The organism is Brevibacillus sp. B_LB10_24 (assembly GCF_046036945.1).
Taxonomy (GTDB): domain Bacteria; phylum Bacillota; class Bacilli; order Brevibacillales; family Brevibacillaceae; genus Brevibacillus_C.
The window spans coordinates 23,909-79,816 of record NZ_JBJQOQ010000021.1 but is presented as its reverse complement, the minus strand read 5'-3'; the positions used below and the strand labels follow the sequence as shown (position 1 = coordinate 79,816).

The 55,908-nt window shown below is 54.2% G+C and carries 59 protein-coding genes, 2 tRNA genes and 1 pseudogene (1 of these 62 running past the window's edge); 23 read left to right on the top strand and 39 right to left on the bottom strand.

All coding sequences use genetic code 11. The annotated features are described in order from the left end of the window. Positions 1 to 37, top strand: partial view of a GNAT family N-acetyltransferase gene (locus ACI7RC_RS18265; protein ID WP_408109641.1) — the 3' end only. The gene continues 500 nt to the left of window position 1, outside the view; 37 of the gene's 537 nt are visible here — the last part of the coding sequence; its start codon lies beyond the left edge, outside the window; it ends in the stop codon at positions 35 to 37. A 62-nt stretch (positions 38 to 99) separates the two neighbouring features. On the opposite strand, the gene ACI7RC_RS18260 is transcribed toward ACI7RC_RS18265, so the two are convergent. Then, the gene (locus ACI7RC_RS18260; RefSeq protein WP_408109640.1) at positions 100 to 450 is read right to left on the bottom strand and encodes a hypothetical protein; all 351 of its coding nucleotides are present in this window, start codon (positions 448 to 450) and stop codon (positions 100 to 102) included. 1,218 nt (positions 451 to 1,668) lie between these two features. Between ACI7RC_RS18260 and ACI7RC_RS18255 the strand changes: the two genes are divergently transcribed. Beyond that, positions 1,669 to 1,812, top strand: a complete 144-nt coding sequence (locus tag ACI7RC_RS18255; RefSeq protein ID WP_408109639.1) for a helix-turn-helix domain-containing protein — start codon at positions 1,669 to 1,671, stop codon at positions 1,810 to 1,812. Positions 1,813 to 2,036: 224 nt separating this feature from the next. Here the strand turns inward: ACI7RC_RS18255 and ACI7RC_RS18250 are convergent, their stop codons facing one another. Next, entirely contained in the window at positions 2,037 to 2,276 is a 240-nt protein-coding gene (locus ACI7RC_RS18250) for a hypothetical protein (protein WP_408109638.1), read from the bottom strand. Between the two features lie 398 nt (positions 2,277 to 2,674). On the opposite strand from ACI7RC_RS18250, the gene ACI7RC_RS18245 reads away from it, so the two are divergent. Both ACI7RC_RS18245 and ACI7RC_RS18240 read left to right on the top strand, forming a co-directional pair. After that, entirely contained in the window at positions 2,675 to 3,211 is a 537-nt protein-coding gene (locus tag ACI7RC_RS18245; RefSeq protein WP_408109637.1) for a hypothetical protein, read from the top strand. A gap of 18 nt (positions 3,212 to 3,229) precedes the next feature. Beyond that, positions 3,230 to 3,427: pseudogene (locus ACI7RC_RS18240) on the top strand (tyrosine-type recombinase/integrase); the annotation flags it as partial. A gap of 114 nt (positions 3,428 to 3,541) precedes the next feature. On the opposite strand, the gene ACI7RC_RS18235 reads toward ACI7RC_RS18240, so the two are convergent. The 3 genes from ACI7RC_RS18235 to ACI7RC_RS18225 form a co-directional block, all read right to left on the bottom strand. Further along, positions 3,542 to 3,617 (bottom strand) — tRNA-Val (locus tag ACI7RC_RS18235). 63 nt (positions 3,618 to 3,680) lie between these two features. After that, positions 3,681 to 3,757, bottom strand: a tRNA-Ile gene (locus ACI7RC_RS18230). Positions 3,758 to 5,000: 1,243 nt separating this feature from the next. After that, positions 5,001 to 5,558 carry a phosphatidylglycerophosphatase A family protein gene (locus ACI7RC_RS18225; protein WP_408109635.1) on the bottom strand — a complete coding sequence of 186 codons (558 nt, stop codon included), beginning with the start codon at positions 5,556 to 5,558 and terminating at the stop codon, positions 5,001 to 5,003. A gap of 192 nt (positions 5,559 to 5,750) precedes the next feature. Between ACI7RC_RS18225 and ACI7RC_RS18220 the strand changes: the two genes are divergently transcribed. From ACI7RC_RS18220 to ACI7RC_RS18210, 3 genes are all read left to right on the top strand, one after another. Further along, positions 5,751 to 6,479, top strand: coding sequence for an alpha/beta hydrolase (locus ACI7RC_RS18220; RefSeq protein WP_408109634.1), 729 nt, complete (start codon positions 5,751 to 5,753; stop codon positions 6,477 to 6,479). 280 nt (positions 6,480 to 6,759) lie between these two features. After that, positions 6,760 to 7,269 (top strand): 2'-5' RNA ligase family protein, encoded by a 510-nt coding sequence (locus ACI7RC_RS18215; RefSeq protein WP_408109633.1) that lies wholly within the window; start codon positions 6,760 to 6,762, stop codon positions 7,267 to 7,269. A gap of 70 nt (positions 7,270 to 7,339) precedes the next feature. After that, positions 7,340 to 7,786, top strand: coding sequence for a GNAT family N-acetyltransferase (locus tag ACI7RC_RS18210; protein ID WP_408109632.1), 447 nt, complete (start codon positions 7,340 to 7,342; stop codon positions 7,784 to 7,786). 54 nt (positions 7,787 to 7,840) lie between these two features. On the opposite strand, the gene ACI7RC_RS18205 is transcribed toward ACI7RC_RS18210, so the two are convergent. Beyond that, the gene (locus tag ACI7RC_RS18205; RefSeq protein ID WP_408109631.1) at positions 7,841 to 8,692 is read right to left on the bottom strand and encodes a PHP domain-containing protein; all 852 of its coding nucleotides are present in this window, start codon (positions 8,690 to 8,692) and stop codon (positions 7,841 to 7,843) included. A gap of 96 nt (positions 8,693 to 8,788) precedes the next feature. Between ACI7RC_RS18205 and ACI7RC_RS18200 the strand changes: the two genes are divergently transcribed. Beyond that, positions 8,789 to 9,148, top strand: a complete 360-nt coding sequence (locus ACI7RC_RS18200; RefSeq protein WP_408109630.1) for a hypothetical protein — start codon at positions 8,789 to 8,791, stop codon at positions 9,146 to 9,148. Between the two features lie 16 nt (positions 9,149 to 9,164). Here the strand turns inward: ACI7RC_RS18200 and ACI7RC_RS18195 are convergent, their stop codons facing one another. Continuing rightward, on the bottom strand, positions 9,165 to 10,088 hold the full coding sequence (locus tag ACI7RC_RS18195; protein ID WP_408109629.1) for an MBL fold metallo-hydrolase: 924 nt from the start codon (positions 10,086 to 10,088) through the stop codon (positions 9,165 to 9,167). A gap of 84 nt (positions 10,089 to 10,172) precedes the next feature. Next, the gene (locus ACI7RC_RS18190) at positions 10,173 to 10,799 is read right to left on the bottom strand and encodes a YitT family protein (protein WP_408109628.1); all 627 of its coding nucleotides are present in this window, start codon (positions 10,797 to 10,799) and stop codon (positions 10,173 to 10,175) included. Positions 10,800 to 11,131: 332 nt separating this feature from the next. Between ACI7RC_RS18190 and ACI7RC_RS18185 the strand changes: the two genes are divergently transcribed. Next, positions 11,132 to 12,496: a hemolysin family protein gene (locus ACI7RC_RS18185; protein WP_408109627.1), complete on the top strand. Its 1,365-nt coding sequence runs from the start codon at positions 11,132 to 11,134 to the stop codon at positions 12,494 to 12,496. A gap of 80 nt (positions 12,497 to 12,576) precedes the next feature. Here ACI7RC_RS18185 and ACI7RC_RS18180 read toward each other — a convergent pair whose 3' ends face one another. Then, complete coding sequence (locus tag ACI7RC_RS18180; protein WP_408109626.1) at positions 12,577 to 13,950, bottom strand: M28 family peptidase; 1,374 nt, start codon at positions 13,948 to 13,950, stop codon at positions 12,577 to 12,579. Between the two features lie 193 nt (positions 13,951 to 14,143). Between ACI7RC_RS18180 and ACI7RC_RS18175 the strand changes: the two genes are divergently transcribed. Beyond that, complete coding sequence (locus ACI7RC_RS18175) at positions 14,144 to 16,369, top strand: UvrD-helicase domain-containing protein (protein ID WP_408109625.1); 2,226 nt, start codon at positions 14,144 to 14,146, stop codon at positions 16,367 to 16,369. Positions 16,370 to 16,562: 193 nt separating this feature from the next. On the opposite strand, the gene fabI is transcribed toward ACI7RC_RS18175, so the two are convergent. The 3 genes from fabI to ACI7RC_RS18160 all read right to left on the bottom strand — a co-directional run bounded on the left by fabI (position 16,563) and on the right by ACI7RC_RS18160 (position 18,556). Then, positions 16,563 to 17,339: an enoyl-ACP reductase FabI gene (gene fabI / locus ACI7RC_RS18170; RefSeq protein WP_408109624.1), complete on the bottom strand. Its 777-nt coding sequence runs from the start codon at positions 17,337 to 17,339 to the stop codon at positions 16,563 to 16,565. A 113-nt stretch (positions 17,340 to 17,452) separates the two neighbouring features. After that, positions 17,453 to 17,611, bottom strand: coding sequence for a hypothetical protein (locus ACI7RC_RS18165; protein ID WP_408109623.1), 159 nt, complete (start codon positions 17,609 to 17,611; stop codon positions 17,453 to 17,455). Between the two features lie 57 nt (positions 17,612 to 17,668). After that, positions 17,669 to 18,556, bottom strand: coding sequence for a ZIP family metal transporter (locus tag ACI7RC_RS18160; protein WP_408109622.1), 888 nt, complete (start codon positions 18,554 to 18,556; stop codon positions 17,669 to 17,671). Between the two features lie 116 nt (positions 18,557 to 18,672). Here ACI7RC_RS18160 and ACI7RC_RS18155 point away from each other — a divergent pair, with 116 nt between their 5' ends. Continuing rightward, entirely contained in the window at positions 18,673 to 19,302 is a 630-nt protein-coding gene (locus tag ACI7RC_RS18155) for a MerR family transcriptional regulator (protein ID WP_408109621.1), read from the top strand. A 318-nt stretch (positions 19,303 to 19,620) separates the two neighbouring features. Here ACI7RC_RS18155 and ACI7RC_RS18150 read toward each other — a convergent pair whose 3' ends face one another. Beyond that, positions 19,621 to 20,343, bottom strand: a complete 723-nt coding sequence (locus ACI7RC_RS18150) for a TerC family protein (RefSeq protein WP_408109620.1) — start codon at positions 20,341 to 20,343, stop codon at positions 19,621 to 19,623. Positions 20,344 to 20,631: 288 nt separating this feature from the next. Here ACI7RC_RS18150 and ACI7RC_RS18145 point away from each other — a divergent pair, with 288 nt between their 5' ends. The 4 genes from ACI7RC_RS18145 to ACI7RC_RS18130 all read left to right on the top strand — a co-directional run bounded on the left by ACI7RC_RS18145 (position 20,632) and on the right by ACI7RC_RS18130 (position 23,780). Beyond that, positions 20,632 to 21,153, top strand: coding sequence for an ADP-heptose synthase (locus ACI7RC_RS18145; RefSeq protein WP_408109619.1), 522 nt, complete (start codon positions 20,632 to 20,634; stop codon positions 21,151 to 21,153). Between the two features lie 169 nt (positions 21,154 to 21,322). Then, a complete protein-coding gene (locus ACI7RC_RS18140) occupies positions 21,323 to 22,744 on the top strand; it encodes an aminotransferase-like domain-containing protein (protein WP_408109618.1) in 1,422 nt (473 codons plus the stop codon). Continuing rightward, positions 22,741 to 23,457, top strand: a complete 717-nt coding sequence (locus tag ACI7RC_RS18135) for an AzlC family ABC transporter permease (RefSeq protein ID WP_408109617.1) — start codon at positions 22,741 to 22,743, stop codon at positions 23,455 to 23,457. Before ACI7RC_RS18140 ends, ACI7RC_RS18135 begins: the two co-directional genes overlap by 4 nt. Continuing rightward, the gene (locus ACI7RC_RS18130) at positions 23,454 to 23,780 is read left to right on the top strand and encodes an AzlD domain-containing protein (protein ID WP_408109616.1); all 327 of its coding nucleotides are present in this window, start codon (positions 23,454 to 23,456) and stop codon (positions 23,778 to 23,780) included. The genes ACI7RC_RS18135 and ACI7RC_RS18130 overlap by 4 nt, the downstream gene beginning before the upstream one ends. A gap of 64 nt (positions 23,781 to 23,844) precedes the next feature. On the opposite strand, the gene ACI7RC_RS18125 is transcribed toward ACI7RC_RS18130, so the two are convergent. The 9 genes from ACI7RC_RS18125 to ACI7RC_RS18085 all read right to left on the bottom strand — a co-directional run bounded on the left by ACI7RC_RS18125 (position 23,845) and on the right by ACI7RC_RS18085 (position 31,623). Then, positions 23,845 to 24,684, bottom strand: coding sequence for an amino acid ABC transporter substrate-binding protein (locus ACI7RC_RS18125; RefSeq protein ID WP_408109615.1), 840 nt, complete (start codon positions 24,682 to 24,684; stop codon positions 23,845 to 23,847). A 92-nt stretch (positions 24,685 to 24,776) separates the two neighbouring features. Then, a complete protein-coding gene (locus ACI7RC_RS18120) occupies positions 24,777 to 25,445 on the bottom strand; it encodes a hypothetical protein (RefSeq protein ID WP_408109614.1) in 669 nt (222 codons plus the stop codon). A gap of 50 nt (positions 25,446 to 25,495) precedes the next feature. Then, on the bottom strand, positions 25,496 to 26,107 hold the full coding sequence (gene thpR / locus ACI7RC_RS18115) for an RNA 2',3'-cyclic phosphodiesterase (RefSeq protein ID WP_408109613.1): 612 nt from the start codon (positions 26,105 to 26,107) through the stop codon (positions 25,496 to 25,498). A gap of 90 nt (positions 26,108 to 26,197) precedes the next feature. Beyond that, positions 26,198 to 26,686 carry a hypothetical protein gene (locus ACI7RC_RS18110; protein WP_408109612.1) on the bottom strand — a complete coding sequence of 163 codons (489 nt, stop codon included), beginning with the start codon at positions 26,684 to 26,686 and terminating at the stop codon, positions 26,198 to 26,200. Positions 26,687 to 26,758: 72 nt separating this feature from the next. After that, complete coding sequence (locus tag ACI7RC_RS18105) at positions 26,759 to 27,808, bottom strand: hypothetical protein (protein WP_408109611.1); 1,050 nt, start codon at positions 27,806 to 27,808, stop codon at positions 26,759 to 26,761. Then, positions 27,790 to 28,566: a 5'/3'-nucleotidase SurE gene (gene surE, locus ACI7RC_RS18100; RefSeq protein ID WP_408109610.1), complete on the bottom strand. Its 777-nt coding sequence runs from the start codon at positions 28,564 to 28,566 to the stop codon at positions 27,790 to 27,792. Before surE ends, ACI7RC_RS18105 begins: the two co-directional genes overlap by 19 nt. A gap of 116 nt (positions 28,567 to 28,682) precedes the next feature. Then, positions 28,683 to 29,633: a S8 family peptidase gene (locus ACI7RC_RS18095; RefSeq protein ID WP_408109609.1), complete on the bottom strand. Its 951-nt coding sequence runs from the start codon at positions 29,631 to 29,633 to the stop codon at positions 28,683 to 28,685. A gap of 73 nt (positions 29,634 to 29,706) precedes the next feature. Then, positions 29,707 to 30,132: a tellurite resistance TerB family protein gene (locus tag ACI7RC_RS18090; RefSeq protein ID WP_408109608.1), complete on the bottom strand. Its 426-nt coding sequence runs from the start codon at positions 30,130 to 30,132 to the stop codon at positions 29,707 to 29,709. A 156-nt stretch (positions 30,133 to 30,288) separates the two neighbouring features. Further along, positions 30,289 to 31,623: a hemolysin family protein gene (locus ACI7RC_RS18085; protein ID WP_408109607.1), complete on the bottom strand. Its 1,335-nt coding sequence runs from the start codon at positions 31,621 to 31,623 to the stop codon at positions 30,289 to 30,291. 186 nt (positions 31,624 to 31,809) lie between these two features. Between ACI7RC_RS18085 and ACI7RC_RS18080 the strand changes: the two genes are divergently transcribed. Genes ACI7RC_RS18080 through ACI7RC_RS18070 form a run of 3 tightly spaced genes read left to right on the top strand, consistent with a single transcriptional unit; the run spans position 31,810 to position 35,489 of the window. After that, entirely contained in the window at positions 31,810 to 33,522 is a 1,713-nt protein-coding gene (locus tag ACI7RC_RS18080; protein WP_408109606.1) for a DNA repair helicase XPB, read from the top strand. Next, positions 33,515 to 34,132: an RNA polymerase sigma factor gene (locus ACI7RC_RS18075; protein WP_408109605.1), complete on the top strand. Its 618-nt coding sequence runs from the start codon at positions 33,515 to 33,517 to the stop codon at positions 34,130 to 34,132. Before ACI7RC_RS18080 ends, ACI7RC_RS18075 begins: the two co-directional genes overlap by 8 nt. Continuing rightward, positions 34,113 to 35,489: a hypothetical protein gene (locus ACI7RC_RS18070; protein WP_408109604.1), complete on the top strand. Its 1,377-nt coding sequence runs from the start codon at positions 34,113 to 34,115 to the stop codon at positions 35,487 to 35,489. The genes ACI7RC_RS18075 and ACI7RC_RS18070 overlap by 20 nt, the downstream gene beginning before the upstream one ends. A 74-nt stretch (positions 35,490 to 35,563) precedes the next feature. On the opposite strand, the gene ACI7RC_RS18065 is transcribed toward ACI7RC_RS18070, so the two are convergent. Both ACI7RC_RS18065 and ACI7RC_RS18060 read right to left on the bottom strand, forming a co-directional pair. Next, positions 35,564 to 36,547, bottom strand: a complete 984-nt coding sequence (locus ACI7RC_RS18065) for an ABC transporter permease (protein WP_408109603.1) — start codon at positions 36,545 to 36,547, stop codon at positions 35,564 to 35,566. 17 nt (positions 36,548 to 36,564) lie between these two features. After that, positions 36,565 to 37,485, bottom strand: a complete 921-nt coding sequence (locus ACI7RC_RS18060) for an ABC transporter ATP-binding protein (protein ID WP_408109658.1) — start codon at positions 37,483 to 37,485, stop codon at positions 36,565 to 36,567. A gap of 137 nt (positions 37,486 to 37,622) precedes the next feature. Here ACI7RC_RS18060 and ACI7RC_RS18055 point away from each other — a divergent pair, with 137 nt between their 5' ends. Then, entirely contained in the window at positions 37,623 to 38,423 is an 801-nt protein-coding gene (locus ACI7RC_RS18055; protein ID WP_408109602.1) for a GDSL-type esterase/lipase family protein, read from the top strand. An 18-nt stretch (positions 38,424 to 38,441) separates the two neighbouring features. On the opposite strand, the gene ACI7RC_RS18050 is transcribed toward ACI7RC_RS18055, so the two are convergent. The 5 genes from ACI7RC_RS18050 to ACI7RC_RS18030 form a co-directional block, all read right to left on the bottom strand. Beyond that, positions 38,442 to 39,683: an MDR family MFS transporter gene (locus ACI7RC_RS18050; RefSeq protein ID WP_408109601.1), complete on the bottom strand. Its 1,242-nt coding sequence runs from the start codon at positions 39,681 to 39,683 to the stop codon at positions 38,442 to 38,444. Positions 39,684 to 39,800: 117 nt separating this feature from the next. Further along, positions 39,801 to 40,640: a YtnP family quorum-quenching lactonase gene (locus tag ACI7RC_RS18045; RefSeq protein WP_486303980.1), complete on the bottom strand. Its 840-nt coding sequence runs from the start codon at positions 40,638 to 40,640 to the stop codon at positions 39,801 to 39,803. Between the two features lie 60 nt (positions 40,641 to 40,700). After that, positions 40,701 to 41,033 carry a hypothetical protein gene (locus ACI7RC_RS18040; protein WP_408109600.1) on the bottom strand — a complete coding sequence of 111 codons (333 nt, stop codon included), beginning with the start codon at positions 41,031 to 41,033 and terminating at the stop codon, positions 40,701 to 40,703. 92 nt (positions 41,034 to 41,125) lie between these two features. Further along, the gene (locus tag ACI7RC_RS18035; RefSeq protein ID WP_408109599.1) at positions 41,126 to 41,320 is read right to left on the bottom strand and encodes a type II toxin-antitoxin system antitoxin; all 195 of its coding nucleotides are present in this window, start codon (positions 41,318 to 41,320) and stop codon (positions 41,126 to 41,128) included. A 14-nt stretch (positions 41,321 to 41,334) separates the two neighbouring features. Then, entirely contained in the window at positions 41,335 to 42,177 is an 843-nt protein-coding gene (locus tag ACI7RC_RS18030) for an SPFH domain-containing protein (protein ID WP_408109598.1), read from the bottom strand. Positions 42,178 to 42,370: 193 nt separating this feature from the next. Between ACI7RC_RS18030 and cls the strand changes: the two genes are divergently transcribed. After that, positions 42,371 to 43,825 (top strand): cardiolipin synthase, encoded by a 1,455-nt coding sequence (gene cls / locus ACI7RC_RS18025; protein ID WP_408109597.1) that lies wholly within the window; start codon positions 42,371 to 42,373, stop codon positions 43,823 to 43,825. A gap of 332 nt (positions 43,826 to 44,157) precedes the next feature. Here cls and ACI7RC_RS18020 read toward each other — a convergent pair whose 3' ends face one another. The 4 genes from ACI7RC_RS18020 to ACI7RC_RS18005 all read right to left on the bottom strand — a co-directional run bounded on the left by ACI7RC_RS18020 (position 44,158) and on the right by ACI7RC_RS18005 (position 47,368). Beyond that, positions 44,158 to 44,346, bottom strand: a complete 189-nt coding sequence (locus tag ACI7RC_RS18020) for a hypothetical protein (protein WP_408109596.1) — start codon at positions 44,344 to 44,346, stop codon at positions 44,158 to 44,160. Positions 44,347 to 44,473: 127 nt separating this feature from the next. Continuing rightward, the gene (locus ACI7RC_RS18015) at positions 44,474 to 44,782 is read right to left on the bottom strand and encodes a hypothetical protein (RefSeq protein ID WP_408109595.1); all 309 of its coding nucleotides are present in this window, start codon (positions 44,780 to 44,782) and stop codon (positions 44,474 to 44,476) included. 214 nt (positions 44,783 to 44,996) lie between these two features. After that, positions 44,997 to 46,433 (bottom strand): LCP family glycopolymer transferase, encoded by a 1,437-nt coding sequence (locus tag ACI7RC_RS18010; RefSeq protein WP_408109594.1) that lies wholly within the window; start codon positions 46,431 to 46,433, stop codon positions 44,997 to 44,999. Positions 46,434 to 46,690: 257 nt separating this feature from the next. After that, the gene (locus ACI7RC_RS18005) at positions 46,691 to 47,368 is read right to left on the bottom strand and encodes a GNAT family N-acetyltransferase (protein WP_408109593.1); all 678 of its coding nucleotides are present in this window, start codon (positions 47,366 to 47,368) and stop codon (positions 46,691 to 46,693) included. 122 nt (positions 47,369 to 47,490) lie between these two features. On the opposite strand from ACI7RC_RS18005, the gene ACI7RC_RS18000 reads away from it, so the two are divergent. After that, positions 47,491 to 48,351 (top strand): carbon-nitrogen hydrolase family protein, encoded by an 861-nt coding sequence (locus tag ACI7RC_RS18000; RefSeq protein WP_408109592.1) that lies wholly within the window; start codon positions 47,491 to 47,493, stop codon positions 48,349 to 48,351. After that, on the top strand, positions 48,341 to 49,555 hold the full coding sequence (locus tag ACI7RC_RS17995; protein WP_408109591.1) for an MFS transporter: 1,215 nt from the start codon (positions 48,341 to 48,343) through the stop codon (positions 49,553 to 49,555). Before ACI7RC_RS18000 ends, ACI7RC_RS17995 begins: the two co-directional genes overlap by 11 nt. Before the next feature lie 54 nt (positions 49,556 to 49,609). Here ACI7RC_RS17995 and ACI7RC_RS17990 read toward each other — a convergent pair whose 3' ends face one another. The 6 genes from ACI7RC_RS17990 to ACI7RC_RS17965 form a co-directional block, all read right to left on the bottom strand. Continuing rightward, a complete protein-coding gene (locus tag ACI7RC_RS17990) occupies positions 49,610 to 51,646 on the bottom strand; it encodes an SEC-C metal-binding domain-containing protein (RefSeq protein WP_408109590.1) in 2,037 nt (678 codons plus the stop codon). Positions 51,647 to 51,734: 88 nt separating this feature from the next. Further along, entirely contained in the window at positions 51,735 to 51,977 is a 243-nt protein-coding gene (locus ACI7RC_RS17985; protein WP_408109589.1) for a hypothetical protein, read from the bottom strand. Then, on the bottom strand, positions 51,974 to 52,894 hold the full coding sequence (locus tag ACI7RC_RS17980) for a hypothetical protein (RefSeq protein ID WP_408109588.1): 921 nt from the start codon (positions 52,892 to 52,894) through the stop codon (positions 51,974 to 51,976). The genes ACI7RC_RS17985 and ACI7RC_RS17980 overlap by 4 nt, the downstream gene beginning before the upstream one ends. Positions 52,895 to 53,057: 163 nt before the next feature. Beyond that, positions 53,058 to 54,005: a 3'-5' exoribonuclease YhaM family protein gene (locus ACI7RC_RS17975; RefSeq protein ID WP_408109587.1), complete on the bottom strand. Its 948-nt coding sequence runs from the start codon at positions 54,003 to 54,005 to the stop codon at positions 53,058 to 53,060. A gap of 27 nt (positions 54,006 to 54,032) precedes the next feature. Continuing rightward, on the bottom strand, positions 54,033 to 54,563 hold the full coding sequence (locus ACI7RC_RS17970; RefSeq protein ID WP_408109586.1) for a YkvA family protein: 531 nt from the start codon (positions 54,561 to 54,563) through the stop codon (positions 54,033 to 54,035). After that, on the bottom strand, positions 54,560 to 55,210 hold the full coding sequence (locus ACI7RC_RS17965; protein ID WP_408109656.1) for a DedA family protein: 651 nt from the start codon (positions 55,208 to 55,210) through the stop codon (positions 54,560 to 54,562). The genes ACI7RC_RS17970 and ACI7RC_RS17965 overlap by 4 nt, the downstream gene beginning before the upstream one ends. A gap of 178 nt (positions 55,211 to 55,388) precedes the next feature. On the opposite strand from ACI7RC_RS17965, the gene ACI7RC_RS17960 reads away from it, so the two are divergent. Next, positions 55,389 to 55,868 carry a DUF2062 domain-containing protein gene (locus ACI7RC_RS17960; RefSeq protein ID WP_408109585.1) on the top strand — a complete coding sequence of 160 codons (480 nt, stop codon included), beginning with the start codon at positions 55,389 to 55,391 and terminating at the stop codon, positions 55,866 to 55,868. The last annotated feature ends 40 nt before the right edge of the window (positions 55,869 to 55,908 follow it).

Here is a 55,908-nt window from a genome sequence, read left to right as displayed (position 1 = left end):
GTTTTCCATCCTGCGGACCGAGTGGATGGAAGAGTAACTTTGGGGGGCGGCATCAATTGCCGGCCCCCCTTTTGGTTTCGTTGTACATAATTACCGTTGTTAAACTCGAGACTCATTAACCCCTCGACAGCCTTTCTGAATTTCACAATACACATTTTGTATCCATTCATTGCCCGAGATGGACTCCAGGAAGTGCTTCAGTAAATTCCAGCCAAGAGAAATGACACCGATCACGGTGCTATTAAGCCATTTCTTATCGTCTTTGCTTTGTTTCTTGTCTTCTGCGATTCGCTTTTCTAACTCGGCAAGATCTTTGCTCAACTCGTCCATCCTTTTATGAGCTGCCTTTGTGTTTTGCAGGGCTTCGATAGCCATCTTTTCAGTTTGTCCTAACTTGCCTGACATGCTGGACAATTGCTTGATCTCTGCTTTGATCTTCCTGATTGTCACTAGAACTCGGTAATCCCCTTTTGCAAGTCTTTGATTTCGTCCAAGGTCCTTCCACCCTCCTCACCCCCTTGGTGCCAAAATAGCCCCGCTAGGAACGAGGCTTGTTGTCATTCTTGATGATAAAAAAACCCCCGGGATATCCCGAGGGCTGGTTGATGGAAATAATGATTACTCAATGTGTTTGCTTGTTATATTGGACACACCGGCTCGCTGCCCTCCATCTACAATCATCCGGAAATAATAGGTCCCGGAAGCGAAGGATGGTAATTTTGCAAATACTTGATCCGTTGTAGAGGTAATAGGGCTATCCACTTCCGCATCTTGCCATGTTTGTTGGTCTGTTGAATATTGAATTCTAGCCGAGGTAACCCCAGTTAGTTGGGAAAATGAGAGAAATACAAATACATCTCCCAGTTCATTTTTTGCGGTGCCATAAGCAACTAAATCAGTAATCGGTTTTGAGCTATTCTCGACTTATACCTTTTCAGGTTTTCGTTCGAGCCTACACCGTGCGGGCGACTTTCATCGCACACGGCGTTCCATCAACGGATAAGAAGATTTTTACAACGGGCAAATTTATTGTAACCATTGAATTCACAATATAGATATACCCCTTTTGAGGTATTTTATTGAGCCCATGAAAAAACGCCTCCCCCATTTCGAGAAAAGGCACTTAAAAATCCTGGTTCGTAAAACGCCTGCGGTGGATCTCCATGTCTTAACTCGTATATATATTGTTTTTCCGATTGCATACCCGGATGTTTTGCAAACGGAGCCTGCCAGAACAGATGGTGAATGCCACCACTTACCTAATGGAGGACAAGAAATCTTTTCCTCTAAAAGCTTAACATCGCTGTGTCGTCAAATGCGGAAGGAAAAGCAACTTTCGCTCGTCCTTTTGCATCTCGGAAAATTATGCGGTTCGCTGTAGCCGCAGATGTCGTACCGTGTACTGATGAAAGGCTTGCATGTGCATCCACCTTGGCTTATGCACCCTGTGGCGTTTCAAACCCGGTCTTTTGCACATTGCTAAACCACTGATCCCAGTATTTTTTTTCGAGTTAAACCAAGCGCTCCATTCTTGCCCAAATTGAGCCGAGGCCGCTGCCTGCCAATCAGACCACTCTTTCTGGTAAGCAGCAGTTTTGCTGTTGTACCACGCTTGAAACTGATTGAAAATCTCGGTTAAAATATCTTTTTTTGAAAGGAGGGTTTTCTTTGGTTACTTTAGGTGATCGAATCAAAAAACAACGTACAAAGCATAAGTTCACACAAGCAGAAGTTGCTGAAAATTCAGGGATGGGAAGAGCAAATTACAGCCATATCGAAAACAACAGAGTAATTCCCTCAAGAGCTGACTAAGAAAAGATCGCAGATATCCTTAAAACAAATACTGACTATCTTCTGGGCAGAACAAATGATTCCTCATTTACGATTTCAGAAACACCAAGTAGTATTAAGGCTTGGTTAAGATCTGGAAATCCAGATCTAACAGAAGAAGAAAGGATGACTTGGCAAGTGATCTTGAAGAGTACTTCCTTATGAGAAAACAGTGGTCCCCGCCAATAGCGTAGTTATAATCGATTTCATGCCCAGCCAACGTATTTCCGTTTTTGTATTGATGGATGTTTGCCGCACTTGGATAGATTTCCTTTTGACCATGCGTAAGTCTGCCAGAAATGTGTGCAAGATTTCCGCTTGGCCATCTCCTCGACCACTGCATAGCTACCGTAGACACCTACAGCATAGCCAGGCAATTCCTTGACGGCCGCTCGTAGATACGCTTCGATCGCGTTTTGGTGTTCTGGCTTCGCGTCAAAATCCACAGCGAAATAGATTACTGTTCCCTCCTGGTAGGCTGTCGAACACCCCCCCAAATAAAAAAGAGGCTACAGCGCCTCCGAATGCGACTCGATTTGAAAATTGTTCCATGTACACATCTCCTTTGGGTACAAAAATAGCCCCGCTAGGCACGGAGCTGGCTGTCAGTCTTAATGATAAAAAATACCCCCGGGTTAACCCGAGGGCCGTTGATGGATATTTTTAGTGACCAGTCTTTTTAATAACATTGCCGTTAATATCCTTGACCGCTCCATCAATAAAGGTAACGAAAGCTCCTGATATTAATGGCACATCCTCAGTATGATTGGTACGAACAATTAATGTAGGTCGACTTGCGTCAGTTACATCCCACGTCATTTCGGTTGCATAGTAACCTAAATTTATGCCAGAAGCAACTTTGGGTCCTTGCCATAACCAGTCAACGACTGTCTTGGGATCAGATTTTGATAATGTTTCACTGGATAAAGCTTTATCAAACTGGATGACAACTGTTTTAAAGCTGCTTTCTGATACAAGCAGGGTTCCAATCGCAGGTTGTACGCTATTCTCGACTTATATCCTTCTCTTTTTAAGGATTTTCGTTCGAGCCTACACCGTGCGGGCGACTTTCATCGCACACGGCGTTCCATCAACGGATAAGAAAGAAAATTTACAACGGGCGTCTTTATTGTACCTATTTCCCAGTTCCAAAGGATATACCACTTTTGGGTTATTTTTGCCGATGAAAAAAACGCCCTCCCCGTACTGGAAAAGACGCTTGAAACTCCTCGTTGGTGATCGTTTTGAATTCCTCTTTTGTGATGTCACCGAACAGGTTGGATTCCGTTTTCACAGCCAGGATCAGCTGATCGACCGTTACTCATTTCATTTTGAATGCAAGGCTCCAGAATGGCATGGTTACTCACCCTTCCAGTGTTAAACGTTGGTTTGCGATATATTCGATGATTTGCGACATACCTCAGCAACCTTATTACTAAATCAAGGAGTACATGCGAAGACTATTAGCAACCGGCTGGGCCATGCCAAGATTTCTACGACAATGGATATTTATGGGCAAGCCCTACAATCAGCTGACAAAGAAGCTGCTAAACACTTCGACTTACTGTTTCAAACTAAACAGGAGAAAAAAGCTTAATTATTTCGTCCCCAATCCGTCCCCAACAAAAAAATAAGACTATTCCATGGGTAAAGGATAACAGACAAAACAAGAAAAACCCCTGATTTCTCAAGGGTTTTGGCTTATGTATTATGGTGATCCGGACTGGGTTCGAACCAGCGACCCCCACCCTGTCAAGATGGTGCTCTCCCAACTGAGCTACCGGATCATATTTTAGCGTGTCAACAAGATTTATTCTAGCAGATCTTCTATCGAAATGCAAGTCTTTTTTTGGTGGGCCCTGTAGGACTCGAACCTACGACCAATCGGTTATGAGCCGACCGCTCTGACCAACTGAGCTAAGGGCCCTTCTAGACGTCCATGCAGAAATGTCACGAAAATAAATATAACTCATTTGGACAAAAATTTCAAGACCTAAATGAAAAAAGTTTCAACCAAATGTGCCGAAATCATCCATTCGCTTTTTACATTACCAGAGTTGGGATTTACAAGCCAAATATTTTTATAAAAAGAGGTGTGACCTCACTAGGTTGAGGGTACTGGATATTAGTAGGATAAGATTTTTACTCCAACAGTTTACAGTCCTGTTTCAATTCCATAAGATGCCGATACCGGCAGCTGCCCAGTTTCTGTTGCAAATTTTACATGCGTTGCTGCCCCCACGACTTACCCTCATCTCACATCCCGTACCTTATCACCTACCTACCTCCTTCGCCACCAATCTCCCATAATAATTACTGAATTATTTTTTAGAAACTCTTCCATATTTGGAATAATCATGATATTATATCCATAGGGCTTCTCCACTCTGGGGTGTTTCTTCTCGCGCTTAAACACCTTCCCGAACGGAGAGGTCCTTCCTTATGTTTGTGATTATTTTTATGTTTATGCACTCTTTCCTGATCCTTTAATTACCTAGCCAAAACTACCTGCTTTTTATTCGACATTTCTGAAGGCGGTTGTTAGATGGGATGAGAATAGCAGGCAACGGGTAAAAAGATGAAGTCGTCCTGTGTAGGTGAACCCACCCCTCGCTCACTATACGGCACTGTGTACGACCCATCAAAGACCAGCAGCGTCCACTTTCTATTCATCCATCATGAACTACATCCCCCGCCCCCGCGACACTTTTACCGGATCTTCGTTTTCTCATCCTATAACCAAAATCCTATACCCTACATCCGGCATCCCAAAGCATTGTCTCTTTTCCATACCCGCCAGAACAATCGGAAATCCCACCGAACCCTGCCTCTCCGTCCACCACCCCTCACCATCGCCCTTAACCTGCTCCCTACCAGCGACAGAACCTTTCACCAACACTACACCACACCACTCCACCAAATACCTCCCCTTACTTAACAACCAAACAAAGCAGAAAGCTGACATATTTTTGGGTGGGAACTCGTCCCATCCCACCTATTTCATCCATCGCCCTATCTCCCCCACCTCCCGCTCCATGCCTCACCAAAACAAAAAGCGAAGCTCCCCAGCCCCGCCTTTTGTTCCATGAAGCCAATTCAAATCCTCCCCCCCAATAACCAAACCCTCAGCCCTCAGCCCTCAACTCAACCCGACACCACCGTTCCCACCATCAACTCGCCTGATCAGTCCCCTTCCCCCCATACCGTCCTTCCACTTCCGCCTTCGCCTCCATCTCATCCCGCAGCCTGTGAGCCATCCGGCTAGAAGCATTGGCGGCGATGCTGCATATCAGGTCGTCGAGAAAGGTGTTTACCTGTCCCGAACGCTTGGTATCCAACCGTTTGATCACACCCATCTTCTGCTTGTCGAGATGGCCAAAAGTCGTCACGGCGATGCTGCCGTAGCCGAAGACCGAACCGAGCGCAAGCGTCTCATCGCAGCCGAACAACCCTTCGTCAGTGGCGACGATCGTCTGCAGCGGTTCAGACAGCATGCCTTTTTCCGCCAGCATGTCGAGCTCTACCCCGACGAGGACGGCATGCTGGATCTCGCGCTTTTCCAAGACAGCCAGTACACTCTTGACGCACGGCTCCATGGTCAGATCCGGATGGTAGGGGGACTGCATCAGGTAGACGATCTCGGCGATGTCATCGATGCTGATCCCGCGCTCGTGCAGCCGCTGAAGCGCTGCGCTTTTGACTTCTCTGCTGTGTACTTGTTCGATCAAACAAAATACAGCTCCTTCCTCTATAAAATGAAGTCGTTCATTACTATATGATCGAGTTCGCAGCAAGTTGCGGCCGACTCTGGCTGAATAAGCTGTTTGTCCAGTCCGGTGTGCTGGCACCCCGGCTCCGGCTTTTTTCCCCGTCTGGTGAAATGATATAATCAAAACAGCTTACGGAAGGGGGCTTTCGCGTTGATCCAGGAAGTGACGCTCAACAGCCAATACCTCGGCAGCGCTGAGCGGATCCTCATCTACACGCCCAACCGATACTCGCCGCTGTACTCCTACCCGGTCCTGTACGTGCAGGATGGAGCGGACTATCTGTCCCTCGGACGGCTGGCCACCTTACTAGAACAGATGGTCGCAGACAAACAGGCGGAAGACGTCATCGCCGTCTTTTTGCCGGTCGAACTGGCTGAGCGCGGGCGGCGCTACCATCCCGGCGGCTCGTCACATGCGGCGTACAAACGCTTTCTGGCGGAAGAGGTCGTCTCTTACGTCGATCGGCACTATGCCACGACACCCTTGGGCGGTGCCCGGACTCTCTTGGGAGATTCGCTCGGAGGCGTCGTTTCGCTGTTTACGGCGCTGTCCTATCCGCATACCTTCGGCCGCGTCGCCTGCCAGTCGGGGGCTTTCGACGAAAAGCTGTGCCATATGGCCGATCAGAGCGGGCGCCTTGACCAATTGACGGTCTACCTGGAAGTAGGGGATGAGGAGAGCGCCGTGAAGACGGCCCGCGGAACGCTTGACTTGATCAGGGGCAACAGGCTGATGGGCGATGTGCTGCAAAAAAAGGGGGCCACCCTGACGCTGGAAACGTTCACGGGTGACCACACATGGGGGAGCTGGCAGGCCAATTTGCCCCGGATTATTCGTTACTTTTTTGGGCATCCTTTACAATGGGTTCATTCATCTTGAGTCTGTGCTCGTCAGCTTGAGCCGGCACGGCTGCATCGTCGATTTCAAGCCTGCGAAACGCAAGGATGAACGAGAAGATCAATAATGAGAGTATGAATACGACGAGAAAAGAATACGTCATCAGATGTGCAATCTCCAAGGTAACACCTCCCTTTTCCTTACATTCTTTCCTTGAACGCAAGGAATATACGGGAGAGTGCCGGCCCATACACAATTGGCGAATTTTCTGGTAAAATAGATGGTATTCTTTTTTGTATAAATAATGTAAGGAGGGGTTCCCATGAAGTACAGTGTCGTCATCTTTCCGTCCAGCAAAGTCCAAGAAACCGCCAATTCCTACAGGAAGCGCTACGATACAGCCTACGCCCACATTCCGCCGTATATCCGCTTGAAGGAAGCTTTTGATTTGGAGGAAGGAAAGCTGCCGCAGCTTGTCAGCCACCTGCAGCAAGTAGCCGACACCACCAGCGCCTTCTCCGCCCGTTTCCATCGCGTCTCAACCTTCCATCCGACGAATAACGTCATCTATCTGGCCATTCAAAATAAGGAACCGTTTGTTGAGCTGCATGAAAAAATCACTACTTGCTGCGCGGAGAGCAAGGAATTGTACGCTTTCGTACCCCACCTTACGATCGGACGCGACCTGACCGACGACGAACTGAAAGACGTCTACGGACAGCTGAGCATGGCAAAATTCGATCTGACCTCTGAGATCGACCGCTTTCACCTCATCTATGAGTTAGCAGACGGCATCTGGAGCGTCTACCAAACATTTTTGCTGAAAAAATAAATCCTTCCTTTCCAGGAGGGATTTTATCTGTTCGCGCTATTCGCGAATATAGGGAGAAGGAGCAATCATCATGGACAAGCTTTTTGACATTCGGGTCGTCCGATCCGCGCAGGAAAAACAGGACGCGCTGAAGGTCCGGCGCATCGTTTTCATCGACGAACAGCAGGTTCCGGAAGACATTGAGATTGACGAACACGACGAGGATTCGGCCGAAACGCTTCACTTCGTGTCCTACCGGGAGGGACAGCCGGTCGCTGCCGGCAGGCTGCGCAGCTATGGGGAAGGCACGGGCAAGGTGGAGCGGATCGCCGTGATGAAAAGCGAGCGCGGCACCGGGATGGGCCGCCAGATCATGCTGGCCATCGAGGAAGCCGCTGTCAGAGAAGGGTTCCAATCCCTCAAGCTCAATTCCCAGTGCCACGCCCAGGCCTTTTACGAAAAATTGGGCTACGAGCCGTTTGGCGACGTGTTTGAGGACGCCGGCATTCCGCACATCGCCATGAAAAAACAACTCTAATCCTGATAAACGCTGCAAGCCCTCTCGGATCACCGGGAGGGCTTGATTTTTTGATTACAGCGAACCCTGCCGCTGCCGAGCCAGCTGGCGGAGCCGGACGACGGTCGAGTGATCGGCTGTCGATGAACCGAGCATCGCATGGTACGGCTCCTCGCCCCGCCATCCGTGAAAATCCGAACCGCCGGTCTGGATCAGTCCAAATTCCTCGGCAAGCTTGCGATAACGGACGACCGCCGCTTCATCGTTGTCCGGATGCCACACCTCGATCCCGTCCAATCCGTACCGGGCAAGCTCCCTGACCAGCTCGTCGTTGTCGTACAAGCCGGGATGGGCCAGGACCGCCGCCCCTCCCGCCTGGCGAATCAGATCGATTGCCTGCTGCGGCGAGATCCTAGGCGGGTTGACGTAGGCAAGTCCGCCTTTTCCCAGGTACTTGTCAAACGCTTCCTGCATCGAAGCGACATACCCCCGCTCCATCATTTCCTCCGCGATGTGCGGCCGGCCGATGTTTTTATCGGCTCCCTGCTTCCTGCGGTAGACATCCTCCAGCGTAATGGCGACACCCAGTTCCTGCAGGCGCTCGATCATCAGCCGGTTGCGCTCAAACCGCGTTTTCCTCAGTTCCGACAGCGAAGCTTGAAACGCCTCGGACTGGTATGGGATAAAGTACCCGAGCACGTGGATATCTTGTCCGCCGGCAGAAGAACTGATCTCGACTCCCGGAACCACCTCTACGCCCCATTCTCGGCCCGCCTCTATCGCCTCCGCAATGCCCGCGACGATATCGTGGTCGGTAATGGCGACAGCCGCCAATCCCGCTTCTTTGGCCAGACGCACGTTTTCCCTCGGCGTGCACGTCCCATCCGATGCCTTCGTATGTGTATGTAGATCCGCCCTGTGGTTCATGCTCCCACGTCCACTTCCTTTCCTGTAAGTCTGAAAGCGCCTTCCCCCTCATATATCTAAGGGAAAGCAAAAATGTAAAATATAAGGAGGATGCTCATGCAACTGAGAATCAAATCATTGACCGGAATCGTCCAGCCGCTTTCATATGTCGACCTGATGCTGCGCCGACAGGGATTTCGGCGGACCGGTGAGGATCATCCCCCGACGTATGATGTCGTTCTGTACGATTCCGCCACCAGTACCTCTTACTTCCTCTGCATCCCGACCAATCTCGCCCAATGCAACCTCGGACAAGGCGAACCCTCTGTCAAGATCGGCCATCCCTACCTGGAAACGAGAATCCCGGCGCAGGGCCAGCGGGCCGTTGATCATTTCGTTATTCCCCGTGAAGTGCAGCAAGCAGCAGAACACAAACTTTCCGAGATCGCCGACTACCTGTGCGCCCCGCCTCACTGATTGGAGACAACCCGCCCTATTCAGCGCCTGGTGCCGACTTTTTCCTCCATAACAAGCAATTCGCTTCCAGGCGGTATCCGACCCGCTCCGCCCGCAAGAGGCCGGTCAGATATCCCATAAAAGCTGTTCGGAACAGCACGAAGCTGCTCAGATTTTGCATGGAGATGTCGCATCGCTCACACACGGCCGCCAAGCCGGTCTCCAAGGTTTGTTCTTCCGTCAGCACCGCTTCGATCAGGTCGAGCAGACGCTCGTGGCAGGCGATGTTGGCATCCATCGTCTGTTTTGCCTCCGCTTCCGTCTCATATGGGCCGTGACCGGGCAAATACCCGGCAAACCGGCTTTCCCGCAGCGCGTGCAAGCTCTGCAGCGTCTCCCAGGCATCCACCAGAAAGGGCAGCTTGTGTTTTTGCAGCGTCTCCACGCCAAAATAGCTGTCTGCGGCGAAACAAATCCCGTCTGCAGCCAATCCAACCTGCTGCCAGCTGTGCCCGGGCAGGGAAAGAACCGTAAAGGAGACTCCGTCAATTTCAATCTCCCCCTCTGTCGGCAGGAGGTGATCCACTCGTGAAGCTTGCGCCAGCAAAAATTTGTTCTGCAATTCCGCCAGCGGCGAGGCCCCCATTCCCAAATAGATCGGCTCCAGGATGGGATAGCGGAGTATCGCCTCCTCGATGGGCGGCGCATACACTTTTGCCTGGGGATAACAGCCGAGCAGATAGGCGTTTCCGCCAAAATGATCGGCATGGGCATGGGTCTGGACGATCGCCGCCAAGGGTTTAGAGAGCTGCTCTAGCCCTTTTTTCAGCTTTTTTGCCGTCTGCGCCTCGAGCCCGCTGTCGATCAGGATCGCCCCCGACTCCCCCAATACCAATCCTACATTGACGCTCCCCGGGAAATATCCCACTCTGGAGGTCAGCATCGTAAACCCGTTCGCCATATCCGCTCCTCCTGATTTAAGTACGTGATCTTCTCATGTACATGTTACCATTTTTTGAGCGGATGAAGATACTCAGGCGGCGAACTATTCCCGTTTCAGCCAAGCCGACAGCGGGCCGATCACTTTCCACGGCTTCCGTTTCGGAGAGAACTTGCTAAAATAATGGGTCGACAGCGCCACACTGAGAATCGTCAAAAGCGAAAAGGCGGTTTTGTACACCCCGTTAATTCCCAATGAACACGAGATAACGATCCCATCCTCGAAAAAAATCAGGACAGCTACCGGTATGTTGGTTCGCTTTGCCAAAAATTGCGCGAGCAAATCGGTCGCGCATGAATTCGTCTTGCAAGCCAGCATCAACCCGGTGCCGATTCCAATCAAGGTTCCTCCTGTCACAGCGGCCAGTTCAAGGGGAACAAAGCCAAGCAAGCGGAGCGGAGCCAGTGCATCAACCAGGACAGAAGTCAGGATGGTTCCCAGAAAACTGTGGAAAAACAGCGTTCGGTCAAAGCGGAATATCAAAAAGTAAATGGGGATACTGACAAGAAACATCACAATGCCAGGTGACCACCCAAAATAATATTTGCCCAGCAAGCCGATCCCCACTACTCCGCCGTCTACCAGCTGTTGCGGTATCAGAAAAAGATTGACGCCAGTCCCGATCAGGACGGCGCTGAAGAGTAGTGTTGCCAACCTTCCTACGAAGGACATCGCTCATCCCCGCTTCCCGCCCTCCGGCCTTCTTCATCTGTTAATACATATGCAGACATTTCTTTGGCATACACTCGCCTGTCCGAAAGTTGCCCTTTTGACTGCACGGTTTTAAAACTGGTATACTATAGGGAAGCTGGATTCTGACGATTTGCCTTCCTGTAAATAGTCCAACCAGTTTGGCTCTTTCCCATAACGGGAAAAAAGAATAAGCCGGGAGGCCCGATCGCTCGAATATTTCCTTCAGGAAGCAACGTACATTGAAAAAACAAAATAAATTATTGTATATGGAGGTGAATTCTCCTTTTCCTGTCACAAGGAAGGAGAGGCACTTGGACAGTATTCCGCCTTTAGGGGAGATACCGACGTTTCTTTTTAATCTGCTGCTCATCCTGTTTTTGGTCTGTTTAAACGGATTTTTTGTAGCTGCAGAGTTTGCGCTCGTCAAGGTCCGCCACACCCGCATAGCGCAGCTTGTCGCCGAGGGAAACAAGAGAGCGGCTTACGCTCAAAAGGTGACCCAGGAACTGGACGCGTACTTGTCTGCGTGCCAGCTGGGAATCACCCTGGCTTCGCTTGCGCTCGGTTGGGTAGGTGAACCGGCTATCGCAAGGTATCTCGCTCCGATATTGGGCAGTCTACCCGCTTCCGTAGCCCATACGATTTCGTTTGTCATCGCCTTTGGGATCATCACGTTCCTGCACATCGTCATCGGCGAGCTGGCTCCGAAATCCATGGCGATACAAAAAGCGGAAACCACCTCATTGTGGGTGTCAGCCCCGCTGATGTTTTTTTACCGCATCAGCTATCCGGCTATTTGGCTGTTGAACGGCACCGCGAATTTCTTCCTCAGAAAAGTCGGAATCGAACCGGCAAGTGAGACGAATGTCAACAGCGCTCACACGGAAGAGGAGATCCGCCTGCTGGTGAACGAAAGCCACAAGAGCGGACACATCGACCAGACGGAAATGGCACTGGTCGACAACGTCTTTGAATTCTCGGAACGTCTGGCCCGGGAGATCATGATTCCCCGGATTGACATGGTCTGCCTGTACGACGACAACACCTTTCAGGAAAACCTGGATATCGTCCGCGAATCGCGCCATTCCCGCCTGCCGGTAGCGCATGAGGACAAAGACCGGATCATTGGCTTCGTCCACGCGTCCGATTTTTACCTGACCGCGCTCAACCAAGGGGAAGTCGATGTTCATCTCCTGCTTCGCCCCGTGCTGACAGTACCGGAGTCGATGGAGATCAGCCATGTGCTGCGGCTCATGCAAAAGCGCCGCTCCCAGATCGCCATCGTCATCGACGAATACGGCGGAACAGCAGGACTATTGACCATGGAAGACATCCTTGAAGAGATCGTCGGGGATATTCAGGACGAATTTGACGTCAACGAGCGTCCCGAGATTGAAAAGTCCAACGACGCGTTGTCCGTTGCCGGGAAAACGCTGTTGTCTGAGCTCGGCGACTACATTCCGGTCGAGATTCATTCCGACGAAGTGGACACGATCGGGGGTTGGCTGTACAGCCAGTTGAATGAAACGGTGGCGGAAGGTGTTTCCGTTACGTACCAAAACTACCAATTTACCATTACCGAATTGGAGAACCACCGGATAAATCGCGTAGGAATTACGCTCGTCGAACCGGAAGACGAACAGCCGAACGAAGACAGCATCCTGATGCAAGCGTAAATCCTGCTAAAAAAGAACAGCCCTGCACCGGCCGTAGAAGCCGGTCAGGGCTGTTGCCTGTTTTTGTGAACTTTTATGGACTACTCCAATTCCCGCTCTTCGAACTCGTAATCGACCGGCTTCGGCGCCACCCGGGCGTTTTTCAGTGCCGGCGTGTCCGGACGGGCGATTTGATAGACTGCGGCGCCGACGATCTCGGCCACCTGCTGAAGCTTATCCTTGCTGATCTTGTCGATCGTGTCTTCCGGGGTATGGTACCACGGCTCTACCGGCGCGTGGATGAACAGCGCGGACGGAATGCCCAGTTCGGCAAACGGCACGTGGTCGCTGCGCCCCTCCTGTCCGTAGTTGACGACACCGGACAAACGTGCTCCGGCAGCGGCTCCCAGATCGGTCACGATGTTCTTTTCGCCGTCCACGGTGTACATGATCAGTTCCCCGGCGTCACGGCTGCCGACCATATCCATCTGGAATTGCGCGACGATGCGGTCGATCTCGTCCTCCGTGAGCGACTCGGCGTACGCGTAGGAACCAACCAGGCCGTTCTCTTCAGCCCCGAAGGTAATAAAGCGAAGCTCGGTGTCGATCGGCATATTGGACAACACGCGGGCCAGCTCCAGGACGGTTGCCGTACCAGATGCATCGTCATTTGCCCCCGGTCCCCCCTCGACCGAATCGTGGTGGGCGCCGACGATGACGATTTGGCCCGTATCCTTATTGGGGTTGGGCTTTTTCGTCGCGATGACATTGTGGGAGGTCTGCCGCTCTACTTTTGCCCCGGCGATCTTCACATGGGCAGTCAGCCCTTCACCGGCTGCCAGCCTGTCCGCCAGCTGCTCCCCGAGATCCCTGCCGATGGCGACAGCCGGGACGTAACCGTCGCTCGGTTCGCCCAGTGTTCCATTGATGCCGCCGCTGGTATTGTTGAACAGGATGACCGCTTCCGCTCCTGCGCCTGCAGCGTTCAAGATCTTCTCGGCAAATGTATAGCTCCCCCGCTTCACCAAGGCAACCTTTCCGCTGAGATCCAGCCCGTCGACGTCATCCGGACCGCCCAGGCCAATGTAGACAAGCTCACCCGTTACATCGCCGTTTGCCCCGTACGTAAAGGAATCAGGCGCAAAGTCCGTATCCACGAAACCGTCCACCGACAGTTCGACTGTCGTCGGCGACGTGTACTGGAACATTTCAAACGGCTGAATCTCAGTGTTATAGCCGAAGGACTTGAACTGCTTCGCAATGTACTCTACCGCCTTATCCTCGGCCGGTGTCCCTGCTACCCGCGGCTCTTTTGAGAGAAGCTCAATCGTTTTGTAGATGTTGTCTACCTTGATGCGCTTGACGATCTTGTTGTCAAATGCGTGATCGGACGGATTGGCCGCGGCATAGGCGGCGGTCATTCCGAACACGAGCGAGCTGGTCACGGCCAGTGAAACAATCGACTTTCGCAGCATGCGTTTTCCCCCTTCGAAATAAAGTAACAATCGATTATCATTATGTAATTATGTGAATATTTTGTCTACAAAAAGCGCTAGACAAATTGGTCCAATATCTGACACGCTCTGACCAGGTCAAGTCCTTACTTTCCTGCTGTTTTTTGATACCATAGGAAAGGTACGAGAGTTCGGCCGTCTGGAGTGAACCAGCTTGAAATACGCCTTACATAACGGAGAAACCATTTTTTTACACCCAAGTACCTATGCGAAGATTCCCGACTGGCGGATATGGGCCGCAAGCGGCGGCATCACGTGTCCGGAATGCGGCGATCAGCTCCGGCTGGTCGCGGGCATCAGCCAGGAGCCCTATTTCCAGCACGCCTCCCGCCCGGACTGTCCGCTGCAGGGAATCGACCAGCCGCCCGACCATCAGTCCGGCGCGTCCATCCGGGAGACGGCTGCTGGCGTCCACAGCCCGTTTCGCAAGCGATTGGCGCCCAAGCAAAAGATACAGGCGCTCCTGGACCGCGCAGCGTCCTCCCTGCATCCGGCACAGTGGCAGGCCGTCACCTCCACGGAAGGGCCGCTTTTGATCCTCGCCGGGGCAGGCAGCGGGAAGACCAGGGTCATGACCGCGAGGACCGCCTACCTGATCCGGGAAAAAGCGGTTGATCCGCGCTCGATCATGGTGGTCACCTTCACGACGAAAGCCGCTGCTGAGATCAAGCAGCGGCTGTCCGAAGAGATTCCTGCCCAGCAGGTCAGGGCGCTGATTACCGGCACGTTCCACAGTTTGTTTTACCGCATGCTGCAGCACCACGATCCCGTGCGCTGGGAAGGCCGCAAGCTGCTCAAGCAGACCTGGCAAAAACTGCGGCTTTTGCGGGAGAGCGGTCTCGCCCAAGGGGACGATCTGCCGGTCAAGGAGTCGGATTGGGAAGCCGCCCTGGACGTGATCAGCCGTTGGAAAAACGAATGCCTGCAGCCTAGCGACACAGGCGCTCTGCGGCTGGAAAATGACGAGGAGAAATGGGCGCAAACGCTCTATCCGCTGTACGAAGCTGCGAAGGAAGCCAGCGGCTGGTTTGACTTTGACGACATGCTGCTCGGCTGTTACCACCTGCTCCGGGACGACTCCGAGATGCGGCAGTTCTACCAGTCCCGCATCGCCTATCTGATGATCGACGAGTTTCAGGACATCAACCGGGTGCAGTACGAGACGGTCAAGCTTCTGGCCGCCCCCCAGAACAACCTGTGCGTCATCGGCGACGACGACCAATCCATCTACGGCTTTCGCGGCAGCGACCCGCAATATATCCTCGGCTTCACCAAGGACTTTCCCGAGGCGAAGTCGATCGTTTTAGAAGTGAACTACCGTTCCCGCTCTGCCATCGTGGGATTGGGCTACTCGCTGATCGGCAACAATCACGCACGCTGGAAAAAAGAGTTGAAGGCGTACCATCTCGAAGAAGGGGACTGCTACCTGTTTTACCCCGCAGACGAGGAAGAACAGGCTTCCCGCATCGTCGACGAGATCGCCGGCAAGCTTGCCGAGGGCGTCCCTTTGTCAGACATCGCCATCCTGTTTCGTACCTATGAGTCGACACGGCCGCTGATCGAACGGCTGACCGAGGCCAAAATCCCCTTTTCCTGCCACCGTGAGGGTGAAGCGTTCTACGAAAAACAGGCGGTACGCTGGGCGCTCGGCTACTTGCGCCTCGCGCTCGACCGCGACGACCAGGCAGCTCTGCGCGAGATTCTGCCTACCTTGTACGTAAGCGCCGACCAGTGGAACGAAATCCGTAGCGAGGCGATCCTTCGCGATCTGCCCCTCCTGGATGCCCTGCCCCAGCTTTCGCGCTGGAAGGTGTATCAGCGCAAGCATTTGGAAAAGGTGGCCAACGTCCTGGCGCAGCTTGGCCCGTGCACCCCTGTGCAAGCACTTGAATTGATCTATGAGGATTTGAAATTGCGGGATTACGTCAAAAAACGGGCAAGCAGCCGGGGAAATGCCGACGAGGAGCGGGCTGTTGACGATTTGCGGGCATTGCTGGTCGCTGCCAGGCGCCACCTTACCCTGCGGGACTTTCTCGATCATACAGCAGCCTTGTTGGAGAGCGAGAAGCAGGCCTTTCGCGACATGCATGGCAGCGGTGAGGGAGTGCAGCTGATGAGCATCCATCGGGCGAAGGGCCTGGAATTTGATCTCGTCTTTATCGTGGACTTGGTTGAAGGGGTGCTGCCCCACGAGTACGCGATGGAGCAGCTTCGCCGGGGCAACCGGCAGTCTGTCGAAGAAGAGCGCCGCCTGATGTACGTAGCGATAACGCGCGCGCGTCACAAGCTGTACATCGGCGTGCCGCAGGAACGCTTTGGCCGAAAGGCGAGGGTCTCCCGGTTTATCGCGGAGATGAGCCGGGAGAATCCGCCGAGATAGCCTGTCCATCGGACGCATCCTGGCTGACGTCGTCGATAGCGGCCGAGGGCTGGCCGATCCAGAGGTCCGGACGCCGGGAGTAGAACATCAGATCTTCGACCGAAAAGATGAGCGGAAACATCAAAAAGGCCCCCTTTCTTCCGTTTTTGTCTAGTCTGACGGAAGAGGAGGCCTTTTATTCATTAGCAGGATACTAAAATCCCATGATGTTGTATCCCGCGTCTACGTGGATCACTTCGCCGGTGATGCCGCGGGAGAGGTGGGAAAACAGGAAGAGAGCCGTATCGCCCACCTCGGATTGGTCGATCGTGCGGCGAAGCGGCGCTTTTTCTTCAATCTCCTTCAGTACGGCATTGAAGTTGCGGATCCCTTTGGCCGCCAAGGTGCGGATGGGGCCGGCCGAAATCGCGTTGATGCGGATATTCTCCTTGCCCAGGTCATGAGCCAGATAACGTACACTCGCATCGAGCGCCGCTTTGGCCACGCCCATCACATTGTAGTTGGGAATCACGCGCTCTCCGCCCAAATACGTCATCGTGACGATGCTTCCGCCCTCCGTCATCAGCCCGCGAGCTTCCCGTGCCACCGCGACCAGCGAATAAGCGCTGATGTCCTGCGCAAGCGCATAGCCGTCGCGGGACGTGGCCACAAACTCGCCTTCCAGCTCCTCCGTCTTCGCGAAGGCAATGCAGTGGGCCAATCCGTGGATCACCCCCACCTTTTCCTTGATCTGGGAAAATGCTTTCGCCACTTCCTCGTCGCTGGTCACGTCGCAAGGAACGAGGATTTGTTCCGGCTGGTCCAGCGTATCAGCCAGCTTCGCCACATTTTCGCGCAGGCGATCCCCCTGATAGGTAAAGATTAAATTCGCCCCTGCCTGGGACAGCGACTGGGCAATTCCCCAGGCAATACTGCGATGATTTGCCACGCCCATAATCACGATATTCTTGCCCTTCAACATCTGATTCATCCACATCCGCTCCTTTTCCTAGTCTCCCCCGCCATTATATACCATCTCGGGACATCTTACGAGAGAAAGCACGGGGAAAAAACGGAAAAGAAGCCGACCGCTCCATCGGGGAATCACTCCCCCTGCTGCATGGCCCGGTCAAGCTCATCCGGGGGTGCGACTGAAGCATTCGCGTCAAAGACCCAACTGGATTCGACCGGGTTGAGCGCAGTTCCCTCGGCAGGCAGCTCTGCCTGCTGTCGGCCCGGAAATGGTTCGCGTTTTCGGTTCAAGTCTGCTCCCTCCTCTTTCCTTTGTCTGGTTTTTAGCGTGGAAAAAAACGGGGAAATCTATGCATGCGTGTCAAAATACAGGTGGAGGGAGAAGTAGAACAGGATCGTGCCAAAAAAGTACAAGCCCATCTGCGGACGTCCGGATCGTTGGATGTACGGGACGAGGTGACTGGCGGAAATGTAGAGGAACACCCCCGTCGCCATCGCCATTGCCCCACGCGTCCAGCTTTGCGGGATCAGTTCATGGGCCGCCGCCATGGCCCAGACGCCAAGCAGCATCGCAATCCCCGGAACAGCCGCTCCCGTCAAGGCAGCCAAGCGGCTTCTGGTCGCCTGCAGGATGAAGGCGCCCACCGTAATACCATCTGGTATTTTATGTAAAATGAAGCTTCCCAGGAACGTCAACTGAAGCTGCTGATTTGCCTGCAGACCGGCCATCAGGGACAGCCCCTCGACGAAGGAGTGTATGACAAAGCCCAGCAGCACGCCGTACGCGCTCCCCTGCCAGCCGCTCACCTGCCTTTGGGCCGTCTCCACTGCGAACAACAGACCGAACCCGACCAGGACAAACGGCAGCAAATGCTTGCCTCCCGCCAGGCTTTGCGGCAGCAGATCCAGTACGGTCAGGGCCAACAGCAAGCCCCCGCCGATGCTGACCATCGCGTACAGGGAATCTTCCGACCAAGACTTGCGGAAAAACAGCAGCAGCCCGCCTAGCGCACTCGCCATGGAAGCTGCCGCCACAATCACTGAGACAGGAATCTGCCAATGTAGTACCACCGCTACGCCCTCTTTCCGCATCTCCCATCGGTTGGGACAGCTTTCTTTCTTACAATCTACGACGCCGGCCGGACAAAAATGCCTGGCAGCCTGCCTGTTTCGCCCGGTTAGCGGGGAGAAAGCCCTGTCCGGCTTGCTGTGCAAAAAATCGACAAACTGTCCCAATTCGCCGAAATCCCACTAGTTTTTAGAACCTTTGTCGATTTGCTTTTTCCCGGAAAAATAGGTGCTATAATAGGGCACAAACGAACCGGAATCGGCTGGTAAAGGGGTGCATGACGATGAGTCTCAATGTACAAGTGTGGTTGGCATCAAAAGAAGTGGCAGATCGGCTCGATCTTCACGTCCGAACACTGCGCAACTGGCTGGAGATGTTTGTCCCGGTAAATGAGCGGCAAAAAAATGCGCAAGGCCACTACTTGATCAGTGAACACGGCGTTATGCTGCTGACCGAAGTAAAGAAGCGGAAAGATGCGGGAAATGCCTCCCTCCGCGATATCCAGCGGCAGATGGTAGAGGAAGGACTGATCCGCCTGGACGAGCTGTCTGCAGCAGAAGAGGATGAGCTGAAAAAGGAAGCGGATTCGCTGGCCCTCGATGTGCAGCAGCGGACGATCGCAAGTCTGCATGAAGTAGAACAAACCGTTCAAGAGACGCTCTTCCACTTTCAGCAGGAGCTGACTCACCTCTCTTCCATGCAGAGCGCACAGGCAGCCATCCTGGAAAAGATCGCCGATATCGAAGAAATGCAGGAGTCGCTTCGGCTGGAAATTCGGCGCGTGACCTTTGAGATGGATTTGATGCATCAGCGGATGACCCGTCGCAAGGAACGGCAAAATCGCTATCAATCGCGGTGGCGGTTTAACCCTCTTCGTTGGTTTAGCCGGGAGCAGCGGCTTTATGTTGAATAGAGCTTATAAAGAAAACGCGGGGTGATTTCCCCCGCGTTCTTTTGCTACTGTGAACATTTGCCGTGGCGGCCGAGAAAAATGGGCTCGCTCAGTTCGTGGCGCTCCAACTGGAAGCTTGTACTGTCCGTCTACACTCCAAAAAACGGCACGTCGACCAAAAATGACTGTGGGCAGCTCAACGTAGCATTTGGTCGACAAGCGTGTGCCGTTTTTTTCCGTTTCGACTGGGCGGGCGCTGCCAAGGCCTTCGCTCGCTCCATTTTTCTCTGCCGATCGGGCTTTTGATGATGAAGACCTAAGAGGTGCCTCAGAGCTTCCTTACGAACCGGCGGCGATATCGTCTGCTACCAGTTCTTTTTGCTCGAGTTCCCGCTTCTTTCTGTTTTGCTCGGTCCGGTTTCTCTTCCAGAAACCGGCCGCGATGATTCCGATGACGATCAGCAGTTCGAAGCCGTAGAGAAGGATGGGCGTAGGCAGGAACTGCGCGACGGCATGTTCGTGGGTGATCATTCTGGCTGCTGTCCAGGCGAGGATGCCCGAGCCTACGTAGACGATCCAGGGAAAGCGCTCCATCGCCTTGAGGATCAGGCTGCTCCCCCAAACCATAACGGGGATGCTGATGAGCAATCCAATGACGATCAGCGAGATCTCGCCTTTGGCGGCTCCGGCGATCGCAAGCACGTTGTCCAGACCCATCAAAATGTCTGCGAATACGATCGTCTTGATTGCCTGCAGCAAGCTGTCGCCGGCTTCGACCTCTTTTTCATCGTCGTCCTCAAGCAGCAGCTTGAAAGCGATCCAGGCCAGCAAGAGTCCGCCGATCAGGTACAAAAACGGTATCTTCAAAAGCAGGGCGGCCGCGATCGTCGCCAGCACGCGTATCACTACTGCGATGCAAGTTCCCCAAATAACGGCTTTTTTCTTTTGCTCTGCTGGCAGTTTGCGGCTTGCCATCGCAATTACGACAGCATTGTCCCCTCCCAGGATGATGTCGATTGCGATGATGAGCAAAAGCGATCCCAAAAACGTTGTCTCTAGCAATTTCTCCAACTCCCCTCTGTTTTCCCGCCGAACACTTCAACCGGCTTGTTTCCTAACAGGTGAGAAGTCAAATAAAAAAGACCCTCACCTATGTGTGGTACATAGGCAAAGGTCTTGCTAACAACGTCGTTCATCGTTGCCAACAAAGCCGAGGACGAAGTGTAGTCCTGTATTGACGACTTTGCTGTAAAAGCTACTCCCCTTTGTGTAACAACTATAATCCTAACGTTATCCGGGGTTGTTGTCAACAGCTGATTTGAGTATGATGGAAGGGAGGAGGGTTGTCATGTGAGGAAGCAATTCGTCTTAGAAGCCGTGATGCTAGCCATTTACGGCGAGCTGATGTCTCCGGATCATCCGGTCGAGTACATCATCCCTTCTTCGACGATCTATGAATTGGAAGAAATTCGCCACAGTCCTGAACCGATTATGCTCAATCCCGAAGACGACAGGCATGTGCGCGAAGTGATGGATACGATGATCAAGTACTTCGATGAACCGTTTACCCGCAAACAGATGGAAAAAGCGCTGGTTGCCCCCTGGTCGACCATCACCATTCCCTTCCAGGAAATGGTTCATCTCACGGTAATCAAGGCAGAAGACAATGAGATGTGGGGCGAGGCTTTCGACCCGATCGAAACCCAGTTGATGCTCTCTGCCATCCGTTTGCAGGTTCCGCTGCTTACCGATCAGATTGAATGGCAGGATCGCATGATCGAACACAACGTTGCGCTGCAGTTCTACGATGTGGAGGATTTTCAATTTGCGGTTGAACAAGGAATCAATCTGGAAGATTTGCGGGGAAACTAGTCCTGACAGGCGCTTTCCCGGCCACGTCAGCACGTCCAATTGTCGCGGCAGTTGGGCGTGTTTCTTTTTGGCCTGGTTGGCTGTTTTTTTGCAGCGAATTGGCTCTTTTATTTTTTTACTATTCAAATTATAGTGAAGGCGTACACAACGTTACAGAAAGGGCGCCGTAATGGGAAGAAAACCAATCTATCGCCGGGTTCATGAACAACTGCGCTACCAAATATTAAGCGGCGAATGGCCAATTGGCTCCGCCCTGCCGCCTGAACGAAAGCTGGCCGACCAGCTCGGCGTGAGCCGCAATTCGGTCGTGCGCGCTTACGCCGAGCTGGAGGAAGAGGGTTTGATCCTCTGCCGGACAGGAAGCGGACGCTATGTGCAGCCGCTTCAGCCTGTCTCTTCCCTGACCCGTCTGGACTGGCGGGAGTCGCTGGATCATCACCTGTACCCGTCCCCGTCCCATATGGCAGAGCTGCTGTCCTTTTCCGGTCCGCAGAGCAAAATCAACTTTGCCCATGGAGACGGGGGGAGGCACACGTTGGCGTCATCCGGTTTTTCAGAGTACGTCTGCAAAGCGGCAGGCTGCATCGATGCCTACAGCTTCTTGCCAGTCGACGGCCATCCTCTTCTGCGGGAATGGATCGTGTCGTGGATGGGCCTTGACCAGGTCTCCTCCGCCGAACAAGTCGTCGTGACGAGCGGCTCCCAGGAGGCCCTGTACCTGGTTGCCTCCCTGCTGGCCAAACCGGGAGATACCGTCGCAGTGGAAATGCCGACGTATTTTGGCGCGCTACAGCTGTTTCAATCTCTGGGACTGAGCATTATTCCGGTCCCGATCGACCGCGAAGGGATGCGGACAGACGTACTGGAGGGGATATTGGCCCGCTACCGCCCCCGCTTTGTCTATACCGTGCCAACCTTTCACAATCCAACCGGATACACGCTCTCGCTGTCAAGGCGCAGGCATTTGGTCAGCCTGAGCGAAACGCACGGCTTTCCCATCGTCGAGGACGACGCATACCGCCATTTGCATCTGTCAAGCCCGCCCCCTGTCCCGCTAAAGGCGCTGGACCAAACGGGCAGCGTGATCTACATGAACACGTTCTCCAAGCTGCTGTTCCCCGGTCAGCGGCTCGGCTGGATCGCGGCCAGCCGCCAGCTCGTCCGCATGATCACCCGCATGAAGGAGCTGTCCATTAGTACGAACACACTGGGGCAGATGGCCTTGTACGACTTTGTCCGCGACGGCTGCCTGCCTCCCCATCTCGAGCGGGTCCGCACCATGTACGACAAGCAGGCGGCATTGATGGAGCGTCACCTGGCGTCTTTATCCGCACTGGAGCTTGCGTATGAAAAACCTGCCGGCGGCTTTTACTTTTGGATCTCGCTGCCGGAAGGATTGGACGTACGTGAGGTCTTGCAGGACTGCCTGTCACAGGGTGTTTCGTTTGCCTGCGGCGACATGTTTTTAACGCGCGAGGCGGTTCAACCGTTCATCCGCCTCTGTTTTACCCATGAAACAGCAGGACAGATCGATGCCGGAATGGCGATTCTTGCGTCCGTTTTGCATAAACGAAAGGAGTCCCTGAGATGAAGCCACCCCACTTCTCTGCACTGCAGGTGCGGCAAGGATTGATCGATGCCGCGCCGATTTCCGTCAGCGTCGCCCTGTTCGGTGCGATCTTTGGCATGCTGTCGATCCAGGCTGGCTTGAGCGGCTGGCAGAGTCTCGCCATGTCGCTGATCGTATTTGCAGGCTCCTCCCAGTTTACGGCGCTCTCCATGCTGAGCGAACGTGCCGGAAGCCTGTCGATCATCCTGGCTACCTTTTTGCTCAATTCCCGCCACTTCCTGATGGGACTCTCGCTGTCACCCTACTACCGGAGTTTCCCCAAGCTGCTGACGGGCATTTTCGCCTTTTTCCTGACCGATGAACAGTACGCGATCATTCTGAACCGCTTTCGCCATCATCCCAGCCATGCCGCCTACGTGTTTACCGTCGGGCTCGCTTTGTACATCGGCTGGTGTGCCGGCACCTGGCTGGGGACGATCGCCGGACAGTGGCTGCCCGATCCGGCGGCACTCGGTCTTGACTTCAGCTTTACGGCAATGTTTTTGGCGCTCGCCTACTATCAGCTTGGCTCCCTCCTTCGCATCCTGACCTTTTTGGCCACCGGAGCGGTCGCGGCCGGGCTGGCCCTGCTGCTGCCCAACGGCCTGCATCTTCTGGCGGCCGGCCTGTTCGCTTTTGCCGTCGGGTATTTTGCCCAGCAATCCCCCGTGGAACAGGAGGCAGAGACGACATGACGACCGCACACGCTCTGCTGCTTTTCGTCGGAATGGGTGCCGTCACTTATCTGACCCGGCGGGCTTTTTTGCGGCTGCCGGCCAGTCTGTTTTCTCCCCGGCTGATGAACGGGCTTTCGTTCATTCCCATCGGCATACTCGCTGCCTTGATCTTCCCGTCCTTGTTTGTCAAACAGGGGCAGTTCGTCATCCAGCCCTTGTTTTTGTTCGCCAGCATCGCCTGTCTGCTGCTGATGGCCTTAAGCCGCAACGTGTTCGTCAGCTTCGGCATCAGTCTGCTGCTGGTGGTGCTGGTCAAACTCGTCGTGATTCCCTTCGGGTAAAACCAAAACAGACCGCGTGCCGTTTGCATAGCGCAGGCACGCGGTCTGTATTCGTCAGTACCGCTTATTCCAGGATGTTGACGCCAAACCATTTTTCCGAGATTTTTTGATACGTACCATCCTTGATCATTTCGTCGATGGCTTTGTTGACCGCTTCGATCAGTTCCGGATTGCCCTTTCTGAACATAAAGCCGTTTTTCATATTGGTGTCGTACTTGGCGACGACCTTTACCGGCATATCCGGTTTTTGCTTCAGGTAATCGTAGACCGACAAGGCGTCATTGATCACGACGTCCACCCGCTTGGTCGCTACCAAATCGACGGCTTGTGTCAGGGTTTCGGTAGCGACGATCTGTGCGCCGCTGTCCTTCGCCTTCTGCGACCAGTTGCTGGTCAGCGTCTGTGCTGCCTTCAACCCTTTGATCTGCGAGAAATCGGTAATCTCATTGTTGTCCTTATGGACGACCAGGACCCCCTGGGAGGCGCTGTACGGCTCGGAGAAGTCGTATTTTTCCTGGCGGTCCGGCCGTATCCCCACTTCATTGGCGATCAAGTCAAAGCGTTTGGAGTCCAATCCGGCAAACATGGCATCCCATTGCGTCTCCATAAACACGGGTTCGACACCCATGCGCTTGGCCACTTCGGTGGCGACATCGACGTCAAAACCGGTCAATTGACCCGATGGGTCGTGGAAGGTAAACGGCGAATAGGTTCCTTCCGTTCCGATCTTGATTTTGCCCTCTGCTTTTATCTGATCCAAAAGGTTTGGTTCGGCGGCCTGGTTGCCTGCCGGAGCGGCATTCCCTCCTGCCGGCTGCTGCTCGCCGCCGCCGCTTGTCCCGCATCCAGCCAGCAGCAGAGCCAGTCCGGTGATCACTGATGTCGTACGCAAAAAGTTCTTCATTGTATAAACCCCCACTAAACCGATAAGATATACGCCAAATAGTACGACTGTTTTTGTCTTTTGTCAACAAAAAACGGGCCTGCCAGCCCGGTTCACTCTCGACCTCCACTCGCCAGATACGTATAATTTACCCACATCATCTCCTCAATCCCCAAAATTTCTTTAAACAGGTCAACCGAATCGTACAGGTAAGAATTGCCCGTCTCCTCGTCATAGCCCGCCAGAAAATGCAGGTTGAACAACGAGCGAAGCTGAAAAATTTGTTTATGGGACAACAGTGTTGCAAAAGATTCCGGCCTTACTCGGGAAACCCCTTTCCACACCTCCTGGCGATAGCCGGACGAGCGGGCGACCTGGTCCAGCACCTGTTCGTACTCTTTACGAAGTTCTTCATTCTCGATGACCTCTTCCGCCAGCTCGATGTCCGGGTAGCGGCTGCTCATGATGCTCTCTGCCATCTCTACGTCCAGTTCGTAGTTGATCGCGGCCGACGAAACCTCGTACCCTCCGTCGAACAGGCGATACCCCCAGCCCTTGTCCTCCGCGTCGTGAAACCACAGCAAGGGGACGTGCTGGCTGGACAAGCGGAGCAGGAACTGCATGGTATCTGCTCCCCCGATCCATTCGTCCTGCAAAAAAAAGGCGTTCCAGGTGCTGTTGACGTTCTTGTGAAAATACGGCTGGCGAGACTTTGGCAAGCTATGTATCACTTTTGGCTCATACTTTCGCGGGTACAGTACTCCGGTAGTAAACTCTCCCATCGAAATCCCACCGCTTTCCGACAAAATGACGTTTACTCACTACAGTGTATTCAACACTCTTGATTTATTGACAAATCATCGGATCCGCTTTCGCTTTTTTTCGCGAATGCAGCGGTGTGCAGCACCGTATATTCAGCTCCCTGGGGACGGAGCCGGGAATGGTACAGCCGGATGTTCTGTACCTGCCAGTGCGGCGGTTGATCAGCCAGGCACTCCCGGTTCCACTGCTCAAGCGGCAGCGCGCCGGCAGGAACTTGCGGGTTGCGGGCGAGCGTGATGTGCGGATGATACGCCCGTTTGTCGATTTGCAGCAGTTCGTGCTGCGCCAGGCGTTTGCCGAGCAGCTGATGCGCCTGCAGGAGCGGCTGCATCTCTCCATTGACGCCCAGCCACAGGACGCGCGGACTGCCCTTGTGAAAGAAGGCTCCCAACTGGCCGATGCGCAGAGTAAACGGCCGGATCAGCGAACCGACCAAATCCATATCGGCGCAGATCGAAGGGATCAGCTGCTCATCTGTTTCACCGAGAAAATGCAGAGTGAGATGCAGGTTGTCCAGCGGCTGCCACCGGGCTGCGGAAATCTTTTGCTGCAGGTGTGATTGAACCTGACGTATGTAGCCGGCTGCCTGCTGCGGCAGGCCAAGCGCCACAAATAGTCGCATGGCGATACTCCTTTCTGTTGTATCCGCTTACGAAAAATAGCCCTCCATCGGAGAGCCGGTCAATTTTAAAAAGTATTGTCGCCGGGCCGGTCATGCGGCAATGATGCGCCTCGTTATAATTCCCAGCACATCCCGTGCGTATTCACAAAGCATCCCGGTTTGCGGCCGGCAGAGAAAACGAAGCGACAGTTCCAGATGATCGTCATGGCCGGCAGGAAGGATGCTCCAGTCGATCTCGACGTCGCTTGCTACCTGTTCTTCCACCCGCCGTTTTACGTCACCTGGCGCCGTATCCCCGCTGTACGAGAGGGAGAACCTCATGGTGACGGGAATTGTCTCGCAATGGGAAGCATAATGGGCGGACAACGGGAAGTTTCCTTTGATCGAGACTACCCCTGCTTGCCCCCAGAGGGTGTACTCCACCTCGGCACGGTCAAACGGCTGGGTTTTGCGCCGGGTCGCGGGGAACGCCTCGCCGGGCTTCAGGGCAAATTGGCCCGCCAACTGCTCGATCTCCTCATGAAACTGCCGGAAATACGCGGACACGACATCTGACGAATCGAATTGAACAGACTCCATTCCACTCACCTCGCCTGGTTTTCCTACTACCTATTCGCAGCAGGCCATGTCGTTTCCTTTGTTGAAATCTGACTAGTTTTCCCGGTTTTGGTCAGGCGGGCTGTACGGGTTGGCGGCCCCTGGGTGCAAGCGGGCAAACAGGGCTGCCAGTCTCGCGATGACCGGTTCTTCCAGTTCCACATGAAGCAGGGTTCCCCGTTCATAGCGCATGATGGGAAAAGCCCCCAGGGAAAGCGGGATATCACGGCGGTGTTCCACAAATCCGGGAAGCTGCACCAGCAGGCGAAGGAATGGATTTTCATCGGATTTGTCCGCAAACAATGAGGACAGCTCAGGGGTGATAACGATGCTGGTGTACGGTGAACACTGTGCGGCCCAGACCGTAAAAGCGGTCTCCCTCACCTGGCTGCGCCCATGGCGGCGCATCACCAGCAGCGCCTGGTAAACGGCCGACATCAGCATCGCCTCCGCCTGCTTTGCACCGTATGTCTGCTCCAAATGCGCGAAGTCGACGGTATAGGCCGTCCCCGCCTCCACCAAGATGTCGTCCGATAGTGCAGCGGCGGGGATTGACTGGATCGGCGCTTCCCTCACCTCGCTGTCGGCCGGGGCGGACTCGTCATCATCATGCCTCACCGGCGCGGACAGACGCTGGATCATCTGCTCCACCTCGCGCTTCTGGGCTGCGGAAAACCGGATCTCATCCGTGAACACGTGGATTAGCTGATCATCCAGCAAGGCAAGGTGAAAAAGCTGCGTCTGCGGCTGCTCGAGCAAGCCGCGGACCATCTGCTGATCCTGCTCGGCGGTCATGTCAAAGGACAAGGGAAAACCCAGCGGCTGCACCGGATCGTTTCGCGTCCAGATGACAGCCAGCAGGCGTCTCTGGTAGGTTTTCCAATCTGCCGTAACCGCTCCCTCGGTCAGCTCGCTAAACGCGTCAATACTCTCAAAAACGAGATACAATTCTACAGCCCCGGCCGCGTTGAGACGGGCAAAGCAGGGCAGCCCGTCCACCTTTCCCGCACGGTACACATCGGCAAAAGGCCCGGGGGGCAAAATTTCTCCCAGCGTCTCCTCCGACGGCGAAGCGAAGTCTTCCCTCATTTTATGATCGGCCAATCGCCCATCGACTCCAGCAGGGTGTAATCGGTTGAATCGATATGGATCGGCGTGACGGTCACATAGCCTGCCTGCAGCATCCCGTAGTCATGTTTTCCTTGATCGACGGTTTCCGGGTACTCCCGCTGCAGGTAGTATCCTTCGTTGGCGGGCTTGTATTTGTCCTGGTAGTGGTAGAGCGACAAGGGAGCCGGGGCGATCCCCTTTACTTCGGCTGCCGGGAGGTGGGGGAAGTTCACGTTCCAAAACACCTCTGGGGGCAGCAGCTTACCGATCGCCCGGCGCTGAAATTCCCGCAGCAGCGGCTTGACGATCTCCTCTACCTCGCCGTAGTCTTCGCCGGCGAAGTAGTTGTCGTATGAGAATGCAACCGACGGGATTCCCAATATCACCGCTTCCCGGGCGGCGCTGCAGGTGCCGGAGTAATAGACGTCCCGCCCTAGATTATTGCCCACATTGATGCCGGAAAACACAATATCTGGGCGCCGGTCTTCCTTCAGCAGCAAGTAATAAGCCGCCTTGACGCAGTCCGCAGGCGTTCCGTGCACCTCCCACGCTTGTACGGGCAGCCCGTAGAAAGAATGGACGGTAGAAGTCAGCGGCGTGCGGTAGGTAATCCCGTGGCCGACACCGCTCTTTTCTTCCGCTGGCGCGGCAACGTATACCTCCACATCAGAGAGGGTCAACGTCGCCTCCACAAGCTTCTTGATCCCGATGGCATTGATGCCGTCATCGTTTGATATCAATATTCGCAGCATAGCAGCTTTCCTCCTTACTCGATTCCTTCTATTGTATCAAACGATAATGTCCGCTGCGACGTGTCAATTCTCCGCAAAACGAAAAAGTCCGCCAAAAAGGGCGGACTTGCTTCTCTTCAAATAGATTCGAACTTCCTCCCCCGGCGCTTCGACCGGCTTTGCAGCGACCTGCTTCCTCTTGATGCGATGCGAAGCGCGGTCAATCCCGACATATGGGCGGCGGCCATCGAGGTTCCGTCCAACACCTTGTAGGAATTGTTGAGCCACGTAGACTTGATCTGGACACCCGGGGCGAGGACAAGTCCCGGACCGCGCGAACTGAATGAGGCGATCTTGTTCTGCCTGTCAACCGCCCCGACAGCTATGACTTCTTTGTAGGCCGCAGGATACTCCAGTCTCCCCCCGTTGTTGCCGGCTGAGGCAACGAGGACAATCCCGGCTTGGGAAGCCTTTTTGATCGCGTGGTAGAGCGCCTGGTTTGGCTGGCTGGCGCCAAAGCTCATGTTGATCACGTCCATCCGGCGTTCCACGGCCCAGTTGATCCCCCGGATGATGTCGCTCATCCTGGCTGTCCCGTCAGGTGAAAAAACATGCACATCGTACAAATGAGCGGCCGGAGCGATGCCGACAATCCCCCGGTTGTTGGCGGCGGCGGCGATTGTCCCGGCTACGTGGGTGCCATGGCCGGCAATGCCCCCATTGACAATGTTGACTCTTCCCTTCACCTGCCCCCGCAAATCAGGGTGGCCGGAAGAAATGCCCGTGTCGATAACAGCCACTTTGATCCCTTCGCCCCGCGTCCTCTCCCAGAATTCCGGTGCTCCGACCTGTTCCACTCCCCATGGTATTTCATCGGTTGCATGAAGACGGACGGTGACCTCGTCGGAAACGTGATGCTTTTCATTCCCGAGCAGCTTCCGGAACTTTTCGTACTGTTCTGTCGGAATGATCAGCGTGTTGAGCGAGGCCAGGATTTTCGCCCTTGCGCGGGATGACTCGTCTTTCATCAGGCAGCTCAGACAGCGGTGATAGCCTTTCTGCGTAGGAAATGTAATGATTTTGTGCACGTCCACATCCCTCCAGGAAAGATTTCTTTCCTATCGTATGAACATGGCATGCACAGCGAAATAGTCAAGCTACCTATTCTCCGACAATTTGTTTCCAGCGTTCCTTCCAGTACAGGCCCTCCAGCATCCAGTCCTCCACCTGCTGCAGCTTGTCGCTGCCAATGCAAAGCAGCGCCGCGATGCGGTGAATGGTCTTTTGTTCGGCCGAGGAAAGCCTGTTGTCGGCCAGCGCGATGCGGTACAGTTGTCGGAGCAGCGTCAGCTTCTCCGTATTCGTCATCGCCTGCATATTGCTGATGATTTGCTCCGGCGGCTTTGGTTCGTCAAAGTCATCTATGAGAATTTGCCGTTCTCTTAGGGTGAACCGGCTGTTTACCATTTCGTAGATACGGGCAATTTCCTGCTCGCCCATGTAACCATCCGCGTGACCGACACAAATCATCAAGCGAATCGAAGTTAACAACAGCAGCTTTTCTTGTTCTGTTCGTACTGTCATCATGGTCCTTCCTCCTTTTTCGGCCCGCGATATGTTTCTTTAATTATACGACAGAAAAAGAAAGCGGTTGCAAGAAAGTTTATGTCTTTTCTGTGAAGTTCCGTCCAAAAAACGCCGATGCCAGCCTTTCGTACCGGATCGGCTGGCATTTGGCGCTCCTCATTCGGTTTGTAAAGCGATCTGCGCCTGGACGGCCGGCTTTTTCACCCACACGCGGGTGATCCGGTAGTGATCCACCTCGCCGACGACAAACTGATAGCCTTCTGCCTCCACCGTATCGCCAACCTTGGGAGGATGGTCGATCTGCATGTAAATCCACCCTGCCAGCGTATCCACCTCACTCTCCTCCAGCTCCAGCCCAAGGTAGTCGTTTACCTCCTCCAGCAGCATGCGCCCGTCAAACGAGAAGATATCGTCCTTCTGTTCGATTTCCGGGCGTTCGTTGTCAAATTCATCCTGGATGTCGCCTACGATCTCCTCCAGGATGTCCTCTACCGTCACCAATCCGGCCGTACCGCCGTACTCGTCGATGAGAATCGCGATCTGGTTGTGCTGCTTCTGCATCCTCGTTAAAAGCCTGCTGATCGAGATGGTTTCCGGCACCGTCAAAACCGGACGCATGAAGTTTTGCAGCTGCTGGTCCGTGTCCTGCAGCAGATTGGTCAGCAAGTCCTTGATATGCAAGCTGCCCACTACATGGTCCTTGTCTCCGTCCACCACCGGATAGCGGGTAAACCTACCATTTTTTACCACCTGTATATTCTCCTCGTACGGATGCCGCAGGTTGAGGACGACCATGTCCGTGCGCGGAACCATGATCTCCCGGGCCATCGTTTCGGAGAAATCAAAGATGTTGTCAACCAGCATCAACTCCGTCTGGTCGATCAGTCCGCTTTTATGGCTTTCACTGACCAGAATGCGGATCTCCTCCTCCGTGTGCGCTTCCTGCACCTCTGAGGCGGGCGGAACTCCCATCAATTTTAAAAACTTCGCCGCTGACCAATTCAACAGGACGATAAACGGATACATCACTTTGTAGAACAGCTGGATCGGCCTCGCCACCTTCAGCGATACCCATTCGGAGTGCTGGATGGCGAGCGACTTCGGGGCCAGCTCTCCCATCACGATATGTAAGAAGGTAATAATCGAGAAGGCCAGCAGGAAGGAGATGGTCTTTCGCCACGGATCTGCCAGCGCAAGGGAGCGAAACAACGGGTCGAGCAGCGTCGAGATCGTCGGTTCCCCGAGCCATCCCAGACCCAGTGAAGCCAGCGTGATGCCCAGCTGCGTGGCAGACAGGTAGCTGTCCAGATTGCTGATCAGCCTGTCCACGGCTTCGGCCTGCCGGTTCCCCTCGGCCACCAGTTGGGCAATGCGGGACTCGCGCACTTTGACGACAGCGAACTCGGTCGCGACAAAAAAGCCGTTCAGGAAAACGAGCACAAAGATCAGGACTACGTTAAAAAATTGGGCTGCGAGAGTACCTGTTTCCAAGCTGTCGCCTCCTCCTTTTTCCTTATTGTACCCGCCTCCCGTTGAAATATTGTTGCCCTCCCGCCGATGCCCTGACAGCCTTTGCTGTAACACGCTTTTGCTTCCTGTCCATCCGTTTTCCTTTAACGCGTCAATTATGGTAGGATAATGAGATAGTCTATCCACTACAACATAGAGGTGACACGAGTGTCTGTAAAGCCGCATTTGCCGCTGATCGTTCAAAGCGACCGAACCATTTTGCTCGAGGTCCACAACCCCTTGTTCGAAGAAGCCAGGCACGCCCTCGCAGGATTTGCCGAGCTGGTCAAAAGCCCGGAGTACATCCACACCTACCGGATTACGCCGCTCTCTTTATGGAATGCGGCCAGCAGCGGCATTTCCGCGGAAGACGTGCTGGCATCGCTCGAGGCTTACAGCAAATTCGGCATCCCACCGACCATTGCGGCACAGGTCCGAGAGACGTTTGCCCGCTGCGGATCCATCCGGATGGAACGGCGCGGAGACGATCTCGTCCTGGTCGGGGAGGATCCGCTGCTCATGACCGACATCATGGGTTACCGGTCCTTTCAGGCGTATATAGACACGGTGCTGTCACCGACCGAATACAAACTGAGAGATTTTGCCCGCGGACCGATTAAACAAGAACTAGTAAAATTGGGGTATCCGGTTCAAGACCTGGCCGGCTACGCAGAGGGAGAGGCCTGCCCTGTCGAGCTGCGCCAAACAACTCTGGCCGGCCGGACTTTCGGGCTGCGGCCGTATCAGCAGTCAGCCGTCGACGCGTTTTACCAAAGCGGCTCGGTCTACGGCGGAAGCGGCGTCCTGGTCCTGCCCTGCGGCGCCGGGAAGACGGTCATCGGCCTTGGCGCGATCAACCAGATCCAGCGGGCGACCCTGATCCTTACGACCAACACCACCTCTGTCCGCCAATGGATCAGCGAAATTCTCGACAAAACGACTGTTGAACCGGAGATGGTCGGAGAGTATACTGGGCAATTGAAGCAGGTAAAACCAATTACCGTTGCGACCTACCAAATTTTGACACACCATCATAAAGAGACGGACGAATACCCGCATCTGCGCCTGTTCAGCGAGCGGGATTGGGGCCTGATCATCTACGACGAGGTTCACCTGCTGCCTGCGCCGATCTTCCGCATGACTGCAAGCCTGCAGGCGAGGCGGCGGCTCGGCCTTACCGCCACCTTGATCCGCGAAGACGGCCGCGAAGAAGACGTGTTTTCCCTGATCGGCCCCAAAAGGTTCGAGCTGCCGTGGCGGGATCTGGAGGACGCGGGCTTTATCGCCCAGGCGAACTGCCGGGAAATCCGCTTGCCCATATCATCCAAGCTGCGGGAGGCGTACGCTGTTGCCACGCCGCAGCAAAAACACCGGATCGCTGCGGAAAATCCGCAGAAAGTACAGGTGCTCAAGTCGCTGCTGGATCGCCACCAGAGCGATCGCGTGCTGATTATCGGCCAGTACATCAAACAGCTGGAGAGCATCGCCGAACAGCTGGGTGCGCCGCTGATCACCGGAAAAGTGCCGGAGCGGGAGCGGGAGCTTTTGTACCAACAGTTTAAGGCTGGTAAAATCAACCACCTGGTCGTGTCCAAAGTGGCCAACTTCGCGGTGGATTTGCCCGACGCCAACGTAGCCATCCAAGTCTCCGGCACGTTTGGTTCCAGACAGGAAGAGGCACAGCGGCTGGGGCGCATACTCCGGCCGAAGGAAGGAGACAATCAGGCCCATTTCTACACCTTGGTCACCCGAGACACGCGCGAACAGGAATTTGCCGCGCATCGCCAGCTGTTTTTGATCGAGCAAGGGTACCGCTATGAAGTTGTAGATGTGGATACTGACCGTTTCACTTTTTTTCAGGAGCATGAAACGTATGAATAGAACATGCGTCAAAATAAACGAAGGGGGGCCGGAGGAAAGTATGCAAACCGATACCGAAATCATTCAGCGGATTTCGCAGGGAGACGTGGAGGCATACCGTGAAATCATTCAACGCTATCAACGAATGATCTTCGTGTTTATTTACAAGATGGTGAATAACGCGGCCGATGCGGAAGATTTAACCCAAGAAGTATTTGTCAAAGCTTACGAAAAACTCTCCTCCTACCGTGGAGACAGTCAATTTTCTACATGGTTGCATACGCTGGCCCGCAATCGCACCATCGACTTCCTCCGCAGGCGCAAAATCCATGAATCGGACGAGCAACTGGCCTATATACCTTCACCAGCAAGAGACGGTTCACCTCAAGAGAGTTTACTGGGCAAAGAGCAGCGGCAGGAAATTGTCCGCGCTTTTGAGCAGTTATCCGATACGTATCGGGAAGTCATCATCTTGCGCTGCACCCACGAATACCCGTTTGAAAGGATAGCTTCACTGCTCGGCATAGCTGAGTCGACGGCGCGCGTTCGCTATTTGCGCGCACGTCAGGAGCTTGCCAAAATTTTGACTCGTTCGGAAGGAGGGCTCGTACATGAACTGCCAGGAGTTTAGAGCAAAATGGCCTAATGACGCCGACGAAGCCGCCCTTTCACACGTAGAAGCTTGCGACAGCTGTCTGGAATGGATAGAGACTACCTTCGCCGCTCCCGAGGAGGTATTGTTTATGAAAGAATATCCCCAGCCGCCCGATCAGTTGGAAGATCGAATCATGCAAGCAATCTATGCCTCTACGAAAAATGTTTCCATACCGCCGCTCACAGCGGCAAGCCAATATCTCGATCCGCTATCGGAGAAACGCAGCAAAAGGCGCTTTCGGCCAGCCGCCTGGATCAGTGCAGCCGCGGCATTGGTGATTGTCGGACTCGTCGGTGCCCAGACGCTCAAGCATAATGCCGGAGACCAGCTCGCCGCCGGCCGGGGAGAAAATTTCGCTTTTCAGTCCGAGTCAAGCGGCGCCTCGCCAAGGATTTCGATGGATATGAGCTCCCAGGCACCGGCAAACTCCCCAACCTCGGCCGCTGCCCCAAAAGAAAAGCCACAAGAGGCAAATGACGGGAAAACGAAGAAGCAGCCTGCGGCTAATCAAGCAAGTGGTCAAGCCGATAAGTCTGTAGTGGCAGCAGACAATCAACTGGCCCTGGCAGCCGATATCCCTGCTCAGCAAAAAGCGGACACGCTGGCAGGAACCGCTCATAAAGCACTCCCTTCGCGTTCCAACCCGGATGTATCCAATCGGGCGGCCAACGCCATTGCCGGGGAAGAAGGAAAAGAACAAAAAAACGACAAGGCAAGCGGAACGGAAGCGGCGGATGCCGCACCGGAAGGGCAGCTCACCGACAGTGAGCAAGGAATAGCGAGCCTGACGGCAATCGAAGAACCGGCGACAGGCGATTCTGGGACCGAAGCTGCCGTCGAGGGCTCCGGATCGCAAGCATCACACCCTGCTGAGGCGAATAAATCGATTACGATTTCAACCTTTACCGATGCCAAGACCGCTGCGCGCGCTTCCAACATCCCCGTGCCGACCCTGGCCAAGGCGCCGGAGGACTTCTCGCTGGAAGGCTTGACGCTGCAGTACGAATCAGAAACCAGCAATCGCGTGTCAGAAGTGATGACTACTTACAAACGCGGAGACGACAAGATTACGATCCAGGTGCTGCCAAACGACGTTCATAAGCGCTCCCTGTCTATCCCCGGAACGTTCGTTGACCGCCGGCTGTTCGTCATCAACGGCAATCAGGCGATCGGCGTCACATACGACCAGAAGTCACATGAGGCCGTCGCACCGCATGCTGTTCACTTCATTACGACACACGGCAAACTGTCGTTCTACGTGATCATGACTGGAAAAGGCATTACGCTCACCCAGTTGATCGAGCAGGCAGAAAACCTGAGCTGGCACGATTGAGCAAACAAAAAAGTCTGTTCCCCCTAGAATCCGGGAACAGACTTTTTTTGGTCATATTCAGGGTATCTTTCTCGCTAAGAGACCACGTCGCGCTTGGTAAATACTGCGTAGGCGACGATCAGCGCGGCCAAGCCCCACACCCCCAGCACGACGAGCGAAAAAGGCAGCGTCATCCCTTTTATCGGCGGAAGACTGCCGGACAGATAGTCGGTCAAGCTCAAATTGACCACAAACAAGTACTTCGCCGACTCCCACGTCGACGCCATCTGAGTGAGGATGCTTCCGCTGATCAGCGCCGCCATCATGATCCCCATGCCGGCTGCCGCACTGCGCACCAGGACGGAGACCATCAATGTAATCGTGCCGACCACTACAGAGACATACCACCCCAGGCCGTACTGCATAAACATGTACTTCCACAGCGGCAGCATAAAGACTCCGGAAGTGTCCAGATTTTCTCCCACAGCGCGAAACCCGGTCAGCACCGGCATGCTCCAGCCGGCATAACCGAACACGACTCCAGAGATGAGATACGCCAGCACCAGACTGAGCACGACCGTAAGCGACACGAACAAAAGCAAGGCGATGTATTTGCTGGTCAGCACCTTCCAGCGGCGAACGGGACGCGTCAACAGCAGCTTGATCGTCCCTTCGCTGTGTTCGGCCGACACCAGGTCTACCGCCAGGACGACAATCGTCATCGGCAAAAACAGGGCGACCGCCTGATCCATGAACGAGCGGGCAAACGCCGGACCGCCGGGGGCGTCGGGATTGATGTCGTGGTCAAGGTAATACTGCTGCTGTTTGACCTGGACGCTCAACCACTGCCGCCACTCCTCCGGCATCCGGCTGGAACTGAGCCGGTTCTGGTTGTCGACGATCCGCTGCTGCAAAAGCGTCCGCCAATCCGAGGTGCCGAGCCGCTCCTGGGCCGTCAGCACCGCCTTGTACTGCGCGTATGTAAAGATCGGAATCAAGATCAGCAAGATCAAGGTGACGACGAGAAAACGGCGGCGGCGCAAGATTTTCATCGTCTCATTTTGGACCAACTGCAGCATGCTGCCTCCCACTTACGCTACACCTCCCCTGTCAGGCTGAGGAACAGATCCTCCAGCGTAACGGTCTTCGAAGCAATCCCCCGCACCTGGATCCCGGCCTCTACCAGCGCAGCATTGGCCGTGCTGATTTGCTCCACGTCCATCCTGCATTTGCCCTTTCCCTCAGCTGTCTGCCAGACCTCAGTGACAAAGGGAAGCCGGGCCAGACAGGCGAGTCCCCTTTCCAGGTCTGCTCCAGCGAATTCCCACTCCACCTGGTCGGCAAATTGGGCCATCAGCTCTTTTACCTCGCCAACGGAAATGACCCGTCCGCTCTGAATGATCGCCACCCGGTCGCACATCATCTCGATTTCATTCAACAGGTGGCTGGAGATGAACACCGCAAGGCTCTCCTGTTCGGCCAGGCGGCGGATAAACTGGCGCATTTCCCGGATTCCCGCAGGGTCCAGGCCATTCGTCGGTTCGTCGAGAATCAACAGCTTGGGCCGGTGCAGCAGGGCTTGGGCAATCCCCAGCCGTTGGCGCATGCCCAGCGAATACGTCTTGACCTTGTCGTCGATCGCATGAGCGAGCTCGACGAACTCCGCCACCTCGTCAATGCGCCCAGCCGGTATCTGCCCGCTCATGCGCGCGAACTGTTCCAGGTTTTCTCTTCCGGTCAAAAACTTGTACAGCTCCGGATTTTCCACAATACAGCCGACCTGCCGGATCGCCAGCGCAAATTCCCGCTTCAGCGAATGGCCTCCGATAAAAATCTCGCCGCTGTCTGCGGCCGCCAGCCCGACCAGCATGCGAATCGTCGTGGTCTTCCCCGCCCCATTCGGCCCGAGGAAGCCGAACACTTCTCCCGCCATCACGTCAAACGTGATGTCTTTGATGATCTGCCGTTTTCCAAATGATTTTTTCAGATGAGCGACGGACAAGACAACCTCTGCCATTTGCGGTTGTGGCACCTTCCCCTCTGCCTTGGAATTACCGCGTAAACTGTCGAAAACAGACTGATTGTGGTACACTACCGATGATTAGATTTTAGTATACCACGCTTTCGGACATTACCGAAAAGAGGAGGAGAACCATGCGTCCCCGAACCGGACAGCTGCTCTGGCGCGTCACAGCGTCTGCCGCTTTTCTCTCTCTGCTCGCGCTCATGGCCGGTTTTGCCTTTGCCCTGCACCCGCAGTGGCTGGCTCCCGCGACCGGCACACCTGCACCCTCAGACACAGGGCCATCTGCTCCGGCAGCCGCCCCCGAGACGGACCAGCGCTTTCAACTGGTCACGCTTGGCGATTCGCTGACACGCGGCACGGGCGACGCCAATGGACAAGGCTACGTCGGGATCGTCCGCAAAGCGCTGGAAGAGCAGCAACAGGGGAAGATCACGCTGACCAACCTGGCGATCAACGGACTGCAGTCAGCCGAACTGCTGGATCAGATTAAACAGCCCCATGTTCGCCGGCTGCTCTCCGATGCCGATCTGATCCTGTTCACGATCGGCGGCAACGACCTGTTCAGCCAAAGCGGAGGCATCTACGAAGTAAACCCGGAGAAGCTTGACGTTGCCTTACAGGAATTGGCCTCCCGTTTCACCCGGATCCTTCAGGAAATGCGGGGATTGAACACCCGTGCTCCGATCATCTACACTTCGCTGTACAACCCGTTTGGCGACACTGGTGCGGCTGCCGAGAGTGCATCAGCGGTGCTCGATTGGGACCATCAAGCCGGCAAGATCGCCGCGCAATTTTCCGATGTGCTCGCCGTGCCCACCTACGACCTGTTTGCCCATAAAGAAAAAACGTATTTGTACTCCGATCACTTCCATCCGAATACGGACGGCTACCAGCGGATGGCCGAGCGAATCCTGCAAGCGATCAAATGAAAAAACTCCCGTCCTTTCTCAAGATGGGAGTTCTTCTTTTGCCGCCAACTGCATCCGACTTGCTTCGAAACGCCGTTGTCCGCTTGTATAAAAACCGATGCTGACAAGTGATATCAGGGCGACGACCACGAACAGCGTACTACCGCCGTATTCTTCCAGAAAGAATCCGCCCAGCGCCGGCCCGATGAAGCTGCCGACGTTGATAAAGCTTTGCGCCCCGAAGTAGGTTCCGCGCATTCCCTCCGGCGCCAACCGGTCGACAAATACGCTGGAGGCGGGAAAGCAGAGGATTTCTCCGATCGAGAAGAGCACCATCGAGCCGATAAACATCCACCAGTTGGACGAATAGGCGTACCCGATATTGCCCAACGCAAAAAATACGCTGCCGACGGCAATGCTTCGCAGAGGCGAACGCTTCTCCGACCATCTCGCCACCGGAAGCTGCAGCAGAATGACCGTGATCGCATTGACTGTCATCAGTACGGCGAACAGCTTGATCCCGTCGGCAAATTTTCCCGAGACGAACTGGGAAAGCGTCACGCTCATCTGCGAGTAGCTGATCTGGGCGAGGATGCCGCCAGCGATAAAATAGCGGAATGCCCCATCGCCGGCAATCGCCTGCCAGGCGCCGCGGAAGGTAATCCGCTCCTTTTTCTGCCCTTCGATCTGCTTGATGCCAAAGCAGCGAAGCAAAACCTGCAGCAAGACGGCGTAGACGAAATAGACGAACGCCGTCACCAGGAACGGCAGGGCGCCCCCATGCAGCGCCAATGCCGCGCCGAGCAGGGGGCCGACCGCCACTCCGAGATTGATCGCCGTGTAGCGCAGCGAAAAGACGCGGAATCGCTTCTCCGGCTCCGTCACGTCAGCCATCAGCGCCTGTGACACCGGTTCGTAGATCGAGCGGCAAAGCCCGCTTAGTATGTTCAAGAGCAGGAACAGCAGGGTGCTTTTCCCCAGTGCGAAGCCTAAAAACACGAACGCCCAGACATAGAGGGCGATCAGCATGACCCGCTTGCGCCCGAACAGGTCGGACAGCGTACCGCCGACAAATCCGCCCACGGACCCGGCGAGCGACCCGGCGCCGATCGTCAGGCCGATCAGAACCGGCGACATGTCCGTATGTTTGCCCAGGTAAATGGCCAAAAACGGCATGCTCATCGAGCTTGCCGCACGGGCAAAGACGGTTCCGACGATCAGCGAATGCACAATCGGATGAAAATCAGCCAGGAAACTGCGCAGCTTGTACAGACCATTCATTTCTTTTCTCCCCGGTTTCTCCTCGTCACTTGCTGATTGACAGGTAATGTGCTTCATTTTAGAAAGGGGGGAGCGATAAGTCAATGTTTTTTCACAAATATTTTTTATCGAGTAAAATTATTTAATTTCAATTTTATCAGTGATTTCACCCTGCTCATTCCACTTGATCGCCCGGTAGCTCGCGTCATGATAAAATGTAAACCACGCATTCGCCCGGACGCCTTCCGGGATCCACTTTTCCTTGGCGAAGATGGAAGTCATCGGGTAGTCGTCATAGGCCATGACCCACAAGGAGTTTTTATGAGCGTGAGTCGGGAGCAGATCGGCGAGGTGAAGCAGCACTTCTCCTCCGCTCTCCATGCGTATGACGGCATGGCCCCTGCTGTGCCCGCCCGTGTGGAACATTTCGATTCCCGGCAGCACCTCCTGCCTCTCCCCGTAAGGCTGCACCTGATCTTCGATGGGCCGCCAGTTCTCCTCCCAGTACGTGTTGCGGGAGCGGATATTGGGGTTCCTCATCTCGTCCCACTCGATCTCCTGCACGTAAATCGCCGCATTCGCAAAAGTGGAGACGAGCTCTCCCTCACGAAGGGAGACCAGGCCGTTGGCGTGATCGTAATGCATGTGGGTCATCATGACGATGTCCACATCCGCTGTCGTCAATCCCAATGCGGCCAGATCCTGGTGAATTTGCGATTCTTCCGTCACGCCGTAGTTGCGCTTCTGCTTGTCCGTCAAGCGGTCATTGCCCAGTCCGGATTCGATCAGCAGATTTTTCCCGTGCGCCTGGACCAGGATCGGGTCTGTGCGCAGCGGTATCTGGTTCAACTCATTATGGGGATAGCGCTTGCTCCACAGCGGTTTTGGCACCACGCCAAACATGGCGCCGCCGTCCAGCTGGGTCATGCCGCCGCGCAGCCACGTCAAAGTGAAGTCTCCTGCAATTAGCTGGTTCACGATTCATCCCTCCCTATGTTGCGGGCATTAAAAGGGCACCTGTATCCAAGTGCCCTCGCCTCAGCCTTTATCCTCTACGGATACTGTCCGATTGGCCGCAGAGACTTCCAGCGAGATGTCGCTTGCGACCGCCTCGATGGACAACTGCGATTCCGTGCGTCTGTGGGTCAGACAGAGCTGCGCCACCTTATCCGTATCGCGATACAAACTGATCAGTGTTTTAAACGGATTGGCACTGCCCCCGGCTATGATCTTAAAACCCGGAGCCGCCTGAAAAGACCAGCCCTCGACGTGCAAGGTCTGCTCCCGGCAGAAAAGAAAATGCCGCTTGCCAAGCAAAATTCCATTGTCGCTCACGGTGCCCCCCACTCCCATCGCTTGATGATTCTCCACACTCATTTTCCTATGAATGCGGGAGAAAAGGAAGGGGTTCGACAAAATATGTCAAGCCGGTCTCCTTTCCTTTTTTGGAGACCGGCTTGCCCTTATTCTGCGTCTTCGGTTGTTTCGCTTGTGTCCGTGTTCGGGAGATGCTTGATTCGACCCGCACGCCTGGCAGCGTCACGCAGCAAAAATTCGATATGCGTATTCACGCTGCGAAATTCGTCTGCTGCCCAGCTCTCCAGCAAGTCGTACAGCTTGGGATCGATCCTGAGAAGAAACTTCTTCTTGGCAGACATAGGCGATCGACCGGCTAGTAGAGCGACCCGGTATTGACGATCGGCTGTGCGGCACGGTCAGAGACGATCGCCACCATCAGATTGTTGATCATCGCCGCCTTCCGTTCTTCATCCAGCTCGATCACCTGTTCCCGCTGCAGCCGCTCGATGGCGAGCTGAACCATCCCCACCGCACCCTCGACGATCAGCTTTCGCGCGGAAATGATCGCTCTCGCTTGCTGGCGCTGCAGCATGGCGCTGGCTATCTCGGTCGAATAAGCGAGGTGGGTCAAACGCGCTTCGATCACTTCCACACCGGCGACGGCCAGTCTTTCTTGAAGCTCCTGGGCCAGTACAGCGGCTATCTCTTCGGTATTGCCCCGAAGAGAGTAGCCGGGCTGATCGAAGTTGTCGTACGGGTAGCGGCTGGCTACATGGCGGATGGCCGCTTCGCTTTGAATCTCTACAAAGTTCTCGTAATTGTCTACGTCAAACGTCGCCTTGGCCGTATCCGTCACGCGAAATACGACAACCGCGGCAATCTCGATCGGGTTTCCCTCGATGTCGTTCACTTTCAGCTTCGCGCTGGTGAAGTTGCGGACCCGAAGCGATACGCTGCGGCGTACTGTAAACGGAATGCTCCACCAGAATCCGCTCTCGCGAATGCTCCCCAAGTATCGGCCCAGGAAGATCAACAGGATCGCTTTATTCGGCTGCACCACAACGATCCCGCTGGCGATGACCCCTACTAGTACGATGGCGAGTATGCCGAGCAGCGGATGATCGCGGCTAAAAGCGTACAGGCCGAGGAAGAGCAAAATCACTGCTATCCCTGCCGCGACAAAACCGTTAACCGCAAATACCTTTTTCTCCTTCATCCCGGTCACCCTTTCGGTGGTTAAATGATATCTCTTTGATATCACTATGATATCACTTTTGTATAAAACTGTAAACCACTTTTGTGAAATGCTTCGTCATCAAGGCGCTCTGACGAATCGCTTTCCCTCGCATTTTGTCTTATACTGTAGATACATTCTTATTGATTACACTGCTGCTTGAGGTGCAAAGCCAATGGAGGTCTTCTCGAAACTGTACACCGTTTTTTACGGAATCAATATTCTGCTCGCATTGGCGATTATTTTTCTCGAGCGGAAAAATGTCTCTGCCACCTGGTCCTGGCTGATGGTCCTCTTGTTTCTGCCGTTTGTGGGCTTTATCCTGTACATCCTTTTGGGGCAAAATCTGCGCAGGCGCAAGCTGTATAAATTGAATCAGGAAGGCTTTCAATTTGTACAGGGACTGATTACGGAGCAGCAGCGGAAGCTGCAGCAGAGGACATTCGTTTTTCACGACCCAGCCGCGCAGCAGTACCAGGACATCATGGAAATGTACACCAACAGCACATACTCGGTGATAACGCAAGACAACGAAGTAGAGGTTTTTACCAGCGGGCAGGAAAAGTTCGACTCCCTGATCGCGTCTATCGGCGAAGCGAAAGATCACATCCATCTGCTGTACTACATTTTTCGCAACGACAGCCTGGGCAGGGAAATCCTGAAAGCCCTGGTCAGAAAGGCGGAAGAAGGGGTAAAAGTCCGGGTCTTGTACGACGACATTGGCTCGCTGCCGCTGACGAGAAGGTTTTTTGCCGATTTAAAGAAGGCAGGCGGAGATGTGGCCGCTTTTTTCCCGTCAAAAATCCCCTATCTCAATGTCAGGCTTAACTACCGGAACCACCGCAAATTGGCGATTATCGACGGAAAAATCGGCTTCATCGGCGGCTTTAACATCGGCGATGAGTACCTCGGCCTGAACCGCTATCTGGGCCATTGGCGGGACACCCATTTACAACTGCGGGGCAGCGCCGTTCACAGCTTGCAGTCCCAGTTTATTCTCGACTGGAATCTGGCCTCTTCCCGGCCGGTTCCGTTCGAAGCAAATGTCGCCCGGTACTTCCCGGCTGCCGAAAGCAAGGGAAATGTCGCGATGCAGATCGTTGCCAGCGGTCCCAATTCCAGATGGCCGCACATTTTAAACGGGTATTTGCAGATGATCTACGCAGCCAAAGAGAGCATCTATCTGCAAACCCCGTACTTCATCCCTGATGAAAGCCTGCTAAACGCCCTGAAGATCGCTGCCCTGTCCGGCGTAGACGTCAAGATCATGCTGCCCTTCAAATCAGACAACGCCTTGGCGCAGTGGGCCTCCTCCTCTTACCTGGGCGGGCTCTTGGAGTCAGGAGTGAAGTGCTATTACTACGTCAACGGTTTTCTTCACGCCAAGACGATTGTCGTCGACGGAAAAATCGCCTCTGTCGGTACGGCCAATATCGACAACCGGAGCATGAAACTGAATTTTGAGATAAACGCGTTTGTGTACGACACCCGCACTGCTGGAGCGCTGCAGCAGATTTTCCTGCGGGATCTCGAGGACTGCGAAGAGATTACCAAGCTTCGTTACGCGAATCGCTCGACCGCCCTCAGACTGAAGGAATCTGTTTCCCGTCTTTTATCACCGATTATGTAAAAAGGAAGAACGCAGGGAAAACAGCCCCGCGTTTTTTTGCATTAGGCGATGTCTTTTGGCAAATCGGCAATAGGATATTCATTATTCAGATCATATCGTATACATTTTTGAAAAGATCATTGAGCGATCGCTCGATCATAAGAGTCCGTTCTCTACCGCAACGAACACGGAATCGCCAGGATTACCTTAAACAGGCCAGAGGTACGCAATGCTTTAAACCTGGAAGTACTTGAGCTGCTTTCATCCCTCATGGAAGCCGGCCTTTACAGGCAGATAGGAAATCTGACCGAACAAAAACCCGCCTCTTCGCGGAGTGCGGGTTTAGCCGTCGATTAAAATTTATAGATCAAAAAAAACACCCCGATGAAGCCAATGGCGCCAATCACGTAAAACCACGTTAACCGCGTCAGATTTTTCTTCGTCTTTTTTCCGTAATTTTCCTCGTTTTGATTCATCCCGGCGTAGATCGTCCCGATGGCTGCCGCCAGGACGAGGATAAATATCAAGATCATGATGAACATGGTCAGCTCTCCCCTGTTTTTACGTTCCCTGTCTTTTTCTATCTACTATCTTACTTGATTCCTTCAGAAAATAACCATCCAGTTTCCCGATAATTTGACCATCCACTTCACGATACAACCCCTTCTTTTATGAAGGGGTTGGTGTATTTACATCTTTTTGGTTGACGAATTCAGTTAACCAGGCACGCCGTATTTCTTTGTTCGGACAATAGCTGAGCAGATAACTTTCTCCGTCCATGTACTTCTTTTTGATCCATTCTTTATGCTTGTGAAAAAAGGCTTTCTGAAACTCAAGAGGCATCTGCAAAAATTCTTCAAGTGCAGAGGGATTTTGGAGAAAAAACTCCTCATCATAGACCATTTCATTATTTTGACGGCGGTGAAACAGATACATAAACAAGATGACAAGACCGACGTTCACCAAAAAAAGCGTCATCCAAATCCCTCCCCAAAAATCCTTTCCCCAATTATCAGAAGTGTCAGTTTTGCGTATCTATTACTATCTTATCATTTTTTTCCGGTTTGCAAAGCCATTTTCCATGGAAAACGCCGAGAAAACGCTTGTCAATCCGTCAACGGTATAAAAAATCGGCCGGGAACCGTCATCGTTTCCCTGACCGATTGAATGAGAAAGCACATGTGGCTATTTGTTATGCTTGCGGCAGCATGGGGATATCCGGCGGCGGCGTTTGCTCCGCAGGCGGCTGCTTGGTCCCTGCATCCGGCGGATTGCCGGTTCCCGGATCCGGTTTGGACGTTCCGGAGCCGTTCGAATTTCCCTTTGTCCCATCCTGCGTTCCGCCGTTTGCCGACGGGTCTGTCGTATTCTCACTGCCTGGAAATAGCGGAGGCTGTGTATCTGCCGAAGGCTCCTCCGTTTCCTCCGATTTGTCGACAGGTTTCTGCGGTTTCTCCTGTTTCGGCTGTTCTTTTTTCGGAGCCTCTGTTTGGGTTGTCTTCCGGCTGCTGCTCACAGATTTCGTCCCGCTGGCTGTAGCGTTGACGTACTTGCCTGTGGATGAGTCATCCAGCTCGGCGACAGCGGAAGTGAGGCCCATCTCGGTTTGCAGGGTGCTGCGAATCGCCTCCAGATTTTCTTCCGGCAGCAAAGTGTACAAAATGCTGGAATTCCAGTAGGCGCCGCTGTCAAGAACCGTCAGGTTGCTGGAATTGAAACCTTTAAAATCTTTCGCCAATCCCTTTATCTGGCTGGGAGAAAGATCGGTTTTCACGTTTTTCAACGCAACGTCGATCACATTAAAGAGTTTCGTAAAGCCCTCCGGAGAGGTCATTTTATCCAGTACGGCCTTGATCACTTCCTGCTGGCGCCGGTTGCGGTCAAAGTCGCTGGAATAGTAATTGATTCCGCGGTCGTCGTGACGGTGCCGGACGTAGTCCAAGGCGTTCTTGCCATTTAACGTCTGGAGACCCGGCTGCAAATTGATGGTAGTCCCGTCTGTGGGGTCGTGGTAGACCATTCGGCGGTCAACGTTCACTTCTACCCCGCCCAATTCGTCAATGATCGATTTAAATCCGTTAAAATCAACCGTTATGTAGTGCTGTATCGGAATGCCCAGCATCTGCTCCAGCGTCTTTTTGGTTAGGGTCACGCCGTTTTCCGTAGGCACCTTGCCGTTACGTTCATCCCGGCGGCGCTCCGACTCTCCATAGGCGAAGGTGGAGTTTATTTTGTAATAGCCGCTGTATCCGGGAATTTTTACCCGCGTATCCCGCGGGAGGGAAAGCAGTTGGACATTTTTGGTCGCCGGATTGATCACCGAGACCATCATGACGTCCGTATTGAGCGACCCGGTCTCCTCTCGCGAGTCAAACCCCAACAGGACGATCGACATCGGTTTCTCAGGTTCATAGGTCTTGTTTACTGGGGCATTTGGTTCTTCATACGGGTTTTCAACACTCTCGATCGCCTGGTTCAATTTCCAATAAACTGCACCGGCGGCACCGCCGACCAGCAGAATCGCAAATAATACAAATAGTGTGACCATCCGGCGAAACTTTTTGCGCCGTTTCTGCTTTGCACGCTTATCCGTCTGCACGGCAGAACCGTTTGCGGGCGGTTTTGGCATCAGGTATTCATCTCCTTGGCTTGTAAGTACACGAGCAAACGTTATGTATGTGCATTTGCGCATTGTCAGATGATTCGACAAGATAGTACCGGAGTTTCACATGTCAAAAACTCGTTGCTATTATACCATGGGATTGACTTTATTTGTAGAAAAAACTACAAAAAACAAGACGATTGCCCGCGCCCTCTCTCTTAAGAAATGGAACAAATCCTATCATGGAGGGCTTTGCAAACAATCGCTCAAGATTTGCGTTTCTCTTAAACTTTTTTCGACATCAGGCTGTCGAAGAACGGGTTGCGCCACTCCATGAGGACCGCGTGATTGCAAGATTCCTCATCGTCAAGGTAATTGGCCATCACCTGAACCGGTCTGCGTCCGCACCGCAGAAGAAACGTCATCACCGGGTCGGTCCATTCGCCGGCAGCCACCTTGTCCACATAAGTCTGGACATCGTATTGATCAGCCAGTTTGTGGTACCCGGGGATGCGCCCGCCGCCGAGCACTCGGGCCAAGCCCATATGTACCGTCACATAGTAGACGGCCTGCATTAACAAGCGGCCAAGGCCGAGAGAGCGGTATTGGGGCATTACGCTGACATCGACGATGTAAAAGCTGTCTCCGGACGGATCGTGGTTGCGGATGTAGCCGTTATCGGTGATCTCTGACCAGGTGTGGGGTTCTCCCGGATGGTAGCGGACGATCAAGCCGGTAATCGAGCCGACCACCTTGCCGTCGTGCTCCACGCAGATCGCTCCTTCCGGAAAGTGGCGCACATGGCTTTGAATCTGCTCTTTTGACCACAAAAGCTCTTGAGGGAACGGTTCGGGAAAACACTCGCGCTGCACCTGGAAAAGCGCCGGAAAGTCCTCCACCTGGTAGTTTCGCACCAGCAATTCGTACGGCTTGTCTTGATAGACGACGTGACGGTAACGCAAGGTCCATCCTCCTTTTGGCAATTCATGTTCGGTTTCTTTTATCTTACTCGATTTTGTATTTCTCTCAACTGCCGGCGTTTGCTATGATTAAAGAAAAAACATCACAAAGGAGTGGAACTTGAGTGCCCAGCATTCGCATTGGAGCCGTGCAGTACAAGATGAAACCGATCAGTTCCTTTGAGCAGTTTGCCGAGCAGGCTGAAAGCCATGTTCAGGTTGGGGCTGACTTTGGGGCAAAATTTTTGTTGTTCCCTGAGCTTTTTACCACGCAGCTGCTCTCGATCACACCCGACCGTGACCCGCTGCGTGCGATCCGCTCACTGGACGCATATACGGAGGCGTATATTGAACTTTTTACCCGGCTCGCCAAAGAGCACAGCATGTACATTATAGCAGGCACACACGTCGGTTCGCTGGAGACAAGACCCGGGCTGTACAACGCCGCTTACCTGTTCGCTCCAGACGGAAGCCGGCAGGTTCAGGAAAAAGTACATCTGACGCCGACGGAAAAAAGCGATTGGAAGCTGGACGCCGGCGATGTCTTCCGCGTCTTCGAAACGGAGTACGGCAAGATCGCGATCGTCATCTGCTACGATATCGAGTTTCCCGAAGCGGTCTCTACAGTCGTGCAAAAAGGAGCGGAACTCCTCTTCTGCCCTTCGTGCACAGACGACGAGCAGGGTTTTCACCGCGTCCGCTTCACCTCCCACGCCCGCACGATCGAGCACCAGGTATCCGTAGCGGTAACGGGAACGGTAGGGTATCTCCCGAATGTCCGCTACATGGAGAGCAACGTCGGGCAAGCGGCTATTTTGGTGCCGTGCGACGTTCCTTTTCCGCCGCAGGGCATCGTAAATCAAGGGATTAAAAACGAAGAGATGGTGATTTTCGGCGACGTCGACCTGTCTACGCTGCGGGAGATTCGGGAGAACGGATCGGTCCGGCCATGGCACGACCGTCGTCCGGACGTATATGGAAAGTAGTGCGATCACAGCGTCAAAAGACGCCAGCCAGACGGTGTACCGGGTCCTGTTCGCCGTCAGTCTGGCCCACCTGTTAAACGACAGCGTACAGGCGGTGATCCCCGCCGTCCTGCCGATTCTGGAAAAAAACCTGGTGCTCAGCTACTTGCAATTGGGGGTCATCCTGCTGGTCATGAATGTGACGGCTTCCATCCTTCAGCCCGTGATCGGCTACATCTCGGACCGCTTTCCCCTGCCGTTCGCGATGCCGATCGCCATGCTGGTATCAGGACTGGGCATGTTCACCCTGGCCTTTACCCAAAACTACCTGCTGCTGTTGGTTGCCGTCGGGATGGTCGGGATCGGCTCGGCTGTCTTCCACCCGGAGGCATCCCGCGTCGCCCACAAAGCGTCGGGAATCCAGCGGGGGCTCGGGCAATCCATCTTTCAAGTTGGCGGCAACGTCGGACAATCGCTGGCCCCGCTGATGACCGCACTCGTCTTTGTCCCCTTGGGGCAAGGGGGAGCCGCGTGGTTTACCGCATTGGCGACGATTGCCGCGGGAGTGCTGGTCTACATCGCGTTTTGGTCGCGGGGCCAGCAACGGCAAAACAAGGCGCAAAAGCGGGAAGTCCGGCTGTCCCATATGAACAAGCGGATGATCGCTCTTAGCCTGGTCGTGGTGATCGTCGCGGTCCGCTCCTGGGTGGTGGCCGGCTTGCAAAGCTTCTACCCGCTGTTTTTGATCAAGACGTACGGCCTGCAGATCAATCAAGCCCAAATATTCGCTTTTCTGTTCTTGCTTGCCGGTGCCATCGGAACGTTTCTCGGCGGGCCGATCGGAGACAGATTCGGCAAACGCAATCTTTTGATCATCTCTACTGTTGGAGCGCTGCCGCTCACCCTGTTGATTCCGTACGCACATGGCATCTGGGCGTATCCGCTGCTGTTCCTGACCGGATTTATCCTGTTGTCCAATTTTTCCGTCAGTGTGGTCTACGCCCAGGAGCTGCTGCCAGGCCGTGTCGGCACTGTTTCCGGATTGATCATCGGCTTCGCTTTCGGCATGGGCGGTCTGGGTGCGACAGTCCTCGGCTACCTCGCCGATCTCCACGGTCTTATGTTTATCATGCTGCTCTGTTCCGCTCTTCCGCTTTTGGGAGCACTCGGCTTGTTCCTGCCAAAAGACGCTGCGCTTGACGAGTGGGAGAAGGCAGCGGCATAAAACTTTTTCAGCAAAAAAACAGGTCTGGAGCACAAGCCCCAGACCTGTTTTGCTTTAGACCAGCACACCGCTTCCCAATCCGAGCAGCCTGCTGACGGCAGGAGGGTACAGCTCCGGCGTTCCAAACAATCGCCACTCGCCATCCTCCATTTGGCCGATCAGCCCCGAAAGCATCCAATCCTGTTCAATGTGAAGTTCATCCGGACGGTTCAAGTGAAGGGTGATTTCCTGCGAGCCGCTTCGTCTGGCGAGCCAGCCGGAATCTTGCCTGACAACGATCAGCAGCTGCTCTTCCATAGCCTCCTGCGGCTCCATCTGCTGATCCTGCAGATGGCGAACCGCTTCTTTTTGCAGGATCGTCCGCTGCCTGTACGCTTCCGCCAGGTCATCCTTCAGCTCGGTGAGCAGCGGCTGCATCTTGCTGTACAGTGCCGTGTTGTGCTGTTTATCCAACCACTTGAAGAACGCGGCCAGCACCGACAACAGATTGGCGGCCAGCGTCTTGGTGGGCGCGTCTACCCGTTCGTATATATCGTGTACGAGGAAGTACGCCACTTCGCCAGGCTGCAGGGAAGTCCATGCAAACGCAGGTCCAAACGCCGCGCGCACAAATGAGCGGAACAGGCTCATCACCTCGTCGTACTTCCTCACTGTCGCCTCCGATTTGCCCTCAGTTATCTCCGCGACAAAGCGCGTGATCTCCTTCAGCAGCTCAGGGCGGACGGTATAGGTGCTCTCCGGAAGTCCTTTCAGCAGCGGACGGGCGAGCAAATCAGCGAGATGTACCGCCTTGCTCGGAAGGTGGAGGCGCGGCCTGATCATGCCGATCTCCATAAAGCGGCCCGGCCCCTGTCCCTTCGCTCCGTCATTCTCCACTTTTTGGACCAACGACAGCAGCTTTTCCTTCATCGCCGGCGCCTCGGATGCAGCAGCCTGAAGCGGTGCCAGGCCATCCAACCCCGCTGCCGGGGTAACCAGCCACTTTTCCGCAAAGTACGTTCGCACCGCCCACATCAACACTTTCTGCGGCAAGGTCGGCTGGCTGGTGATAAACACAGTCCCCCGGGTCAACCTGCCATTGGTCGATGTCAACCGCTGTATCGCTGCTTCCTCAAGCGGCTGTGGCAGCTGCAGCTTCTCCGCTGCGTCCTCCACCTCGGGAGCAAATCCCTCCAGGATCAGCTGTCCGCCTGCCAGGAGCAGCTCTGCCGATACCTCGTGCAGCGCCAGCAGCGTATTGTTTAACTCGGAGAACAGGTACTCCTCCTTGTAAGGTGCGTACACCCAAATTTCTTCATCCTCATCCTGCATCTTCAGCTCGAAATCCGCAAGCGACCCCAGCTGTTTTCTCAGGTCATCCGGTTGCGGACAGCTGTACACTTTGCGGATCAAACTGTCCTGATCCCCGGCAGCATGAGTCTCGATACTGGTTTCCAGGATCAGGCGGTACAGAGCCAGCGTACGGGCTCCCCTCGTATGTTCGCCCTTCAGCAGAGCCAGCAGCGGCTGCTTGAACTGCGCCTGGAGAATCAGGCTGCCTGCGTACAACAGGTCTCTTGCGCCCATGTTTAACAAACGCCCCAATAAGATTTGTCCTGGTTCGATTGCTAGATCCTTGGCATCGACGATGTAATGAAGATTTCCGGTAAGCAGATGTCGAACGGTCAGCACTTCCGCGCCGATTTCCTCCAACTGATACGCATCGAGTATAAGGCCGCGCAGCGCTTCCTTCAGGTCGCCCTCCATCCGCCTGCCCTCGTGCTGAAGAAACCGCTCTAACAATGCGGGGCCATTCGTCTGGTCGTCGAACACGAACCAATTGAAAAAGTGAACCGTCCACTGCGGATTGACACTCTCCTGAGCGCTCAGGCCCGCTTCGCGTATGAAGCGCTCTCTCGCCTGATCCAATGCTGCCTCCTGCGTCACGGCAGAGACGTATCTGTTTAAACGCTCTTGCCATGAGGACAGTTGTTTGCGCATTTTTTGCTCGCGAGCGTAACGGATTTGGGTAATCGGAGTCACGACCCCGCAGCATCTTTTGTATTTCTTTCCGCTTCCGCATGGACAAAGCTCGTTTCTTCCGACTGACATGGGGTGGTTCTCCTTTCTTCCCGCCACAAAAGCTCGGGAATAACGACAATCCTCTTGGACAAGAGGTTGTTTACAAAAGTCGAGCTGCCTAATCGATGCCCAATTCGTATTCCAGTTCCCAGCGGAGCACAAACTGCTCAAGCTGCTGAGCAAGCCGTTCAATCCGCTGTTTTTCCAGAATGCAATCGGCAATCGCGGCCAACTCGCTAGAGGCAAATAACTGAACAACTTCGCTTTCCATTTCTGTTAGCCGAGCCCGGTATGTGGCAATGATTTCACGCAAAATGTCAAATCTCTGCTCCAAACGAAAAAGGGGCTCGGTCGTGATCATCGCTGCTCCAGCCCGGCCAGCACCTGGGCAATCCCGTGCGCCGCCTGTTCATTTTTATGTTTCTCATTCATCAGGATTTCTATCGCCTGCATATTGCTCTGTTGAAAGTGGGCAATGACCTCCCGGGACATCTCCTCGTTGCGTCCCTCCAGCAGGGAAGTCGCCCGCTTCAGCAATTGCTGAACTTCCTCCAAAACCGATGCATGTGTCGTATTCACAGGGGTTTCCTCCTCTTGTACGGCAGCTGCCGCCGTTTCTTGTTTCGCTTGTTCAACCTCAGCCGTGCCAGTGTCGGCTGTCTGGCTCGCTTCCTCATGGGACAACGCGAAGTGCAGCATATCCTCTTCGATCCGAAAGCGATCGTCCAACTCGGGAATGAAGATATATGATTTGCCTGTAAGGCCCATTCCTTGTTCGAGCATGTACGGTATCGTCCGCAGGGGAACCCGTTCGATCTGATTCGTCTGGACGTATGCGTATACCTCGTCGTTTATCAGTTTCCACTCGGTTAAATACCAGCGGTTGTCCCCCTGGTACTGCACAAACCGAGGATCTCGTTCCAACACCAGCAAACGGCTGATCTGGTTCCAGGAAAGATTGGTCTGCTTACGCAGCTCGCGGATGATTTGTTCGATCGATTTGGGCGACCGCGTAGCAGTCAAAAACCGATAGGCCAAATCGAACACCTGGTGCGGCTGATAAGCCAACTCGACGATGGCTTCAGTTCGTCCTGCCTTCACCGGCGATTGCGCCATCTGAAGAACCTTGGAAAGAAGCTCTGAACTGTCACCTGTCAATCCTTCCGCATGCAAGCTTTCGTCAAGGCGTTCCAGCACTTCGTTCCGCGGCAAGGAACGCTCCCCAGACCGAAAGACTTTCTTGATCATACTTGCTGGCGTGCAGTTTGGCCGTTTCATATGCATTCTCCTCATACTGCCAAGTCTATTCCAAGCAGCTTGGAATACATTAATATTCTACACGAGTGCCAAAACTCCTACAGAATCGGGCTATTTTTTGCAAAGAACCAGCAGACGGCCAAGAGGAGCAGTCCCAATAACTGCCCCCTCGCCGGTTTTTCGGCTAGTACCCCCGCCAGACTTTTCTCCGCAGCGCCGGAGCGTATACCCACTCTTCGTCTTCCGCTTGTTCGCTCTGGACATTGGCCAGTGCGTTCATTTTGCTGTCGATTTGATCGAGGTAGTGAAACAGCACGGCTGTCGGGGTTTTTCCCGATACAGCGCTGCCCCAGCCGTTTTCTACGTCGCCGTGGTGACTGAGAATGCAGTGCTTCAAGTGCAACACTTCATTGTTTTCCAAATCAATTCCCAGTGCCAGGCACGCCCGGGTGACCAGCTCCACCCCCATCACAAGATGGCCGATAAGCTGTCCCGGGGTCGAATACTCCGGTGCGATCGGATCGGATAACTCGTACAGCTTTCCGATGTCGTGCAGGATGCAGGTGGCGTATAGCACGTCCTTGTCCACCTGCGGATAGAGCGGCAGCAGCTTTTCCGCGGCTCTCAAGAGCGACAGCGTATGTTCGAGCAGGCCGCTGTAGTAGTGGTGATGCATTTTGATTCCGGCAGGAAAACTGCGCAGCCTCCCCTTCAGCTCTTCGTCGGAAATCAGTTCGGCTACGATCGCCCGCAAGACGTCGCTTTTCAGCTCGGACGCGTACGCCATCAGGCTTGTCCACATCTCCTCAAGATCCCCTTTGGCGACGGGAACCAGGGATTGGATCTGTACGTCGTCCGCCTCCGAGGCCAGCCTGATCCGTTGGACGACCAACTGTTTTTTCCCCCTGTAGCTCTGAACGACCGCATCGATCTTGACGATCGATTTTACCTGAATCGTCTCCTTCACTTCTTCCGATACGTCCCAGATCTTGGCGTTCAGGCTGCCGGAGCGGTCGCACAGCTCCAGATTCATGTATTCGCTCTGATTGCTGGCGATGCCCACCTCTCGGCTCTTCACCAGGCAAAAGGCAATGATTCGTTCCCCTTCCTCACAGTCAAGCAAACAAGTCACGCTTTATTCTCCTCCTCCCCGAGGGTTCTATTTTTTTCCAAACAGCAGATTCTCTATTTTTCTCCGCACTCTTTTCCCGATCAGTTCGTCTGCCTGTTTGACGACCCTGGTGATCACTTCAAGCAGATCCTCCTGGCCGTTCCAGTGTTCGCCCACGATCTTGACGTCGACGTCGACGAGGATGGAACGAAGGGCGAAGACAGCCAGTACGACGTCATCGATGAGCCCCAGCGGGCCTATGATCGCTTCCGGAATAAAATCGACCGGGGAGATGAAATAGGCGACGGCCACCCCGGCGAGCGTTTTCGCCCCAATCGGCACCCGCTTGTCCCGCAGCAGACGTGCAAGCAGCACAAACAGATCCGGAGCCAGCAGAATAAAGCCGGCGGCGTTTTCGCCAAGTCCGCGGTCACGGATAAATTTTTCTATCTTAGCCCGCAGCTTGTCGTAAAATCGCTGATGCTCCTTCGGCAGCTCGATCGGGACAAGTTCGTGTGAACCGCGCGGAACGGGCAGGTTGGGATTGGTTTTGGCTTCATGCTGATTGTTTTCATTCACTGTGATCCCTCCTGTTCTGGTTTAGGCAGCGACTTCTTTTTCGACATCTCTTTCTTCCGGTATTGGCTGTACATGGCCGAGCCGACGATAGCCACGATGACCGCCAGGAAAACCGCCGCCAGGTTGTGCGACACAAAGGCAAACACCTGCTCCCAGCGTTCACCCAGCTGCCAGCCGAGCGTCACGAACAGCACAGTCCACACCAGCCCTCCACCGTACGTCAATAGCACAAAGGTCGGAAAAGGCAGCTTCGTGATGCCGGCGAAGTAAGCCGTAAACTGACGGACCCCGGGGATGAAATAGCCGATTGGCAGGATCCACTTGCCGATCCGGTTAAACCATTCCTCTGTCCGTTTATACCATTTGTAACCAAGCCCCAAGCGGCTTCCGTAACGTTCGATAAACGAGTAGCCAAGCAGGCGTCCGATCCAATAGGCCGCCGTCATCGCGCTGATCGAGCCCAGGTAACAGGCGATCAAGGCCGGCAGATAGGAAAGCTTTCCGGTCGAAACGAGAAAACCGGAAAAGACCAGGAGCGTTTCTTCCGGCAGCGGCATGCCGAGAATGCCGAGAAAAAACAGCAGGTATAAGGCTACAACCCCGTATTCGGAAATGTAGTCCCCGAATGTTTGCACCAGCTCCTCCAACCATGTCACCACTCTTCACACGTATGATTCCTTCATTATGCCAAATCATTATGAGAAATCAAAGTGCATCCGGCCGGCCCATTTTCCAGAATAATTATGAATACCGCCGTGGCTTATGGCGGTCCTATCGGTTATAATGAGAGTAATCGACAGAAACACCGTGAGGAGACAAGCCATCATGTGGAGAAAGATCTACCGGAAACTGAAGTACGAATACTATAAGCTGATTCGCATGAAGGGCGCCCCCTCCTTTATCGCCAGAGGCTTTTCCGTTGGTATTTTCATCGAGTTCATCACACTTCCTACGTTCGGCTTGGCATTCATTCTGCTGTATCCCATGAACCTCCTGTTCCGCTCCAGTTTTTCCGCCTCACTGATTGGATTCGTCATCGGGAAAATCGTGCTCCCGATCTTCATGGCAATCAATTATAAGCTTGGCAGTACGTTGATCGGCAAACTTTTGGAAGAACATATCAAACACAACAACGAATCCGTTTCCAGATGGGTGGCCTGGGTTCAAAGGAGTCTCGTCTACTTTACCGGAAGCGCCGTGATGGGATTTTTTGTCGCAATCGGAAGCTTTTTCCTCGTTTACGCCGGACTGCAGTGGTATCGCAAAAAACGTTCGCGCCGCTCGCTTGCCCCTGGAAAAGTATAGGACCAAAAAAAACCGAAACGACCGGAACCCCTAAGGTCCG

Coding starts and splice junctions, on each gene's coding strand:
- ACI7RC_RS18245 (WP_408109637.1), top strand. CDS start 2,675: ATGCCAGAAGCAACTTTGGGTCCTTGCCATAACCAGTCAACGACTGTC.
- ACI7RC_RS18215 (WP_408109633.1), top strand. CDS start 6,760: ATGAAGTACAGTGTCGTCATCTTTCCGTCCAGCAAAGTCCAAGAAACC.
- ACI7RC_RS18210 (WP_408109632.1), top strand. CDS start 7,340: ATGGACAAGCTTTTTGACATTCGGGTCGTCCGATCCGCGCAGGAAAAA.
- ACI7RC_RS18205 (WP_408109631.1), bottom strand. CDS start 8,692: ATGAACCACAGGGCGGATCTACATACACATACGAAGGCATCGGATGGG.
- ACI7RC_RS18200 (WP_408109630.1), top strand. CDS start 8,789: ATGCAACTGAGAATCAAATCATTGACCGGAATCGTCCAGCCGCTTTCA.
- ACI7RC_RS18195 (WP_408109629.1), bottom strand. CDS start 10,088: ATGGCGAACGGGTTTACGATGCTGACCTCCAGAGTGGGATATTTCCCG.
- ACI7RC_RS18190 (WP_408109628.1), bottom strand. CDS start 10,799: ATGTCCTTCGTAGGAAGGTTGGCAACACTACTCTTCAGCGCCGTCCTG.
- ACI7RC_RS18180 (WP_408109626.1), bottom strand. CDS start 13,950: ATGCTGCGAAAGTCGATTGTTTCACTGGCCGTGACCAGCTCGCTCGTG.
- fabI (WP_408109624.1), bottom strand. CDS start 17,339: ATGAATCAGATGTTGAAGGGCAAGAATATCGTGATTATGGGCGTGGCA.
- ACI7RC_RS18155 (WP_408109621.1), top strand. CDS start 18,673: ATGAGTCTCAATGTACAAGTGTGGTTGGCATCAAAAGAAGTGGCAGAT.
- ACI7RC_RS18140 (WP_408109618.1), top strand. CDS start 21,323: ATGGGAAGAAAACCAATCTATCGCCGGGTTCATGAACAACTGCGCTAC.
- ACI7RC_RS18135 (WP_408109617.1), top strand. CDS start 22,741: ATGAAGCCACCCCACTTCTCTGCACTGCAGGTGCGGCAAGGATTGATC.
- ACI7RC_RS18130 (WP_408109616.1), top strand. CDS start 23,454: ATGACGACCGCACACGCTCTGCTGCTTTTCGTCGGAATGGGTGCCGTC.
- ACI7RC_RS18125 (WP_408109615.1), bottom strand. CDS start 24,684: ATGAAGAACTTTTTGCGTACGACATCAGTGATCACCGGACTGGCTCTG.
- ACI7RC_RS18120 (WP_408109614.1), bottom strand. CDS start 25,445: ATGGGAGAGTTTACTACCGGAGTACTGTACCCGCGAAAGTATGAGCCA.
- thpR (WP_408109613.1), bottom strand. CDS start 26,107: ATGCGACTATTTGTGGCGCTTGGCCTGCCGCAGCAGGCAGCCGGCTAC.
- ACI7RC_RS18110 (WP_408109612.1), bottom strand. CDS start 26,686: ATGGAGTCTGTTCAATTCGATTCGTCAGATGTCGTGTCCGCGTATTTC.
- surE (WP_408109610.1), bottom strand. CDS start 28,566: ATGCTGCGAATATTGATATCAAACGATGACGGCATCAATGCCATCGGG.
- ACI7RC_RS18090 (WP_408109608.1), bottom strand. CDS start 30,132: ATGATGACAGTACGAACAGAACAAGAAAAGCTGCTGTTGTTAACTTCG.
- ACI7RC_RS18075 (WP_408109605.1), top strand. CDS start 33,515: ATGAATAGAACATGCGTCAAAATAAACGAAGGGGGGCCGGAGGAAAGT.
- ACI7RC_RS18070 (WP_408109604.1), top strand. CDS start 34,113: ATGAACTGCCAGGAGTTTAGAGCAAAATGGCCTAATGACGCCGACGAA.
- ACI7RC_RS18065 (WP_408109603.1), bottom strand. CDS start 36,547: ATGCTGCAGTTGGTCCAAAATGAGACGATGAAAATCTTGCGCCGCCGC.
- ACI7RC_RS18060 (WP_408109658.1), bottom strand. CDS start 37,485: ATGGCAGAGGTTGTCTTGTCCGTCGCTCATCTGAAAAAATCATTTGGA.
- ACI7RC_RS18055 (WP_408109602.1), top strand. CDS start 37,623: ATGCGTCCCCGAACCGGACAGCTGCTCTGGCGCGTCACAGCGTCTGCC.
- ACI7RC_RS18050 (WP_408109601.1), bottom strand. CDS start 39,683: ATGAATGGTCTGTACAAGCTGCGCAGTTTCCTGGCTGATTTTCATCCG.
- ACI7RC_RS18035 (WP_408109599.1), bottom strand. CDS start 41,320: ATGTCTGCCAAGAAGAAGTTTCTTCTCAGGATCGATCCCAAGCTGTAC.
- ACI7RC_RS18030 (WP_408109598.1), bottom strand. CDS start 42,177: ATGAAGGAGAAAAAGGTATTTGCGGTTAACGGTTTTGTCGCGGCAGGG.
- cls (WP_408109597.1), top strand. CDS start 42,371: ATGGAGGTCTTCTCGAAACTGTACACCGTTTTTTACGGAATCAATATT.
- ACI7RC_RS18020 (WP_408109596.1), bottom strand. CDS start 44,346: ATGTTCATCATGATCTTGATATTTATCCTCGTCCTGGCGGCAGCCATC.
- ACI7RC_RS18015 (WP_408109595.1), bottom strand. CDS start 44,782: ATGACGCTTTTTTTGGTGAACGTCGGTCTTGTCATCTTGTTTATGTAT.
- ACI7RC_RS18010 (WP_408109594.1), bottom strand. CDS start 46,433: ATGCCAAAACCGCCCGCAAACGGTTCTGCCGTGCAGACGGATAAGCGT.
- ACI7RC_RS17995 (WP_408109591.1), top strand. CDS start 48,341: ATGGAAAGTAGTGCGATCACAGCGTCAAAAGACGCCAGCCAGACGGTG.
- ACI7RC_RS17990 (WP_408109590.1), bottom strand. CDS start 51,646: ATGTCAGTCGGAAGAAACGAGCTTTGTCCATGCGGAAGCGGAAAGAAA.
- ACI7RC_RS17985 (WP_408109589.1), bottom strand. CDS start 51,977: ATGATCACGACCGAGCCCCTTTTTCGTTTGGAGCAGAGATTTGACATT.
- ACI7RC_RS17980 (WP_408109588.1), bottom strand. CDS start 52,894: ATGAAACGGCCAAACTGCACGCCAGCAAGTATGATCAAGAAAGTCTTT.
- ACI7RC_RS17960 (WP_408109585.1), top strand. CDS start 55,389: ATGTGGAGAAAGATCTACCGGAAACTGAAGTACGAATACTATAAGCTG.